This is a genomic window from Glutamicibacter sp. NPDC087831, from assembly GCF_044742845.1.
Classification (GTDB): Bacteria; Actinomycetota; Actinomycetes; order Actinomycetales; family Micrococcaceae; genus Glutamicibacter.
In genome coordinates this window covers 115344-172560 of sequence record NZ_JBIUVH010000003.1, presented here as the reverse complement: position 1 = coordinate 172560, position 57217 = coordinate 115344, and the positions used below count along the sequence as shown (strand labels likewise).

Below are 57217 nucleotides of genomic sequence, written 5' to 3'. Positions count from 1 at the left end.
GGTAGTGGTCCCGGATTCCCAATCCTGGCGCAGGATCGCGTAGGCAACCGAGGCGAGATGGCGCCCGTCGCCGGTGGGCCACGCCATCCGGTAATGCGCCTCCTTGAGGAAACCGGCGCGAAGAAAAGTCTTGCGCATCGCGAAGTTGTCTTCCCTGGTTTGGCCTTCGAAGCGCAAGGTGCCGGGGAAGTCAGTGAACACCTTGGCGGTCAATTCCCTCAGTACGAGGATACCCAGGCCTGATCCCCGGTGCTTTTCCGCCAAGCGCAGGTCAAGCATTGGGGTGTCGTCTTCCAGATCTTCGAGTACTGCCATTCCCAAGCATTCTCCGTCGCCAATAATCCAGAATCCTTGGCTCTCGCTGTTCCAATATCTTCCGCTATCGACTAGTCGTCTCAGCTCCGGCTCTGTCCAGTCCCGACGGACATGGAATGGAAAGCTGTTGCTTGATAGAAACGAGGCGATGGCACGGCTGTCTTCCGGTGCCATTGCTGTGAACAAGATATTCATGGGGCCAGCCTATAGAAGACATGCCGGATCCAGTCAGCGTAAACATGAATCCGGCGGCGACAGCACCCGGCCGAATACCTGCTTCCGTGTCAGGCCGCTTTCAATGAATCCAGAATCTCTCGCGTCGAAACCACCAGCGCAAAGCCGTCTCCGTGAAGATTGGTCGCCGTAACCTGCATCAGAGTGGCTGCCGGTATTACCGTGCCGTCAGGTCCTGCCAGATCAAAAGTTCGTGTGGCATCGAGAGGCACAATGACGTCAAATCCCAGATTTCCGCCCATCCGGGCGGTGGTTTCTACACACAAGTTGGTTTGGATTCCGCAAACCACGATCTTTTTGATCTGATTGGACCTCAGCCACTGGCCCAAATCCGGGGAGCCATAAAATGATGAGTTCACTGACTTGGTTACGAACAGATCAGGGGTGACCGCTTGCACCGATTCGTGAAGATTATTGCCGGGACCTTCCACGAACAAGGGCGAGTCCGAATTTCGGCTATCGTGCCTGACGATCACTATCGGCATGTTCTTTTGGGACCACTCCAAGAGAAGCCGATCAACGTTGTTCTCGCATTGCGGGTAGTTGGTTGTCGGGCCCCATGAGGTGTCGTAGAAACCCTGTTGCATGTCAACCACGATCAATGCGGTCTTTGTACTTGTCATCATGCTTCTACTTCATCAGGGATCGAGGAACCCAACCAGTGGCATAAATGACATGGTTCGATAAGATTGCGCCATGACCATTGTGGGGATTCTAGTTGGGCCGGGCCGTCGAGCATTTGATATCGAAGTTGCACGTGAGGTGTACGACGACCGAACCGACTGTGGTCTCCCCCGGCCCGCAGTTCGAATCCTCGCAGCAACCACGGTCACCGCTCTTGACCCGGTTCGCTCAATACGGCGCACACATCCGCTTGCTTCGGTGGAGGAACTCGACATGATGGTGGTTCCAGGAAGCGAGAATCCGCTCGCAGAACCTCACCCGCAGGAAGTGGCAGCAGTTGCACGAGCTGCTTCCTCCGGGGTCCTTGTCGCCTCGTTGTGTACCGGCGCATTCACACTCGCCGCTGCAGGACTGCTCGATGGGCGAAGCGCGACGACCCACTGGCGTTTTGCCAATGAACTTGCAAGGCGTTATCCAGAGGTCAACGTCAAGTCGAGGGATTTGTATTGTGGCGAGGACAAAGTATGGACTTCGGCTGGAGTCACCGCAGGAGTTGATCTATTACTCCATCTAGTACGTCTGGACTGGGGAACCAGCGCTGCAGAAACTATCGCGAAGGCCATGGTCACCCCTGTTTTCAGACCGGGAACCCAAGCGCAATACGCGGATACCAGCATCCCTGGGAATTCATCGCCGTCAGTTGAACAACTGCATCTGGCAGTCAGCCAAGATCTTCAACGGCATTGGAACGTCCAAGAACTAGCAGCGGTCTGCGCAATGTCACCACGAACTTTTCACCGGTGGTTCTCAGACGCGGTCGGGACAACACCTATTGCATGGCTCAATGATCTTCGAGTCAGCGAGGCCCAACGCCTACTGGAACAAAGCGACCTGTCGGTTGGCGCCGTTGCCCGTCAGGTTGGCTTTGCTTCTGATGATCTGCTGCGCAAGCATTTCTCGTCGCGATTGGGGATCACGCCGACCGGCCATGCAGCGGCTTTCCGTCGACAACGTCCTTGATGAATTGCGCCTTGCCTCGCGCATAAGCGATCCTGTCATCCCCGACCCTCGTGGCCAAGTCCTGTTTCAGCTCGGCATATGCGGTAGCAACATTGGCGTCTTCCCTCAGTCGATCGCGGAACACCAGATGCTCGCGTTCCCAGACCGAACCGAGTTGGCACACGTGAACATGCACTGTTCGGGGCTCTCCCGCGGGCGGACGAAAGAAGAGATGGCCGGTCTCCCGTTGCCGCAGCACAAGCCCCAGCGTTTCGAGGCCGCTGCGGTACGCGGACTCTTCTGAAATATCCGGAACAGCTAGTTGGAGGTCGAGAACTGGTTTGGCGATGAGGCCCGGAACTGCTGTCGACCCGATATGCTCTGCAGATGCCGCGTCAGGACCAATGGCGGCCTTGATGCGCAGCATCCAATCAGCGGCCTGGACGGCCCACGACGGATCATGCTCGACAAGATGGACAGGTTCACCACCGGGCCTATCGAACCATTCGCTATTCATCTATCCAGTATGCCTCGATGCTGGAAGCCGGAAGGTGCAATTCCAGGCAGGTTCCACTTCGCCCTATCCAGCCGGCTGGCCGTTTTCACCCAGCACCGCGTCTCCGTCGGTATGCAGCGGGTTTTTCATCGTCGGCATCCACGCGCAGCGCGTCTGCATGCCCGACACCGCTTGCCCATCCCTGATCAGCACCGTGCCCAGCATCCACTGCCCGTCGTCGGTGACTTCCTCCATGGCTTCCGGTCCGGCCAGGTAGCCCATCATTTCTTGATCGTCCAGAGGCATCTCGCTCTTGGCGTTCGGGGCAGAATAGACGGGGATCGACACGGAAATGGTGTCGCCATTTGCCTCCGGGTGGCAGTATCCACCGTCGCCTCCAAGACCGTCCGTGCGCACGAGGTAGTACTGGTCATCGCCGGAATACTGTTTTACGCCTACCGTTCGAACCTGTTCCAGCGGGCCATTTTCCGCGCAGGCAGTATTCTGGAAATCGCTGCGCAGGTACTCAGTGACCTTGACGCCCTGCGTGGCTGGCACCACGCTCGCAACGGTGGATCCGCAATTATGCGAATAAGCGATCTCGCCGGGAACTTGGACTGGCCCCTCCTCCGTCGCAACCCAGGCAACGAAGTGCTCCCAATAGGCATTGCCGGACGTGCTGATGAACGATGCGACGGCATCGTCTACGCCGTCGCCATCCAGATCCGCGTAGACGATCTTGCCCAGCTCATAGCTGTTGAATTCATCGCTGGCTTTCGAATTCTCAAGACGAATCTTCGAGGGTTTGCCATCGAGCGCCATCGGATCCATCCAGGTTGCGTTTCCAAGATCCGCATCTCGCAGGGATTCGATCCCAGGTTCTTCCTTGCTCGGCGAAGGAACTACCGTTGGCGTTGAGGATTCCAGGTCCGGCTCTGGTTCGCTGCACCCAGTGAGCAGCAGCCCAACCGCGGCCACCGTGCTGAAAATTCTTGCTCCACGAGATGCATTGATCATGTTCAGATGATAACTGAATATAAAAACGACTCATAAAAACTTGTGCCATCAAGACCGCTTGCGCGTAATGCTTGTTAAAAAAACGCCAGCCTCGGACTTCACGCTTGGAAGTCCGAGGCTGGCGCCAGGGCTGGAGTCCGGGGACTAGAGTCCCAGCTTCTCCATCACGATTTCGCGCACGCGGCCGGCGTCGGCCTGTCCGCGGGTGGCCTTCATGACAGGGCCCATCAGCGCACCGATGGCCTGCATCTTGCCGCCCTTGATCTTCTCGACCACATCAGGCATGGCAGCCATGGCATCATCCACGGCCTTGCCCAAGGCATCATCGTCATTCACCACAGCCAAGCTGCGCCTCTCGACGATTTCGCTTGGGGTGCCTTCGCCGGCGATGGCGAATTCCAGCACCTGGCGGGCGATCTTGTCGTTGATCTTCTTCGCCTCGATCAGCGAGTTCAGCTCAACGATGGTCGCAGCGCTCACGCCCAGATCGGCGATGTCCTTGTCCGCGGCCTTGGCCAGGCGGGCGATCTCGCCCATCCACCACTTGCGGGCCACAGCGGCGCTGGCGCCAGCGGCAATGGTCTGCTCGATCTCGTCGAGCACACCGGCGTTGACCACGTCGCGGAATTCCTTGTCCGCGTAGCCCCACTCGGCCTTCAGGCGCTTGCGGCGCTCGGCTGGCGGTTCCGGCAGGCGGCCGCGCAGCTCTTCGACCCATTCGGCGGTGGTGACGATAGGCACCAGATCCGGCTCCGGGAAGTAGCGGTAGTCATCGGCATCCGACTTCGGGCGGCCCGAGGTGGTCGAACGGGTGTCCTCATGCCAGTGGCGGGTTTCCTGGACGATCTTCGCCCCGGAATCCAGCACCGCTGCGTGCCGCTCGATCTCGAAGTGCACGGCGTGCTCCACCGCGCGCAGGGAGTTCACGTTCTTGGTTTCGGTACGGGTGCCGAACTTCTCCGCGCCCTTGGGCATCAGCGAGACGTTGGCATCGCAACGCACGTTGCCGCGTTCCATCTTGGCATCCGAAACGCCCAGGTTCTTCACGATTTCGCGCACGGCGGCCACGTAGGCCTTGGCCAGCTCGGGAGCGCGCTTGCCGGCGCCTACGATTGGCTTGGTCACGATCTCCACCAGCGGAACACCAGCACGGTTGTAGTCAACCAGCGAGTAGTCCGCACCCTGGATGCGCCCGGCAGCGCCACCCATGTGGGTCAGCTTGCCGGCATCTTCTTCCATGTGGGCGCGTTCGATCTCGACGCGGAAGACTTCGCCGTCTTCCAGCTCGATGTCCAGGTAGCCGTCGAAGGCAATCGGATCATCGTACTGGGAGGTCTGGAAGTTCTTCGGGGTATCCGGGTAGAAGTAGTTCTTGCGGGCGAAGCCGCACTTCTGCGCGATCTGGCAGTTCAGTGCCAGGCCGATCAGGATGGAGTACTCCACGGCGGTCTTGTTGACCACCGGCAGCACGCCGGGCAGGCCCAGGTCTACCGGGGTGACGTTGGTGTTCGGGGCATCGCCAAAAGCGTTCGGCGCGTCGGAGAACATCTTGGTCTTGGTGTTTAGCTCGACGTGGACCTCGAAGCCCAGGACCGGGTCGTAGCGATCCAGTGCCTCGTCGAAGTCGACCAGTTCATCGGTGTAGTTGCTCATGGTGCCTAGGCCTCCTGCGCGATCGAAGCGGTGTCAATGGCTGGTGCCTGCGAGATCAGCGAGTGGCCCCACTGCTTCTCGAGCAGGGTTTCCAGTGCCGCGCCGGCACGGTACAAGCGGGCATCCTCGTAGGCCGGGGCCAGGAACTGGATGCCTACCGGCAGGTTCTCGGACAGGCCGCCCGGGACGGTGATGCCCGGAACGCCAGCGAGGTTGGCCGGGATGGTGGCCACGTCGTTGAGGTACATGGCCAGCGGGTCGTTGTCGTTCGCGCCCAGCTCGAAGGCGACGGTCGGCGCGGTGGGGGAAACCAGCACGTCGGCCTGCTCGAAAGCGGCCTCGAAGTCGCGCTGGATCAGCGTGCGGACCTTCTGCGCCGAGCCGTAGTAGGCGTCGTAGTAGCCGGCGGACAGGGCGTAGGTGCCCAGGATGATGCGGCGCTTGACCTCGTCGCCGAAGCCGGCGGCACGGGTGGAGCCCATGACGCGCTCGATGGTCATCGGGCCCTCTTCCGGAAGCACGCGGTGGCCGTAGCGCACACCATCGAACTTGGCCAGGTTGGAGGAAACTTCCGACGGCATGATCAGGTAGTAGGCGCCCAGCGCGTACTTGAAGTTCGGGCAGGAAACCTCGACGATTTCTGCACCGGCGGCCTTGAGCAGTTCCAGCGACTCGTTGAAGCGTGCCTGGACACCTTCCTGGTAGCCTTCGCCGGTCAGTTCCTTGATGACACCAATGCGCAGGCCCTTGACATCGCCGGTGGCGCCGGATTCAGCGGCGGCAACCAGGCCTTCAAGCGGGTTCGGCAGCGAGGTGGAATCCTTGGGATCGTGCCCGCCGATCAGTTCCTGCAGGTAGGCCGAGTCCAGCACGGTACGGGAGACCGGGCCGATCTGGTCCAGCGAGGAAGCCATGGCGATTGCGCCGTAGCGCGACACGGCACCGTAGGTCGGCTTCACGCCGACGGTACCGGTGACAGCACCTGGCTGGCGGATGGAGCCGCCGGTGTCGGTGCCCAGGGCCAGCGGAGCTTCGAAGGAGGCCACGGCTGCGGCCGAGCCGCCACCGGAGCCGCCCGGAATGCGGTCCAGGTCCCACGGGTTGCGGGTCACGCCGTAGGCGGAGTGCTCGGTGGAGGAACCCATGGCGAATTCATCCAGGTTGGTCTTGCCCAGCATTGGCAGCTTGGCAGCGCGGATCTTCTCGATCACGGTCGCATCGTAGGGGCTCATCCAGCCTTCGAGCATCTTCGATGCCGCGGTGGTCGGCTGGCCCTTGGTGACGATCAGGTCCTTGATCGCGATGGGCACGCCGGCCAGCGGGTGCAGGGCTTCGGCCTGCGCGCCGCCGGCGGCACGGATGGCGTCAACTTCGGCTGCGACGGCGAGCGCTTCTTCGGCGTTCACATGCAGGAAGGCATTCAGTGCGCCGTCAACCTCGGCGATGCGGTCCAGGTGGGCCTGGACTGCTTGAACGGAGGTGGCTTTGCCGGCGCGCAGCTTGGCGGCCAGCTCGGTGGCGGAAAGCTTAATCAGTTCATTCACTTGGATTATTCACCATCCAGAATAGCCGGGACCTTGAAGCGGTCCGAGTCCGAATCAGGCGCGTTGAGCAGAACTTCTTCAATGCTCAGCGTCTGCCCCACCGTATCTTCGCGCAACACGTTGGTCAGCGGGATCGGGTGGCTGGTGGCTGGGACGTCGGAGGCGGCGACTTCGCTGACGGACGCGATGGCACCGACGATAGCGTCGAGTTCACCGGTCATTTTGTCCAGCTCTGCGTCGCTCATCTCGATGTGGGCAAGGTGTGCCAGATGCACAACGTCCTCACGGCTGATGGCAGACATGTATCTCCCTAGAATGGCGGTTGGGTTTCATAGACAAGTCTATCCCTTACGCGCCTGCCCCAATGCCTATATGCGGGGCATTAGTTATGCTGTGCGCAATACCAAACCGCTCAGGTCCTGGCCGAGGGCGTTCTCCCAGATCCCGATAACACCGGCTTCGGCGGGATCGCCGGCTACCGGTTTGCGGATGATCACCGCGTCTTTGCCCCGACTCTCGCCGCGGACCAGGATCCGCGGATCCGCGGTAAAGGACTCGGACCGGTGCTGCGGCGTGGCATTTCCGGCCAGCAGTTCACGTGCCTGGGCGATGAAAATGGGGTCGCCGGCGGCGTCATAGACAAAGCGGGTGCCCAGAATCGCGTGCTCGCTCGTTCCCAGTAGGTAGCGTTCCGCACCGTCAACCGGGGCATCCCGATAGGTCAGCGGAACGTGGTAAATCACGTCAGAGGTATCGCTGTGGTCAGCGTAGAAGCTCAACTCGATACCAACTTCACCCTGCGGGTCTTCCAGACGGAATCCGCCAACACTTTCAAGTTTCGGCGCGCCCTGGCCGGTGTAGAACTCCTGCTTGGCCAGCCAGGCTGCCACCAACTCGGTCTTGGTTGGAGACATGGTGGTGTTGTAGACGATTCCCATGAGCTTAGTCTGTCAATTGCTGGTATTAGGCACAAGTGTTAGCGCAACGGTTCTTTGGCCAGCCGATAGCTCCTACGATGGTTTCATGCACACACATGAGCCATGGGATGAAGTTCAGCAGGCGCAGCAGTACGGGCAGAACCTGCTGCGGGATGCCGCCATTGAACTGCGCGAGTCCGAGCACGAGGACTTCTCGGTCATGGCCGGGTGGTGGAACGATCCGGCCTGGGCGGTGCTCCAGCAACGAACCATCAAACCGCGTCCCGGGACTCCGCTCGTGGAAATGTTCGCACAGTGGAGCGAGAACAAGCCCTATTCCGGCGATGCCGGCTTCAGCATCTTCGAGCGCGGCAGCGGAACCTTCATCGGGCACATCACGCTGCATGGCGGCCAGTTGCCCCATCGCGCCGCTGAAATGGCGGTGATGATCGGCCCGGACTTCGTCGGCCAGGGTTTCGGCACCCGTGCCACCGCATTGATGTCCGGCTATGGTTTCCGCGAGTTGGGACTGCACCGGATTAGCCTGTGCGTTGCCGCCTTCAACCAGCGGGCCATCCGGGCTTATGAGAAAGCCGGGTATACCCAGGAGGGGCGCCAACGCGAGGTGTACTTCCACAATGGCGTATTCCACGACCAGGTGCAGCTGAGCCTGCTCGCCGGCGAATACTTCGCCCAGCGGGGCTGAGCAGCACCCCGCGCTACTATTTGGCCGCTTCCTCCAGCATGGACTTCACCAGCGGTCCCGCCGTCTGGGCTCCGCCGTCTCCATCCTCGACGAACGCGGCAACCGCCAGATCGCCTTGGGCGGCGATGGCCCAGGCATGCGCGTTCTTTTCGCCGTCGTATTCGGCGGTGCCGCTCTTGCCGATGATCTTTCCGCTGCCTACTGCCTTCAGGTCCTCCAGGGTTCCGTGGTCCACGACCTCGGCCATCATGGTGGACAGCTGCCCTGCTTCCTCTTCGCTCAGCGTGGAAGCCGGCTTGGCAGGTGCCTGGGGTTCTGGCGCCAGGATCAGCTTGGGCTGCACCGTGGACTTCGCCTGGATCGATGCCATCACGGTGGCCATGCCCAGTGGCGATGCTTCCACCACGCCCTGGCCAATCATGTTCGCGGCCTGGGTGGTGCCTTCAGAATCTTCGGGCACCGAACCGAACACTGCGCCGGCACCGGTTCCGTCCTCTGCCAGCAAGCCGAGAGCAGCCGCGGCTTCAGCCAGGTTCTTGCCGCCAATTTCCGTTCCCTGATTCACAAAGACCGTGTTGCAGGACTGCGCGATTGCTTCGGATAGCGGGATGGTGCCTACGGCGGCAGCAGGATAGCCGTCATAGTTCTTGAAGCTCTTGCCATCCACCACCGTGGTTGCCGGGCACTTGACCTCGGTACCCGGTGTCGCTCCGTCACGCAGCATCGCCAAGGCGCTCACGACCTTGAAGGAAGAACCCGGTGCATAGGAAGCTTGCAAGGAGGTGTTCAGCCCGGAAGAAACCGGGCCCGAGGAGGCCGCGAGGACGCTGCCGTCAGAGGGCCGAATGACCACGATGGCAGAGTTCGATTCGGCTTCGGCCAACAGTTCATCCGCGGTTTCCTGCAGTCCGGTGTCCAAAGTGGTCTTCAGGTCCTTGCCTGCTACCGGGGCTGTGGTGATCAGTTCCGCTACCGCTTCATCTTCAGCGTTGTACTGCGATACCGAGACTCCTGCAGTTCCCGCGAGGGTGTCATTGTAGGCGGCTTGCAATCCTGATTGGCCTACCTGGTCACCGGCCTTGACCTTGCCTTCAGACTTCTCGATATTCTCGGCGGTGGCCTTGCCAACGCTGCCTAGCAGCGGGCGGGCGAAGGAGCGAGTGGGTGCCAAGGGCAGCTCGTCGTTGTGGAAGCCGGCACCCGGAATGCCCCTGATTTCCTCGTCGGTGACTTCCCGCGTTGCGTCGTCGCGCAAGACAATAGCTTCCACCCAGGCTTTGTCGCCAGCGGCCATCACTCGTTGCACATAGGCCTGTTCATCGATGTCCACGAGCTTGGCCAGTTTCTTCGCCGAGCTTTCCCAGTTTTCTTTTCCGGTGTGGGTCTTATCCATGCCAACACGAATCACCGGCCGGTTGGAGACAATGCTTTCGCCTTCTGCATCGGTGATGCTGCCTCGTGCTGCAGGATCGAACGCCGCTTTGAGGTAGTCGCCGGTTTCGAACTCAGGGGCAAGAATTGACGGGTCAAAGCGCAGTTTCCAGTAATCGGATTCCTTGTCGAATTCCCACACAGCCTGGGTGTCGTAGCTCAGATCCTTGTCCGACTTGTCGATATCCCATACCGTGGTGATGCTCGCGGTAGCTGTCTTGACCCCCTCTTGCTCTTCTTCGTCTTCGGCCACCGAACGAACGGTGCTCGTGTGCTTGATTTCGCCCATGGCGCCAAAGGCAGTTTCCTGGGCTTTCGCTGCATCTTCTGGGCTGGTCCCAGCGAATTGCACTGAGCCGAAATCGCCGCTATTCATGGCGGATACCAGCGCATCGGCCGAAGGCGCCGGGTCTGGCGCGCCAGCACTGCAGGCGCTTAGTGCGGCCATGGCCAGGGACGCAACGGACAGGGCGGCAACACTTCGGCGAATAGCACTCATGGGGCCATTCTATTCACGCGCTCGGACAGACCACAACGTGTGTCCGCCGAAGTCATGGGCGGTTCACCTGGATCCAGGCTGAATCCATCTTGGCTGCAGGCTATAGGCGTAGACAACCAATTCGATATCGGTGTTCGGCACAAACCAGTCGCGTTCGGGATAGTGGACGAATCCGAGGGATTCATACAGTCCCCGGGCAGAATCCCAGCTGCTGCCGGTAGTCAGGGAGACGGCATTGATTCCGGGAATGAGCCGGGCGCGCTCGATGGCGGCCTGCACCATGCTCCGGCCAACACCCCTGCGCTGCGCGGCCGGATCAACGCTGAGCATGCGGATTTCCAGCTCGTCCGCTCTGGCAATGTCCGCATAGTCGCTGCCCGCCCGGATCAAGGTCATGGAACCGATGATCTCTTCTTCCCGGCGCACCACGTAGATTTCGGTCTGGGCTGCACGCTCGGCCACCTTGCGCACGAAGTCCAGGTACTCGTTATCCGGGCTGTCGAAATGCCCAGCGGCAAAATAGGACTCTGCGGTCAGCTCCCCCACACGCTGGTAGTGCTCGGGAGCAGCCAGTTCAATCGACAAGTCGCCAATGCTGGTTGAAAAAGTTTGCGCGTCAGTCATGATGCTCCAAGTGTGCCACGAGCTCAGGGGGTTCCTGCACGTCACCGAGCCCAAGGCAAATGATGCTCTGGCTGAAATTTTTGCTGAGCAATTCTTCTCTGATCTGCAGTGATTCGCGGTGGGAAATAGTGCCTTGCGAATAACTGGGAGAAAAACTTGCCCGCAAGTTTGTTAATGGAGTTAACTAACCCTGTGACTTCCCCACGCAAGGACTGGAATGTGCTGTCGCACGGCAGCGCTATTTTGCCGTCCCATGGAAGGGAGCACAACCTCTCTCTGGTTCTGCAAACACTTTCGGACCAAGGCGCTTCGAGCCGTGCCGATCTGGCACGCGCTACCGGCCTGACACGTGTCACCGTCTCGGAACTGGTCGCGGAATTGATCAACCGCTCGCACGTCATTGAGACCGGGCAGCAAGAGCAAAAACGCCCCGGCAAGCCCTCCACCCTCGTCGATTTGAATCGCCCGGGGCTCAGGATCATCGGCGTGGACTTATCCGGCGTTGTCCCGTTCCGGGCGGCCATCATGGATCTGGATGGCGCCATCCTCAAGAGTTTTTCTGCCCAGGCACGTGAAGCAACCGGTGAGGCCGCGACGGTCCAGCTCCTGGAGCTGCTCGACACCGCACTAGCCGAATGCGACGCACCGGTTCTGGGCGTGGGCATTGGCTCGCCCGGCGTAGTGACCGATCGGGGAATTGTCCTCGCAGCCGAAAAGTTCGGTTGGCGCGACTACGACCTGCGATCTGCGGTCGAGCAGGCTACCGGCCTGGCCGCTCATGTCCTCAATGACGCCGACTGCGCCATCCTTTCCGAGCACACTTTCGGCCAAGGCAGCGACCACATGATCTTGCTGCGCCTGGGGCGCGGTGTAGGCTGCGGCGTCATCACCCACAACACCCTGGTGCGCGGCTCGGATTTCGCCGCCGGCGAGCTGGGCCATGTCCGCCAGCGTGCGCAGGACACTGTCTTATGCAGCTGCGGGCAAATCGGCTGCCTGGAAGCCTATGCTTCCGTTCCTGCAATCTGGAAGTCCCTGGCCGAGGGGGAACCAAAGGAACAGCTGGATCAGCGGATCGCCGCGTATCTTGCTGGCGCACTTGCCCCGCTTCTTTCGGTACTCGACATTCGCGATGTCATTTTCACCGGGACCCCGGAAGTCGTGGATCAGCCTCTCGCGCAAGCGCTACGCGAAGCACTGGCCCTGCGCTCGCATACGGCACGCGCCGAGAACTTCCGGCTTTCGCTGAGCGAAGATCCAGAGCATCTGGTGCTCCGAGGTTGCGCGGTCAACGTGCTATTCCATGAACTGGGGATCACCTAGCGGGGCCGCCCGGTTTCTCCATACCTGTATTCCACTAATCATCACTGCCAAGATCGGAGAGTGCCCACCATGCGAGTGCTCATTGGTTCATCCCCTGAAGAAGTTGCACGCATCGCTGCCGACAAAGTGTTGGCCGGCCTGGCCCACCACAGCGCTGGAGCCCCCTCGAATTTGGGGCTTGCCACAGGTTCGTCTCCGTTGGGCCTGTACCGTGAACTTTCCCGTGCGGTCCAGGAAGGCCGTGCCGATTTCACCGATACCCAGGGTTTCGCCTTGGATGAGTACATCGGGATCCCGGACACCCACGAACAGTCCTACCGCCAGACGCTGATCAACGAGGTCTGCAATGTCATCGGCTTGCCTGCCCGCTGCCTGCATGTACCGCAGGGCATGGCCGCATCCGTGGAAGCCATCGAGACGGCGGCCCGGGCGTACGATGCCTCCATCGCCCAGGCCGGTGGCATCCACGTACAGATTCTGGGTATCGGATCCAATGGGCATCTGGGCTTCAACGAACCAGGCAGCGCGCTGCGAAGCCGCACCCGCATCAAGCGCCTCGCGGCCAATACCCGTGAAGACAACGCCCGGTTCTTCGACGGCATCGAGCACGTTCCCACCCACTGCGTCACCCAGGGACTAGGTACTATTCTTGACGCCGGCCGCTTGGTCCTGGTGGCTGTAGGCGCGGGCAAGGCCCGAGCCATTGCCGCTGCCGTAGAAGGGCCGCTGTCAGCTTCCTGCCCGGCATCCGTCCTGCAGCTGCACCAGGATGCAGTGGTAGTAGTTGATGAAGCGGCAGCCAAGGGGCTGAAACTGCGTGAATACTACGATGACGCGGCTGAGGAACTGACCGTCGTAGACCTCGTGGTCAGCTAAACCGCCCAGCCAATGGCATACTGAAGCCATGGCCGTCTACTTTGAATGCGTTACGCTTTGCGGTGCTTCACGTGCCGACCTCTTCGAGAAATCGCTCAGCATCGACGCGCACGCCGGTTCAATGGCCGATTCGCAGGAAAAGGCCGTGGCGGGGGTTACCAGCGGCACTATCGGATTAGGCGAGCAGGTCACCTGGCGTGCCAAGCATTTCGGCATCCCCTTCCGGATGACCTCGAGGATTTCCGACCTGGATGCCCCGCACACGTTCACCGACCAGCAGGAGCGAGGGCCTTTCAAGTCCTTCCACCACGTCCATGAATTCTACGAGTCGGACCAGGGGACGTTGATGGTGGACAAGATCCGCTTCAGCGCTCCATTGGGTCCCTTGGGCTGGTTAGCCGAGCGGCTCGTGCTTGGCTGGTACCTGCCCAAGCTCATCCGGATCCGCAACGACTACCTGGTCAACGCGCAAGGCTAATCCTGCTCGCTAGCGGTCCTGTGGCTCGATGACCACAGCCCACTGGCGCACCGCGCAGGAGTCGTATTCCCCGCATTCTCCGGTCTGCGGCTGCGCCTGGACGATGACGGCCATCGGGCTGGGCAATTCACTGGCATCCACCGGAAGCACGTGGGTGAACGAACCGTCGGCGTTAACCGGGATTTTCAGATCCGGGCCTTGATCCGATATGGCCTCGCCCGCTCCAAGATGACGGAGTACACGGTTGCAGTGCGGATTGGAAGTTGGATCCGAGGGCTCATCGCCGTCGGCCTGCGAGGGGAATTATTGACGGCTCCACGTGTACAGTGGATTAGTCGCCACGACGGCAGTAAACCGCTACCCCTATCAAGGCCAATGACCCCGATGCAGCAGACCTCGACAGCCAGCTCACCTCTTGCGGTGCGAAAAATCGCCTTAGTGGTTTCGCACGTGCTCTCCCCCATTATCCTGGCCACCGTGTTGCTGTTGGCAACGCCATGGCGGGATTCCTCAGTGCGCTGGACCGAGTCGATTGTTGCCGCCTTGTTCACCACGATTATTCCGTGGCTGATCCTGGCCGGGGCGAAACTGCGCGGCAAGGTCACCGATATGCACGTGACCGTACGGCGTCAGCGGCATGGGATCTATGCCTATACCACAGGATTGATCCTGTGCGGCCTGCTCGTGCTGCGGGTCATGGATGCCGGTTCCGGGATCTTCCTCGAAGTGCTCAGCATCCTGCTTGGATTGGCGCTTGTTGCCGTGATCAATTTGTGGTGGAAGGTCTCGGTGCACCTGGCTGTGGGCACCTACGTTGTTTTGCAGGTGGCGGGACAGCAGGCCGAGCTGATGCCGCTAGTGGTGTTCTTCCTTGCGGTGCTTTCCTGGGCCCGGATCCGCAGCTACCAGCACACCGCCACACAGGTGTGCGGCGGTGTAGCTGTGGGCATCGCCATCCATTACGCGCATCAGTGGATAGCAGCTTTGCTTCCCTAGGCGCTAGGCTCCGCGAGCTTGGCTGGATCCACCAATCCGGCGTACTGCCAGCCCGGGTTGCTGCTGGGCCTGCCTACCTGGCATCCGGCTTCCTCTGCAATCAGCGCGCCGGCAGCCCAGTCATACTCCTGGGTGCCATATTCGGCGTAGGCGTCCAAAGACCCCTCGGCCACCAGGCACAGGTCCAGCGCGGCCGAGCCGAGTCGGCGCACATTGACGTAGTCCTGGAGCATCTGCCCGAGCACTTGGGCTTGGAACTGGCGGCGCTGGGAATCATAGCCGAAGCCAGTTGCCAGGATCCTGGTCTCGGATTCGGCCGGCCCGGTGAGCTGTGTGAGCTTCCCGGATCGCAGATCAAGCTTCCATGCACCCAATCCCTTTCCGGCGAAGTATTCCACCTGCAATGCAGGGGCGACGATGGCCGCGGCTACCCAGGTCTCGCTGCCATCCTCGTTGCGTTGGCAGACGCCCACCGAGGAGCAGTAATAGGCGATGTTGCGCACGAAGTTCGTGGTGCCATCCAGCGGATCAATGCTCCAGCGCAAGCCGCTCGGGTTCGCAGGCTTGGCACTTGGATATTCCTCGCCGGTCAGTTCGTCGTTGGGCCGGGAGGTCAGGATGGCCGCGCGAATTGCTTCCTCGGCGGCACGGTCGAAGTCGGTCACCCAGTCCCCGGCCGCCGATTTGTCGGTGAGGTTGAACTGCGATTCATCGCGGCGGTTGAGTACTTCGGCGCCGGCGGCGGCGGCCCGGCGGGCAACCATTACCAGCGGATCATGAGTCACTGCGCGGTCCATTTCTAGCCTTCCGTTAGTGCGGCGAGGGCTACCTCGCGCGCTGCGTCTGGGCCCTGTTCAAGCAGGACGCCGAATCCGGTTTCGTCCAGTACCGGAACACCCAGGGACTGGGCTTTGTCCAGCTTTGACCCTGCGGCTTCGCCGGCCACCAGGAAGTCCGTCTTCTTCGAAACGCTGCCTGTGGCCTTGCCGCCACGGACAATGATCGCTTCCTTGGCGGTATCGCGGGAATAGTGTTCCAAGGTACCGGTCACCACAATGGCCAAGCCTTCGAGGTTCTTGGTGATGTTCGCATCTTGCTCGTCTTCCATCTTCACCCCAGCGGCCTGCCAGGAGGAGACAATTTCACGGTGCCAATCCACCTTGAACCAGTCCACCAGCGCGTCGGCAATGATTGATCCGACGGAATCGATTTCGCTCAGTTCAGCCTCGGCGTTGCCCGAGTCAAGGACCTCGAGCAGGGCATCCATGGAGCCGTAGCGGGTGGCAATGGCCCGCGAAGCGTTCGGGCCAACGTGGCGGATGGACAGTGCCACCAGCACGCGCCACAGCGGGTTGCCCTTGGCCTTTTCCAGCTCATCGAGCAGCTTCATGGTGCTCTTGGTTGGTTCTGACGGCTTCTTGGCGGTGGCCTTGGAGTAGAAGTACGGGACGAGCTCGAAAATGCCGGTGCCTTCCCCCTTGGAACGCTTTTCCCGCCATACCTTCACCTCGCCAAGCTCGTCGAGCATGTCCTTGAGGTTGAACAGTTCGGCTTCGTTTTTCAGCGGGCCGGGGCCAGCAGGCAGAATGATGCCGCCCTGGGTGGCAGGGTCCTCGCCCGGACCGCTGGTCAGGGCCGCAGCTGCTTCGTAGCCCAGTGCCTCGATATCAAGGGCGCTGCGTCCGCCGAGGTAGGCCACGCGTTCGGTGAGCTGGGCCGGGCAGGATTCAGCGTTGAGGCAACGAATGTCCACATCGCCTTCCTTGGCCGGCGCCAGTGGCTGCCCGCAGGATGGGCATTCGACAGGCATGACGAAATCACGCAGGTCTTCGTTGCCGTCACGCAGTGGCAGCACCGGGCCAACAATTTCAGGGATGACGTCTCCCGCCTTGCGCAGGATAATGGTGTCGCCAATCTTGACGTTCTTCGCCTTGACGACTTCCTGGTTGTGCAGGGTCGCGCGGGCAACGGTGGAGCCAGCGACGAGGACCGGTTCCATCACGCCGAAAGGCGTCACGCGGCCGGTGCGCCCCACCTGGACCTGGATGTCCAGCAGCTTGGTGTGCACTTCTTCTGGCGGGTACTTGTAGGCGACAGCCCAGCGTGGAACACGCGAGGTGTAGCCCAGCTGTTCCTGGGTGGCCAGGTCATCGACCTTGATGACGATGCCATCGATGTCATGGATCAAGTCGTGGCGCTTCTCGCCGTGCTCGGCAATGTAGTCCTTGGCTTCCTGGCGGCTGCCGACAACGCGGCCGTAGGGCGAAACCGGAAGACCCCAGTTGCGCATCAGCTCGTAAGCCTGGGACTGTTCAGCAAGGTTGAAATCGCGGCTGCGGCCCAGTCCGTGCACGAACATGCGCAGCGGGCGCTTAGCAGTCTGTTCCGGGTCTTTCTGGCGCAAGGACCCGGCGGCCGCGTTGCGCGGGTTGGCCAGGGGCGCCTTGCCCTGGGCAATCAACGCTTCGTTGAACTTGTTGAAGTCATCGGTGGCAATGAAAACTTCGCCGCGGACTTCGAATTCTTCGGGCCAGCCGGTGCCGGACAACTCCTGCGGGATGTCGCCGATGGTCAGCGCATTGTGGGTAACGTCTTCACCGGTGGTGCCGTCGCCGCGGGTAGCTGCACGCACCAGCTTGCCCTGGCGGTAGGTCAGGTTCAGTGCCAGGCCATCGATTTTGACTTCGCACAGCCACTTGACCGGGGTTTGCGGGTGCAGGCGTTCGGCATTGACCTGGGCACGTTCGAGCCACGCTTCGAGTTCATCAAGTGAGAAAACGTCTTCCAGCGAGTACATGCGGCTTGCGTGGGTGACCGATGCGAAGGCGGCGGAAACTTCGCCGCCGACTTCCTGCGTGGGCGAATCCTGTCCAGCCAGGATGGGATAGGTTGCCTCGAGCAGCTGGAGCTCATGGAACAACGCATCGTATTGCGCGTCGGAGACCAGAGGAGCATCGTTTTGGTAGTACGCCTCGCGGTGGGCACGGATCTGCTCGACCAGCTGTTCATAGCGGGACTTGTCAGCTTCTGGCGGAACGTTGGTGGCCTCAACTGGTGTTACGTCTTTTTCACTCACGTATTCAATTGTGCCCCACCGGCGGACAGTTTAGCTGGCTTGGAGCCCTAGTTCCCAGGTGCGTCAATTTGCGCGGACTCGGCTGCCAGCACATCAAGGACAATCACCGCGATGTTGTCCCGGCCGCCAGCTTCCAGTGCGGCCCCGGTGAGAATCCGGGCCGCTTCGGTGCGGTCCTTGTAGTTCACCAGCAAGGTCTGCAAGATGTCTTCGGTCAGTTCGCCCGAGAGCCCGTCGCTGCACAGCATGTAGCGGTCGCCGATGCGTGGCTGCAAGACGGTGAGATCCGGCTGGCTTTCGGCGCCGGCGCCAAGCGCACGGGTAATCAGATTCCGGTGCGGATGATTGCGGGCTTCCAACTCGGTGATCTGCCCGGCATCCACCATTTCCTGCACGGCCGAGTGGTCACGGGTCAGCTGCTGCAGGGCGCCATCACGCAACCGGTATCCGCGCGAGTCCCCCACGTTGACCAGCAACAAGCTCGGGATTTCATCGGCGACCACCGGGATCGGCTCGGTAGCTGGAGCCAAACTGGCGCGGTGGTTCTCCAGCATTTGCGGAGTGATCTTGGAGATGACATCAGTGTTCTGCGTCATCGCGAAACTTGAGGTCCAGGGCGGCACCGCGGCCAGTGGAGCGGTCACATTGTCCCGGCCTTTGCCGGGGGTCTTGATCTGCACCAATGCGCACAAGGTAGTGCCGCCACGTGATTCAAGCGCTTCGCGAATGCGGTCATCAGCCAGTTGCACCTGGCGCTGGACATCCGGCACGGATGGCAGTTTCCGAACCGACGTCTTATTGGCGAAGGTGCAGATTTCCTGCATCGTTTCCACCGCAAGCTGGCTGGCCACCTCGCCAGCTTCGTGACCGCCCATGCCGTCGGCTACCGCATACACGATGTCATGCATCAGGATGCGGTCCTGGTTTTGCGTTCGTTTCCGGCCCACGTCCGTCAGCCCTGCCGCGGCGAGGATGAACGGTACCGGTGCTGGTTCTTTAGCCATTAGTCGATCACCAGTCCTGCTCCCTCGCCTGCGGAGAGCTCATAGGGTTGAATGTCTCCAAAGCCGCGCACCGCGGTGATTTCCTGGGCGGTGAGCACAAAGCGTGCGTCATTGCGCAACGTGTTTGCGGTAATCGCGTCGGTCAGCACGGTGCCCGGTTCCGCCAGCGAGGTCAGCCGAGCCGCCATGTTCACCGTAGGACCATAGATATCACCCAGGCGTGAGAGCAGCCGGCCCCAGACCACCGCGCCGCGGGTTTGCGGGAAGAGCTCGTCCTTGGCCAGCTCGCGCGACAGGGACAGCGCAATCTCGGCGCCAGCCTGCGGGGTTTCGGCCACGTAGAGCACTTCATCGCCAATGGTCTTGACCAGGCGGCCACCGCCCACGGAAATGACCTCGGCGCATTTGGCTTCGAAGCGCTGCACCAGCTGGGCCAGGGTGCGCTCGTTCATGCGGCGCGACAGCGAAGTGTAGGAGACCAGGTCGGCAAAGCCCACCGCACGGGCCAGCGGCAGCGGGGTGCCGCCATCTTCGTCGCCACGGTCTTGGTTGTAGGCAGCCACTCCGGTTTCCACCCGCAATGCCATGCGGTGCACGGCAGAGTTCAGCTGGCGGCGCCATGAGTAGAGCAGCAGGTCTTCAATCGCTGGAATGATTTCGGGCAGCAGGCCGAAAAGCTGGCGGCGCGCCTGGCGGTCCGACATGTTCTGGTTGGCGATCATGTCCTCAACCAGTGCTTCGATCTGCCACACCACCATGCGGTCAGTCATCTGGCCAACCGAACGCATCAGGGAAATGGCGGTTTCTTCGGTCAGCTTGCCTTCGCGGACCATCCCCACCATGGTGCCCAGGGCTTCCTTGTCGGCCTGGGTGAAGAACACTTCATCATCGCTGAGTTCAGGGAAGCCGATGGCGCGCCAGAGCTTGCGCGCGGAGTGCAGGGAAACACCGGCCTCGGAAGCGACCTCGCGGCGACGGAATTCGCGTTGGCCGCCGATGAGCCGCCTTTCCAGCGAAGCGACGGTGTCGCGGACAGCGTCGGGGGTGTGGGCCGGAATGCGCAAGGGGCCTTCCATGGCCTGCGCAAGTTCGAAAATTGGATCCGACTCGGCCGGTGTGGCCACAGGGGGGTGCTGGCGGGCGCCGCGGACAGCCTCGGCGGCGGACTGCGGAGAGTCTGCTCGGGGTGTGTTGGTGTGCTCGGTGCTCATGCCCCCATGCCCTCACTGTTCGTCGTTTCGGTATGCACCGCATTCTGGTTGCTGCGCAGGTTCGCCATCGCCTCCATTGCCAGGGAACGGAAATACGGTACCGAGGGGACATGTGAGAGTCTCACGTATCCCTGGTTCAGCACGATATCCAAGGTTCCCGCACGCGTCATGGTGTTCTTCGCCTTGCTGTGCGCGACGAGGTCGCGAACTGTAAATAATCCTACAGATTGCAGCTTGCCATCGTTGTATGTGGGCCGGAACATGATCCGCTCGGTGGTCAAGACGATTTGGCTGCGTAGCCACCGGGCCCAGGGAATCACGCTCCAGATCAGCACCAGTGCGGCCCAGAGAACCACCGAAACGACCATCCACACATTCGCGTTGCCAGCTAGCCAGTCCGAGAGATCGTCCCGGGAGAGATAGCCCAACGAGAAGGTGCACACGGCAGTCAATACGAGGAAGGCTCCCACGGGCTGGCGCAGCACTCGCGAATGTTCACGAGTTTTGATAATCACTCGTTCCCTTTCATGCAGCGGCAACTTCATCGTGTTGTTCCTCGCCCCTCCTGTTCTCGACTCCGTGTTTCGGTCATCATCTCCAATAATAGTCCCGGGCCAAGACCCAAGTCTGGTTAGGCATACTTTCCGTCGGCGCGCCGTACGTGGTGCACGTCCCCTGCCATCACGTGCTTCCGCTGCCCGGTTCCATATTCCAGAACCAGTGAGCCGTCTGCGCCCAACTCGACCGCGTTGCCAACTAGCGTGGATCCATCGGGGAATTCCACACGCACTTCATGTCCCAGTGTGGCCAGCTTGTCGCTGACGAGCTGGCGCAAAGATTTTCCATTATTTCCCGGCAACGGCATCTGCGCAAAGCCGCCGACCCGGCGGAAACCCTGATCCAGTGCTGCGAATTGCTTCAGGTACTCAGCCAGCAGTTCGGTGCGGTCCAAGTTCTGGGCGCCAGCCAAACGCAGGGACGTCGCGGTGGGCACCGGAAGCTCGTCCCGGTTCTGGTTCACGTTGATTCCGGTGCCAACCACTACCCCGTAGCCGTTGCCAGTTGGAACCATTTGCGCCAGTATGCCGCAGACTTTCTGCTCTCCGGCCAACAAATCGTTGGGCCATTTGATGCCCAAGGGAACGCCGCCGATATTCTCGGCGGCTCGGCTCCAGGCCAAGGCCGCAAGCATGGTGTACCAAGACAGGGATTCGGCAGGGAAGCTGGGACCCGGCACCGCCAAGACACTGACGGTCAGGGAGGATCCTGCCGGAGTTACCCATTCACGGCCCAAACGCCCTTTGCCTGCCTGCTGGTGCTCCGTGAAGTACACGCTGAGGTGGCCGGCATCCCCATTGCCAGCCAGTTGCGCCAACTCGGTATTGGTTGAACCGGAGGTTGGCTTGATATTAACCAGCCCCAATTCCAGCTGGGCGGTGAGCTCGGTGAAGAGCCGGGAATCGAGAATTGCGCGGTCGGTGCCATGCGGGTTTTCCATACCTCCAACCCTATGGCACCGGCCGATGATTACGCTTAGTCCTGCCTCGTCATCTGCCTAGAGGAAGATGTCTTCAACCAGCGGGACTTCGGGGTTCAAGGTGTACTTCTCCAGGTCCGTCTCCCCAGCCAGCGTCAGCACCTGTCCATCCGTGAAGAAGTTTCCGCTGACTCCGGCCGGCGGGCTGGCAAGAATGGCCATGGCGGCATCTGCCACGACCGAAGCGTCGCGCGCTCCCTGAACCATTTCCTGTCCGCCTGGCAGGTTCCGGATGGCTGCGGTATCGATCAGGGTTTCGGGCCAGAGCGAGTTCACGCCGACGCCATCGTCCTTCAGCTCTTCGGCCAGGCCAAGGGTGGTCAGCGACATGCCGTATTTGGCCATGGTGTAGGCCAAATGCCGTCCAGCCCACTTCGGTTCCAGGTTCAATGGCGGGGAGAGGGTGAGTACATGGGCATGCTCGGAGGCGCGCAGGTACGGGAGCGCGGACTTTGAGAGCAGGAAAGTGCCGCGGACGTTGATGTCCTGCATCAGGTCGTAGCGCTTCATATCAAGCTGATCGGTCTTGGCCAGGTTGATGGCCGAGGCGTTGTTGACCACAATGTCGATGCCGCCGAACTTTGCAACCGCCTCTTCCACCGCGCGCTGCACATCGGCGTCCACGCGGACATCGCCAACTACGGCCAGGCCCTTGCCACCTGCTTCTTCGATTTGCGCAACGGCGGTATGGATGGTCCCTTCCAGTGCCGGATGCGGCGTATCGGTCTTGGACAGCAGGACCACGTTGGCCCCCAGCCTGGCTGCGGCCAGGGCGATAGCCAGGCCGATGCCGCGGCTACCGCCGCTCATCAGGATGGTGCGGTTTTCCAGGTTCCCGGGAACAGGTGCGATAAGAGTGCGCGATTCACTAGTCATGTGATATAGATTACGCGATGATCCCCCACTAAGCTACTGTTCAGTAACTTATTCTGGCGTGCCACGCACCAGATATCGGGCCATTTTGTAAGATTCCTACAAACAAATGAGCTGTTTGCCCAGCTAGACTGGCTTAGTTGGCATTTTTCTTGTGCCATTCCTACACATTGAAGACAACTCGAGGGAGTCGAAGGCATGACGCAGGGCAGAACCGAGGCAGCCGAGTCAATCGACCTGTCCACCACCGCCGGAAAGCTTGCTGAGTTCCGCCGCCGCCAGAAGCTCTCTAAAGCGCCAAGTGGCGAAGCAGCGATTGAAAAGCAGCACTCCCGCGGCAAGCACACTGCCCGCGAACGCATTGAAATGCTCATGGACGAGGATTCCTTCGTTGAGTTCGACGCCCTCGCAGTCCACCGCTCCACCGCCTTCGGCATGGAGAAGAAGAAGCCATTAGGCGATGGGCTGGTCTCCGGCTACGGCACCGTCGATGGCCGCCTGGTGGCTGTCTACTCCCAGGACTTCACCGTCTACGGCGGCTCCCTGTCCCAGGTCAATGGCGAGAAAATCGTCAAGGTCCAGGAATTTGCGCTGCGCAACGGCTGCCCAGTTGTCGGCATCCTGGATGGCGGAGGTGCCCGCATCCAAGAAGGCGTCGCTTCCCTGGCCATGTTCGCCGACATCTTCCGCAACAATGTCCATGCCTCGGGCGTTGTCCCGCAGATCTCGCTGATCATGGGCCCATCGGCCGGTGGTGCAGCGTACTCCCCTGCACTGACCGACTACGTGATCATGGTCGACAAGACCAGCCACATGTTCATCACCGGTCCGGACGTCATCAAGACGGTTACCGGCGAGGAAATCGACATGGAAACCCTGGGCGGCGCCCGCCAGCACAACGCCAATACCGGTACCGCCACCTATCTTGCGTCCGATGAAGAAGACGCCGTGGAGTTCTGCAAGGAACTGCTCGATTTCCTCCCGTCGTCCAACCTCTCGGATCCGCTGATTGCCGAATTCGATGAAGAGCTGGATATCACTGCCGAGGACCTGGAGCTCGATACGCTCATCCCGGACTCCGCCAACCAGCCTTATGACATGCGCACGGTCATCGAGTCGGTTGTCGACGACGAGCATTTCTTTGAAATGCAGTCGCTGTACGCACCGAACGTGATGATTGGCTACGCCCGCATCGAAGGGCGCACCGTGGGCATCGTCGCCAACCAGCCAATGCAGTTCGCTGGCACCTTGGATATCGCCGCCTCGGAAAAAGCTGCCCGCTTCGTGCGCAACTGCGACGCCTTCAACATCCCGATCCTCACCTTCGTGGACGTGCCAGGCTTCCTGCCGGGCAAGGACCAGGAATTCCAGGGCATCATCCGCCGCGGTGCGAAGCTGCTCTACGCCTACGCCGAGGCCACGGTGCCGAAGCTGACCGTGATCACCCGCAAGGCCTACGGCGGAGCGTACATCGTGATGGGTTCGAAGAAGCTGGGCGCGGACCTGAACCTGGCTTGGCCTACCGCGCAAATCGGCGTGATGGGTGCCCAGGGCGCAGTGAACATCCTCTACCGCCGCGATCTGGCCGCAGTGGAAGCCGAAGGCGGAGACGTCGAGGCCCGCCGCAAGCAGATTATCGACGACTACGAGGCCGAACTGCTCAACCCCTATCAGGCGGCGGAGCTGGGCTACGTGGATGCGGTCATCGCCCCGAGCGAGACCCGCTTCCAGCTGGTTCGCGGCCTGCGCGCACTGCGCGAGAAGCACGTTAGCCTGCCGCCGAAGAAGCACGGCAACATCCCGCTGTAAGCAGCAGTGCCTACCCGCCTAGTACCAGCTAAAACCAATAAGGAGCACTCCCATGGAACAGAACGCTGCGTTGCCTGTTGCCCCGCAGATCCGCGTCACCAAGGGAAACCCCAGTGACGAGGAAGTGGCGGTAGTTACCGCGCTGCTCGCTGCCATGGGCAATACTCCGGCTCCTGCACCAGAAGCCGCAGAGCCCAAGAAGCGTGTAGCCCGGATCCGCAGGCGCCGGGCGCTGGCCCCGCGTTTGGGCTGGACTATTGGCCGGCGCTAAGGCCTGCTGAAAGCGATGGCCCGGAACGTTCCCTAGCGGAATTTTCCGGGCCATTGCTCTGTGCGGCGCCGCTGGCAACCTAGTCTTCGTCGGGAACTTCGAAGTCCAAGATGGCTAGGTCTGCACGAGTCACCAGATGCGAACTCACAGCGTGTTCCACCAGTCGCGCCCTGCGGTTGGTGGCCAATTTTCCAGGCCCCCCGCGCAGCCCGGCCACGCCGGCCTTGTCCAATTTGTCGCAGACGTTATCGAGTTTGCGATTGAACTTCGTAATTCCCCACTCCAGCCGGGCGGCGGCAGCGGCACTTGTGGGAATTGAACTCAAGCCAGTGCCTTCACGGCGCAGCATCGGCTCAGCCAGGACAACGACCAAGGCCCGCTGGGCACTGGTCAGCAGCACCGGGCCAATGGTGGTCTCGCCCGAAGCGTCGTAGTCCATGTAGGCCTGCCGGAATGCCGGCTGCGCAACATGAATCGATAGCTCGTAGGTGGTGGGACCGGCGGTGAAAACCACGCCCACCCGGTTCAGCACCAGGGGCAGGCTCGATTCCGGCGAGAGCCAGGCCTGCAGTCCGCCGGTACGGTCAGCAATCGTCGCGGTCAGCCGGCTACCGACGTTATTAAGCCACCACAGCCCGCTTTGCTTGGTAATCGTCAAGAAGTGCCGGTGCAAGTAGGGATTGTCGTCGATGGCCAGATCGCCTTCTCGGCCGATGGTGAAGGGCTTGGCGTCTTGGACAGGATAATACTGTCCGCAGTACTCGATAGTTACTTCACTCATCTCTCTTGCCTACTTTCCTGAACCTGCGGCGGTGCAGAACCGTGCTCCATCCGAGATACGTCCATCATCGCGCACGAGCTTGACCTCGATACAGGTTTGTCCGCCTTTCCCGATCTCGGTAGTGGCGCTTGGGGACATCGTCTGCTTGTATTCTCCCGTTTCCGTGGCGGTAATTGGAGCCCACCGGTAATGGTCTGCCTTATTCGGTTCTGGGTTGGACCAACGGAAAGTTACAGTTTCTCCGACCGTGGAGTACGCAAAATTATCCACCTTCGGCACAGTGCCGCCAACCAATGCATCCTTGGGCCCGTCCGTCGCTGTAATAGGCGGGCCAGAACGCTGTGCAGCATTTTGGTCCGGTAAGTACATGTTGGCAATGACAGCGCCGCCAACCAGGAAAAATAGCACAAGGCCCACTGCGATGAAGACCTTCGGCAGGCCCTGGCGCGGCTTCGGTTCTGCCGGCGCGTCCACCGGCGTTCCTGATTCGCCTGGAGCTGCGCTCTGCTGGCCCGGAGCCGAAATGGATTCCTTCGGCATTTCCAGCCGCGGTATTGGAACTGACGGTCCTGCCTGCCGCAGCCGTTGCCCGGGAACGGAGGAAATCATCGGTGGGGTAGGCAGCGGACGCTGCGCATCGCTAATCGAAGTAACATTGCGAACGCGAGTGCTCTCGCCGTGATCTTCGTCAACCGCTTCTGCAGGTTCTTCAAGTACTTCAAAGGGCGTGACCGAGAAGCCCAGCTCGATCTGGATTCGTTGCATCGAGCGGGCCAGTTCGGCAGCCGAGCCGAATCGCGACGCCGGGTTCTTCGCCATGGCTACCGCCAGCGCCTGGCTCAATGATTCAGGAACATCAAGCCGTTCCAACGGCACCAACGGCGTATTGCAAATCCGCTCAATGAGTACTGTCTGCGAATTATCCTGTCCAGGACGGACGAATGGCGAATGCCCGGCCAAGATCGTATAGATCGTGGCACCGAGCGAGTACACATCCATGCGCACACCCGGAGGCATGCCATCGCCGAAGGCTTCCGGTGCGGACCATGGCACCGAAAGCCCAGCGGTGTGTGAACCGATAGTTCCCGAGATGCCGAAGTCGGTCAGCGCCGGCCTGTTGTAGTCGGTGGTCAGCACGTTTCCCGGCTTGATATCGCGATGCACAATGCCAGCAAGATGCGCAGTATGCACCGCTGAACACAACTGGATCGCCAGGGACAGCGTTTCATCAATGCTCAGGACGCCACGACGGTATCGGACGTCCAAAGAAGGCCGGGAACAATACTCCATGGCCAAATAGGAACGTCCGTCTTCGGTGATCTCCGCTTGGTAGATCGTGACAATATACGGATGGGTGGACAGCTGGGCCATCAAGTTGGCTTCCGCCTCGAATCGCTGGCGGGCTTCCTTATCGCTGACATCCGCCAGCAGCACCTTCACCGCCACCTTGCGGTTGGGCCGGTGCTGCTCGTACAGGTAGACATCGGAAAATCCGCCCGTGCCCAGCGGCTTGACGTAGGTGAATCCCGGGATCTGCGGTGCCGGAGCTGGCGCGCGCCGCAGGCTCACGGCAGATCCTCGAAGCGTATGCTCACGCCATCGCCCAGATCAGCAACATCGCCGTTGATCAGCATGATCTCCTGGTGCCGGGACAGGCGCCGTGGCCGCTGCCCTTCGCGCAGGAGCACGGTGCCATTAGTCGCACCCAGGTCAACCAGCTGCACATGCCATCCTTCCACATGCACATGCAGGTGCGAACGGGAGATATCACCGCTTGGGCTTTCCACCTTCAGCAGCCGGGGTTCGGTGTCGGATTTGATGGCTGCTGCGCTTGGCTGGCGCCCCAGGATCACCGAGCGGTTCAGTTCATGGGCGTATTCGCGAGCGCCACCGTGATCGCTGACAATCATGCGGCCCATGGCCGGTTTGCGAACTTGCTGCGCTTGGCCAGTGAGGCGCTCGCCGCATTCCCGGCAGGTCGAGGCAGTTGGAGGGTTGGGATGCCGCTTGGAGCAAGAGCGGGCCAAGATGAATTCATTCAGCGACACCGAATTTTCGGTGCCGTCCTTGGCGTCCAAACCTGAAGCGGCGCTGGATTTCGGAACACTGGAGCCGCGGATGATCGTGTGCTCGTCGTCGGCTGGTTCAACCGGCCGCGCCGAAGAGGCAGGACTTCCCGGGCGCGGTTTGATAATCGTGTCCAGATCATCGCCCTGGCCGGTATCGTAGACGGTCTCTGCTGCACCTCTGGCGCCCAGCAGCTGTCCGCCCAGCGATAGTTCCTCCGAGTAGGCTTCCTGCTCGTATTGTGCTGGATCCTGAGTTTCTTCCGAGACTTCGGTCGGCGGCAGCGCATAACTCGTTGCCGTGCCATCTGTCTGCTCATCCCCGGCACCCTGTGCAGATACCTTGGCCGCGTCGGCTGCCTTGGCTGCTCGTGCCAACACAGCTGCGGGGCCCTTGGGATCTCCTGCTTCTTTGGACGGCGCGGCGGCGCCCGGGTCGGATGCCGGCTTGGCGGCAGTTGGCGCTGGTTCTTTCGCTGCCGCTGGGGCCTTTGCCGGCGCGGGCGCAGCAGCAGGCTTGGCCGCGGTTGCTGCGGGGGTCTTTGCCTGCGCGGGCGCCGCCGCAGGCTTAGCCGCAGCTGGCACTGGTTCTTTCGCTGCCGCTGGAGCTTTTGCCGGAGCAGCCGCCGGCTTGGCAACAGCGGGGGCCGCCGCAGGCTTAGCCGCAGCTGGCGCTGGCTCTTTCGCTGCCGCTGGAGCTTTTGCCGGAGCATCCGTCGGCTTGGCAACAGCGGGGGCCGCCGCAGGCTTAGCCGCCGTTGCTGCGGGGGCCTTTGCCTGCGCGGGCGCAGCAGCAGGCTTAGCCGCAGTTGGCGCTGGCGCCTTTGCCGGAGCCACAGCAGGCTTGGCCGCAGCGGCGGCAGGCGCCATCAGGCTTGGAGCTGCTTTGGCCGGAGCAGAAGGGGTGGCAGGTGATTTGGATGCGGCACCGGCGGGCGCACCAGCAGCGGCGTCCCCTTCGGTGCCCCACTCAAGGCTTGATACTCGAACAATGCCTTCGCTAATTGGCAGCGCGAACGCAGCTTCAGGATTCGCCGAACCGGTGCTCAAAGTCCATGACTTCGACTCGCCAAGTTTGCGTTCGGTCCAGGTCGCAATGCCGGCACCGCTGACCAGCTCGTCACCGGCAGCTGTCCGTGCGGTAAATTCTGGGGCTCCCCGCAAGACCAGATGCGGTGCCCTGTCCCGGGAAACCAAAGCGAAGTTCGGCAGCTCGGCAATGTTCATCTGGTAAAGCGGCAACAGCTCTGAGAGCAGTGCTTCCACCGTCGTCTTCCCAACGAGGTTGGACCACAACACGTTGACCTGTTCGGCGCTGGCGCTGGCAGGAAGCAGGACGATGTGCTGGTTATTCACCAGGGCGTACCAGTCGCCGGGAATGTAACTCAGGCCGTTCATGATTTCTCCTCTTGGTGGCTCGTGGTCGATATGCGTGGGATTGTAATGCCAACATCATCGGGGTGCCGATACTGCACGTCGGCGACGATCACGCTGATATTATCGCGTCCTCCGGCGTCGATGGCCGCTTGGACCAGTTCCTCGGACGCCTGCTGCGGATCCGGGAAACGCGAGAGGATCTCCTGGATTGCGGCGTCGCCGACTTCGCTGCTCAGCCCATCTGAGCAGACCAGAATGCGTTCGTGCCCTGCTAGTGGCACCAGCCAGTAATCGGGTTGGCTGTTGGCGTTGATCCCCAATGCGCGGGTGATGACGTGCCGGCGCGGATGGGTGGCCGCTTGCGCGGCGTCCAGCTGGCCGATATCCATCAGCTCCTGCACTTCGGAGTGATCGATGCTGACCTGTTGCAGCAATCCTTGGGCCCACAGGTAGGTGCGCGAGTCGCCCACGTTGAAGACCAGCAGTTCGGGTTGTTCTTCCTGCCCGCTGGAGGTCCTTGCATCAATCAGCACGGCCCCGGTGAGTGTGGTTCCGGCTCGGCCGGAGCCTGCCTCCACAATGCTGCGGTCAGCTTCAAGCAGCAGCGTGTCCAGGGTTTCCGGATCGAGATTGGTGCCGGCGTCTTGGAATCCTGCACCCAGGATCTTGAGGCACAGGGCGCTAGCTATTTCACCTGCCTCATGCCCGCCCATGCCATCGGCAATGGCCAACAACCGTTCCGAGGCCAGCAAGCTGTCCTCGTTCAGGGCGCGGCGCAGTCCACGGTCAGTTGCCTGGCCGTGGCTGAATCTGAGGCTGGCTGCCGGGCTAGTATCTGTCATGGACGTTCCACCTGGAAGTAGCGGTCACCGAAGTACACCGTATGGCCAATCATTGCCTGTTCCGGCTTGCCCGGGACAAGTTCGCGCACGTTTCCATCTTCATCGACAATGGATGAGCCGTTGCCCGAATCCCGGTCCGTAACCCAGACACTGCCTACTCCCGGCTCGATCAGCAGATGCGTTTTGGAGACGGTGCGTTCCGGATCATCCACGGCGACCAGGTGAACACCTGCATCGCCCTCTGCGTAGGAAGGGTTGCGTCCGATCAAGATGCTGCCAGCAAGGTCAAGGCACCGGCTATCGTCAAAGAGCAGATGCAAGGCATCAGGCGATTGCGAACGAATCTGCGTGTGACCGAGATCTGCATCCGGGTCACCACCGGACTTGGACGAAGGGACTTCAACGATCTTCGCCTCCGGCTTAGGCTGCGAGGCAGGACGGGGACGAGCTGCTTTCTGCGCCTCAGGCGCATTGGCGCGCACGGCGCCTGGCACCGAATCGATGACTCCCGAGGACTTGCCGGGCTCTTCTTCTGGTTCGCCCACGAAGCGACGGCCCGGAGCATACTGCTGCCCAGGCGCGAAAGACCCCGGTCCCCCGGTACCACCGGTAGTCAGCGGATCCCGCCCAGCCTTGATATCCAGTACCAGCGTCCCGGCCGCCTTATCGTGCCATCCCTGCTTCTTGCCGTTCGCGTCGAATTGGTTGGAGATCACCATCAGCACCGGTCCCAGGATCGGAACGATACCCGCGACGGCTATCAGCAAACGGCGAATAATGGTTTTACCCCAGCCCGGGCGCTCGCCTGACACAGTAGCGGTGCGTAACCCGAGGAGCACATTGCCAAGACTCTTGCCTGCAGCAGCTTCCCACCACCACAAGAACACCGTGTAGGCAAGAGCCAGGACGCCGTACAGGATGTACGTTCCAGCGATCTCGCCCATGATCTGCGGCGCATCCAGCGAGTTCACCATCCTGGATCCGATCATCGGCAGGAAAATAGCCGAGAGGACCATTACTGGCAGGAAGTCGACGAGCCACGAAAGCAGCCGCTGCGCAGTTCGGGCATCTACCAGGTCCATTTTTACCGCCATGGCTTGCTCCTGTTTTTCCGTTGCAATGTTCGTGCCGTGGTGACCGTTTTAGCCGCCAACTCGTGTATCAGAGAGCGTGGAGAGTATTTCACCCGCATCTTGCCGAAGAAGCCCAGCGGCTCTTGCATCTTCTGGGTCTGCGCAATGACATCCTCCCAGTACTTCCGCACTTGCTCTTCGGTCGGTTCTTCATGCGCGAAGTTCGCCGCATCCGCACGCTGCGCCAGCGACTGCACCGGGCTGGACAGCGCCGGGAAACCGTCGGCCAGCACGCCGGCACTTTCCCGCCGGGTCGCACCGCTGGCAGTCGCGATTCGGTGGTCAGTGGCATGGCTGAGCAATTCCTGCCAGCCACCGCTCACGCGGTCACCGGCGCTGCCGGTTTGAGAACGCTTCTGCCTGCGGCGTAGCTTCAGCAAGGCAACCAGCAGCAGCGGCGAGAGCACAAGCAGCACCGAACCCAGCGAAATGCCGACGACAATGATGACCTGGCCCCAGCGTCCCCAGAAGGTTTTCGGTTCCTCTTCGACTTCCTGCGGCTCCGGTGCAGTTTGCGGAGGCAAATCCGCTTCTTCCTGCGCCGGTGGTGGCGGTTGCAGCACCTGCGGCTGCGGCACAGCCTTGGGTTCCTGTTCCGGAGGAGTGGGCTGCTCGTCTTCATTCGGCGTCGGGTTGAAAGCAACCCAGCCTATTTCCTCGAAAGCGATCTCCACCCAGGCATGAACATCGGACCCCTTGATTTCAACGGCCTTCCCCGGCGCGTATTCCTCCGGGTAGAAACCCATGACTACGCGCGCAGGGATCCCTTGCTCGCGGGCCATCAGCGCCATCGCGACAGCATACTGCTCGTCATCGCCGATCATCTGCTCGGCATCGAGCAGGCTGGTGATACGTCCCGCTCCGTGCCCGGAGAGCGAGGGAACCTGGCCCTCGGTGCCGTTGGAGAAGAATCCGGTTCCGGAAAGCATGGCTTCAATGCTCCGCACGCGCTGCAGGTCGCCGCGTGCCGTACCGGTGAATTCGGCGGCCTTGGCTCCCGCCGTGGCTGGCACATTGGCCAGCTCTGGCATGCGGAACTGCGCCAAATCCAGTTCATTGAGCTGGTCATCGCTCGGCTTGGCGGGGAAGAGCACCTTAGCCGTGTAGGCATCGCCCTTCTCCAGGCCAATGGAGCTCAGCGCGCTTTCAGAGGTATCGCTGTAGAACAGGGAACGGGCCAGTTCATCTTCACGACCGCCGGCCAGATCCAAGCCCATGAGCTTGCCTCCGGAAGGAACCCACACCCCTTCATAGTCCTGGATCGAGATTTCAAGTTCAGCCGCTTCGCGGCCTTCCAGCGTCTGGGCAGAACGAATATCGCTGGCATCACCCACGGGGGCAAAACTGCCACCAGCGGAAGGATCCACGTTGATGACCATGCCGTTGTAGGAATCCAATGCGGCCAAGCGGATGCGCTCGTCCTTTGGCAAGCCCTTGACGGTCAGCAGGGTGTCGTCAGCCATTGTCTTCACATACTTGCGGAAACTCGTCAGCGGGCTTGGATAATCGTAGAGATCCACAGGCGGTTCCAACGCATCGCGCCACACCTGGCGCGGGGTTTCGGGGGCCAGCAGCGGAGTGGCCGCGGCGGTCGCTACGCCGGCTCCGGCCAGCACCAGGGCTCCGGCAATGATGCGGCGCAGCAACATCTGCTGGCCGCCATGGGAGTCAAGCTGCTCGTGGTTCAGCGAGCTGAATCCGCCGGAAATGCGCGTGTCCATAAAGCGCCGCCAGGCAAGCCAACCGACCAATACCGCAATCAAGGCGACGCCACGGGCGATCGGCATCGGCACGTCGCGGGTGCCGAAAACAATACCCAGCACGAACATCGCCAGCAGCGGCAGCAAAGTCCAATACGGCGAGCGCAAATGCCAAGCCGCCAATCCGGCCAGCAGTGCAGTGAGCAGCGCGGAAAGGAAGGCCACGATCAGTACGCCGCCGTAGGAGCCTACCGGTGGCGCCACGGTGAGCATGTCTTTCCAGCTGAAGACCAGGCCGGTCAGTAAGGTGCGCAGGGATTGCCCGGTGGGCAAGATTCCGAAGGCAGCCTCGCGTGGAGTGGCCAACGGCGTGCCCAGCACGAGGTACAGCAGTGCGAACAGGGCCATGGTCCGCCAAGTGCCCAGCTTGAAGTGCACATTGGCCCAGGCCAATGCAAGACCGGCAACAATTCCGCCGACGGCAGCCAGGATGAAGTTCAAGCTCGCGCCGTAGGCGTCCAGGAGACCCAGGGCACCAAGGACCAGGGCCAATCCCAGACAGATCGCGTCAACGCCGAAGCGCCAGAGGGGCAAAGACTGTTTCATGCCACGGCCTTTCGCAGCATCAAGCCGAGTTCTTCCAGCTTGCCCAGGCTCAGTACCGTCAGCTCGCCAATGTTCGAGCGCGTCGGCTCCATGCCGGTCTCGCACCTGATAGCGATGGCGCGCACTCCGGCAGGCACATGCATCCAGGCTTCACGCAGCGACTTTGCACTGGTCCTGGTGCCGGTGAGGAAGAAAAGCACCGACGCTCCGGGCACGATATCGGCGGTGTGGCGAACCACCTGCACCAGGTTCTCGCGCTGGCCAGCGGCTGCTTCGATGCGGGTCAGCGAGTCCATCATCATGCGGCCGCTGTCGGTGCGCACCGGACCTTGCTGGGTCACGATGGCCAGCTTGCGCTGTTCCGCCACTGCCTGCTGCCCGATGGAGGCAGCGACCGAAATAGCCAGTTCGAAATCTTCCTCTGCGTGCGCCTCGCAGTACTCGTCCAGATTGGTGCTCAGGCTCAGTGCCAGGTGCGAACGCCGGGTCTCTTCGAACTGGCGGACCATCAATTCACCGGTACGCGCCGTTGACTTCCAGTGGATATGGCGGCGGTCGTCTCCTGCCTGGTATTCGCGCAGGGCGTGGAAGGACACATCGGAGTTCGAGAGATCCGAAGTGGGCATGCCTTCGAGGTCGCGGATGAAACCAGCAGAGGAGCCATCGAGCGCGGTGGTGCGCGGATGGATGAACAGCTCGTAGCGGTCGGTCCATTTCACCTGCCGGCGCAGAATGGCGAAGGGGTCCTGGCGGACCGAGCGGACCGGCCCCACCTCCAGCACCTGGCGGCGCTGGGTCGGGATGGTGAACAGGTCTTCGTGCGTTCCTTGCGGCTCCAGGCGCGGGATCCGGAACTGGGCGGCACCATGGCCTACCGGAAGTTCCATCATCACCGGCGCTGCGCTGCGCGAGGCCTGGTTGGCCACCTGCAGGGCGCCAACGGCGCGGTCCCCCACAGCGACACGGGTGCGGTGCAGGTCCAGGTCCACGCTGAAATCATTGCGGCCCAGGATGAATCCCACGGAAGCCAGCAGCAGCAAGGTGGCCATGAAGGCGCCGAGCAGGGCCTCCTGCCAGCCGAAACTGGCGCCCAGGATCCACAGGAGAATCGCTGTACCCAGCAGCACGAAGCCCAGCGGCGAAATGACCGTGGTGACCGGTGCGAGGAAACGGGTGCTGAATTCCTTGACCCGCGCTGTTGCAGGGCGCAGGTATTCGCGCAGCACCTGCATTGCTTCGCTGGCCATGGTCAGCGACATTTCGGCCCTGCGATTCAGCCTGGTGCTCCGTGCAGAACGCTTAGCTCGTCTGCTCATTAATGCTCGTCCTGGTCCTTGCCGGCGGCCGGAGCGGAGTCTTCATTGCCACGGCGGGTTGGGGCCGGGACCTTGCGCAGCACCGAGGTGATGACCTGGGCGGAGGTGGTGCCGGTGAATTCCGCTTCCGGGTCCAGCACCAGGCGATGGGTGAAGATATAGGGCGCCAATTCCTTGATGTCATCCGGCAGCACGTAGTTCCGTCCCTGGCTGGCAGCCCACACCTTGGCCGCGCGCACCATCGCCAGGGCTCCGCGGACCGAAACTCCCAAACGGGTTTCCGGAACTTCGCGGGTCGCTTCGCACAGCGCCGCGACGTACTCCAGCACGGCGGTGTCCACATGCACGGTGGTTGCCAGCTCGGCCATTTCCACCACTGCTTCGGTAGTGATGATGGCGCTCAGCGCGGTCGAGCGGTCACGCTGGGTGCTGCCCGAAAGCAGCGCCACGGTGGCTTCCCGGTCCGGATACCCGATGGAGGTCTTGATCAGGAAACGGTCCAGCTGGGCTTCGGGCAGCCGGTAGGTACCGGCCTGCTCGATCGGGTTCTGGGTGGCAATCACCATGAACGGGCGAGCCTGCGGGTAGGTGGTGCCATCGACGGTGACCCGCCCTTCTTCCATGACTTCCAGCAACGCCGACTGGGTCTTTGGAGACGCGCGGTTGATCTCATCGGCCAGCACGAGGTTGGCGAAGATCGGTCCATGGTGGAAGTCGAACTGCCCGCTGCGCTGGTCGTAGATGGTGATGCCGGTGACGTCCGAGGGCAACAGGTCCGGGGTGAATTGGATGCGCGAGTTGCTGCCCCGCACCGTGGCGGCCAGCGAGCGGGCCAGCATGGTCTTGCCGGTGCCCGGTGCGTCTTCGAGCAGCACGTGCCCTTCGGTGAGCATGGCAGTTAGCACCAGCTTGATGGCCTGGTCCTTGCCCAGCACGGACAGTCCGACATTGGACACCAATTTGGCGAAGGTATCGCAGAACCAGTTGGCCTGCTCGGTGCTCATGGTCATGGCAGTGTTTGTTCTTTCTGTACGTCTTGATGCTCGGCCGATGCCGCGCTTATCTGAAATTAACCCGGTCGGATTCCGTGCCGTCGATTTTCGCGAAGTACGGCTGGGCATATCCCGATTCGATCACGCATGGCAAGTCCTTGGAGGCCCGGCCATTGCCGTCGACGTTGAAGGTCACGTAATTATCCGAGAACATTCCCTTGGAGTGGTAGCACTGCGCCAGGTAGGTGTGGGTGCCCGGGTCGAAGTCGTAGAGCTCCACGTGGTACTTGTAGCAGTTCGGCGGGCAGGTGGAGTTCGCGTAGCCGTTGTACAACGGTCCTTCGGACAGCTTCACCGAACGGGCCGGCTTAGGATTGGTCTGATCCGTTTTGGACCAGGACTTGCTCTGGCCTTCGGTATCCGTGGCCACGATCTTAAGGGTGCGGCTGGTGGAGTAGCCCAGGTTGCTGACCTTCTCCGTACCGTCGTTAGCCGTGTTAGACCCGTCAATGGCTACCGTCTGGGTGACCTTGCGTCCGTTGGATTCGCCGGCGGCTGTATTCCAGCTGAAGGAAATCCAGTTATCGCCATGCGACGAGGAAATCTTCGCGTTATCGCGCAGCGGACCGTAGGCGCTGGTCTGGTTGCTGGCCGGGCTGGGGTCTCCCGGGCCGGCAGCATTCAAGGCACGCACGCGCCAGGTATGCGCGGTGCCGTTGGAACCGGTGTCGATCACCGAGCCGGGGCCGCCGAAGGACTGCCACCCTCCGCCATCGGCGGAGTACTGGTATCCGGTGATCTTCGAGCCGTTGGCCGCAGGAGCCTGGAAGCCCAGTTGCACCATGCGATTGGCGCCGGTGGCCTTGGCGCTCACGCTGGACACGGCCTTTGGACGCCCGTACGGGGTCACCGCCACCGAATTCGAGCTCTGTTCCGAGCTGCCCTTGCGGTTGGTTGCCGCGATGGTGAAGGTGTAGGAACCCGAGGTGCTCAGGCCGGTGACCGACTGGCTGGTCTGGTTGGCCGCAATGGAGCCAATGGTCTTCTCCAGGGTTCCGGACTTGTAGACGCGCAGGGCATAGCCGGTGATCGGTGCGCCATTGGTGCCCGGTGCGTTCCAGGCGACGTTGACCACGCCGCCATCCACCGCGGATTCCTTGCGGGCCGCGGTGGGGGCGGACGGCTTGAACGGCTTGCCAGCCGGGGTCACGGCTGCCGAGTAGGCGCTGAAGGCCGATGGCTTGGACGCCTTGTTCACCGCACGCACGCGGACCTGGTAATCGGTGCCGTTCTTCAGGCCCTTCCAGGTATAGGAAGTGCCGGTAATGCCGGTGACCTGGGTGACGCCGTTGGACGGTGCCGGGGAGATCTCCAAGGTGTAGCTCTGGATGGCCGAACCCCGGCTGGCGGGGGCAGTCCACTTGAAGGCCGCCTGCTGGTCGCCGTCGGTGCCGGTCGGGGCGGCAGGCTGTTCGGGTTCCACGTCCGGTCGGGCATCGGCTGACGGCGCCGAGGCCGGGGACTGGCCGATCTCGTTGGCGGCGGTCACCGTGAAGTTGTATACGGTGTCGTTGGCCAGCGGGGTGATGGTGCAGGTGGTGGTGGCGCACCGCTGGGTGTGCCCGCCGCCGGTCACGGTGTAGTGGGTGATCTGCGAGCCGTTGTTGGCCGGTGGATCCCACTGCAGCACAGCCTTCTCATCCCCGGTGGACTGGACGCGTGGCAGGCCCGGGGCTTCCGGGGCGCCCTTGACGTTCAGCGTCACGGTACCGATGACGTTGCGTGCCACGTCTTCGGTGACATCGCCAATGGTGTATTCCACCCGCATGGTGCCCACGAAGTTGTCCTTCGGGGTGATAGATACCTTGTCGCCGCTCGTTTCCACTTCCCCGGTGTCTTCCAGGGCGCGGGCGTTGATCAGGCGCAGCGGGCCTTCATCCGCGTACGGGTTGTGGTCGTTGGCCAGCACATCGACCACTTCGGTCTTGCCCTGGGCCGCATCGGCCACGTTATCGGCCACAGCTACCGGCAGCTCGCGGACCGAGCCGGTCACGGTGATGTTCATGGCGGCCGGAACCGGCGGGTTCACACCGTCGCTGACCGTGACGGTGACGGTACCGGTGGTGCCCTTCGGGGTCGAAGCTCCGGCGCTGACCTTCAGGTTATGCTCTTCGACCAGTTCGGCCTGGACACCTTGGATATCCACCGAAGAGATGGCGAACTTCAACTTCGGAACGTCGTCTTCATTGGCATCGTTGGCGGCCATGCGCAGGTCCAGGAAGGCTGGCTCCTCGCCCTGGCCCACGGCCAAGGCATTGGCCTGCAGGGTCGGAGCGAAGTTCTCTTCCTGCGGCTGCTCTTCTTCCTCTTCCTCTGGCTCTTCCTCCTCCGGTTGGCCTTCCTCGTTCTGGTTCTGGCGTTCCTCGGAATCGTTCTGGCGCGGAGCCGGGGTGACATTGATTGGCAGGGTCAGCTTGGACTTCAGGCCCATTTCATCGTCGGGGCCGGTGCCGTCGGTGACTTCGAAGCTGACGGTAGCCGAGCCGTCGAAATCGACCGGTGCACGGAAGGAAAGCTCGGTGGCGGACTTCACCAGCTCGCCGTCGTTTTGCGGCATCGAGGCCACCGACTCTTCGGTGGTCAAGCGCGGGGTGCGTCCCTCACGGACGAGGACCAGGTCATCCAGGTTCAGTGGCAGGACCTGTCCCGCCTCGACCTGCAGATTCAGCCCGCTGCGCAGGATTGGCCGTGCTCCGGCGGTGCCTGGCACATGGACGAAGGCAGTAGAAGCCAGTTCGTCGGGGTCGGTCAGGGTGTAGGCAATGATCTGCGCGTCCTCGGTGGCGGTGACGACCAGGCCATCTTCGGTGACTTGGGCAGTAGACGGGTTATCCGGCAAGCTGATCTCCAATTCGCTGGAGCTGCCATCCGGGTCCTCGTCATTGCGCAAGATATCTACGGTCACTTGTTCATCGCCGATGACTTCTTCCAAGGAAACCCGGTCATCGCGGGCAATGGGCGCCAGCAGCTGGGCCTCTGGATCGGACTTGATGCTCAGCGTGCCCGCCGCGGTGCCGCCGCGGCCGTCGGAAATCATGTAGCGCACCGAAACGTTGCCGTCTTCCGGGGGCGAGGTCAGGGTGACGCGGCCGTCAATGACTTCCACCTCCGTGCTGGCTTCGGTGGAGACTTCGCTCATCAAGGCGATCGGGTCGCCATCCGGGTCGGTGTCGTTGTCCATCACGTCCACCGCCACCGGGCGGTTGGGGCGCACGGTCAAGAAGTCGTTGACGGCAACCGGGGAATTATTCGATTCGGCAAGCGGTGCCACGCCGATCTTGATCGTGCCGGTGGCGCGGGCACCCAAACGGTCTTCCACCACGTAGCTGAATTCATCGGTGCCCGAGGCATCGGGGTTAGCCGTGTAGTCGACGGAGGCCCCGCGGATCTTCGCGGTGCCCATGCGCGGGGAATCGCCGAATTGCACGAGGGAGACCGAGTCGCCATCGGGGTCGATAGCGTCAATCGGGATCAGCACGTTGGTGCTGGAGCCGGCGAAGACCCGCCCGGTGACTGGTTCCGGGTTCGGCGGGGTGTTCTTTTCCAGGTCATTGGCTTCTGCCTCGGGCAGGACGTTGAAGGTGACGCTGGCGCTGGTTTCCTGGCCATCAGGTCCTGCCACGGTGTAGACCGCGGAAACCTGCTTGGCCTTGCCGCCAAAGTCGCCGGCGCGGAATCGAATCGTTTCGTCGGCAACCGAGATCAGGGACCCTTCTCCCAGATCATCAGCTTCTTCCAGCTCGGGACGCAAGAGCAGCTCTCCGCCGTTCGGGTGGATGTCGTTTTCCAGAACCTTGACGGTGGCCACGTCGTTCTCGCGGACGGTGACGGTGTCCGGGTTGGCCTGCGGCGGATCCATGCGTGGTGGTGCCGGAATCGGAATCACGCGGATGGAACCGGTCGCTTCACGAGAGCCATTGGACACGGTGTAGCTAATGGTGGTCGGGTCGGTGAGGCCGCGCACGTCGGTGATGCGGACAAAGGTATTGCGTTCTACGGAGGTGGAGAACGGCTTGTCGCTGGCGGTCTGCACGCCGGTTACCACCAGTACGCCACCGGCCGGGTCGGTGTCGTTGCCCAGCACGTTGACCAGTACATCCTGGCCGGCAGGCAGCAAGGCGACATCGCGTACCGCGATCGGATCCTCGGCATTTTCTTCCGGCTTCTTGATATCGATGCGGGCCAGGCCCGGAGCGCTGGCCGGGCCGTTGGTGGCCATGTATTCAACGTAGTAGGTTCCGGCACGTTCGGCACGTGCGGTCACGGTTCCGGTCTGTGCGTTGGTTTTGATTTCCAACCCGGGAACATCATCCACGCCGGCCAGCCGCAGACCGTCCCCGCTGGGATCAGTGTCATTTTCCAGCGGGGAGAAACTGGCGGATTCATTGATATTGGCCACCACATGATCGGTTGCGGTCACCGGTTTGACGGTGGCGTCGGCCAAGACCTCGATCAGGACCCGGCCCTTGGTGCCCTCCTGCCCGTCGGAAACCTGGATGGCCAATTCCTTTTGCCCCAGCTTCTTTCCGTCATCCTGGAACGTCAAGGTGCCATCGGGCTGGACGCGGATCACATCATCGCCATCGGAAGTTCCACCGAGCAAGCGGAGGTCATCGCCTTCCGCGTCGGTCCAGTCAGCGAGCACGTTGTGGCTGACTGACTCGCCCTGCTGCACGCGCAGCACGGTGGTGCGCTTTTGTTCCGGAGCCTTATTGGTTTCATCGTCCACCACGTTCAGCTTGACGGTCGCGGTGTCCTGTCCCCCGCGGCCATCTTTGGTGGTGTAGGAAAAACTTGCGCCGCCCCTGGCATCTTCGGGAACCACAATCTGGAATCCGGTGCCGTCATGGACCGGCTGCACGGCACCTACCGAGGGCGCAGCGCCTTCCAGGTTCGCGGTCAGCAAATCGCCGTCCGGATCCACGTCGTTATAGAGCACCGGCAGCAAGGTGGTGCGGCCGGGGCGTACCGAATAGCTGTCGTCCTCGGCGATCGGTTTCTTGTTTTCCTCGGTGCGGTTAGGCAGCTCGATGGCGTCGGTGATTTCCTTGGTTTCTTCTTCCTTGGCTTCGCCCTTGCCAGCAGGCGGTTCCAGATCACTCCAGTTGCTGACGATTTCCATGCCTTCATTGGCCAACCAGACTTGCCCCGAATGCACGTCGTTGAGCACGACCACGTCCCGGTTGACGCGGAACGCCAGTTCAGCGCCTTCTGGCATTTCCGGAATTGTGGTGCTCTGGTTATGTGCCGGGTCATCGCAGAAGCGCAGATACTCGCCACTGGTCTGCCAGGCCGCGTAGGTGCACGTTCCCACGCGCACCGGCTGGATAGGGGTGCCAGCGGTTTCCAGCTGCTCATAGTTGGTGGCTTTGCCGGACAGGCTCACCGTTGCCAGCGACTGGTCCAGGGCCACAGCAATGTTCTCGGCTTCCGGGCCCGGAGACTGGATCCGGGCGTTGGCAGGATTCTCGAGAATTGCGGAGTTGCCCTCCGAGGTGACCAGTTCGCCGGTGGCTTCATCGAAGACCACGCCGATCTTGCCGACGGCCGAAAGCTGCGGCTCCTTCATCTCGGCCAGTTCCGGAATTTCGAATTCCTGGGCGAGTTCGGCTTTCCCGTCGTCGTCCAGGGTGAAGCTGGAAAGGGTTCCTGCGCCGAGGTCTGCGGCCCAGATGGTGTCGTCGGCGCCAACCACGGCGGCGACTTCGCCCTTGGACTCGATCAGCGGTTCGGCGCCTTCGCCCTTGAAATCGGCAATCTGTTCGAGGTTGCTGGCCTGGACAGTTCCGTGTTCCGCGTCGGTGACGGCGACAACGGACGCACCGAAGGAGAAGGATGAGTTGGCTGGCAGGTTGTTATCGCCAGCAAATTGCACCATCGCGGGGTCAATAGTGGTCAGCGAGGCCTGTTCCAGGTTGCGTACCAGCACGCTTTCTTCATGCTGCACCAGGTCATAGTTGGCCAGCGGGGTGGCAACGCCACCGTCGATGGTGCGCGACTGGTAGTTGACATGCCCGATCTTGCCTTCGGACTGATTGACTACCCAGACACCACCGTCGTTGAGTTCCACGTCAGCAGTTTCGAAGCCCGGATAGATAATGGCGCCGGTGACGGCAAGGGCCGCCACGACTGGGATCGCAGTCACCTTGAACCCGGTGCTTTTAAGCAGTCCAGTCCATCCGGTCGAAGCGGCTTTGGCCATCTAGAGGTCAGTCCTTGGTTTGCTGGTACGAATGTGCGCCAGAATCCGGCCTATTCCCCATAGCCAGACTCAACGCCCTCCAATTCTAACGAACTGACAAAACCTCCGCCATGGAGAGTTCTCCCCATGGGCACTGACTGGGCGATTCATCAACGCAATACAATTCGCGTGCTTCATCTCCATCAGCGGGAACCGCCTATGCGACCGCAGATGCCCTTTGATTCCTTTTCGGCAGGTCCAGCGGCATAACCCGCGCCTGGAAGCACCTGCTAGACGACCGCGGAAGCAGTTCAGAACGAACCTGCGCAAAAGTCTTCAACAAATCTTTCATATCAACTACTGTTAGTTACATGACATCCTCTGCACCGCACCGCGAGCCTTCGGCAATCGACCAGATCGCCGAAGCCTTCTTCGCCAAGTCCCTTGAACTGACCCCGGAATGGGGAGTTTCCCTTGGCTTGCCAGGCTACGAGACCACCTATGGCGACTACTCCCCTGCTGGCACCACCCAGCAGATCAGTTTGCTGCGGGAGACTTTGGGCGCATTGGCCAACGCCACTGCGGTCGACGCAATTGACGAAGTCTCGCTTGACGCGATGACCGAGCGATTGAGCCTCGAACTGGAAATCCTGTTCACCGGGCGCACCGAGCTGAACAATATCGCCAGCGCGGCACAGGAAATCCGCTCAATCATCGATTTGATGCCGCAGGAGTCCTCCGAGGACTACGCTTTCATCGCCCAGCGAATGTCCAACATTCCGGCTGCGATTGACGGCTACATCGCATCTTTGCGTGATTCCGCTTCAAATGATCTGGTTGCGGCGCAGCGCCAAGTGTCCATAGTGATCACGCAAACCACCGATTACGCCAAGGATGGCGGATTCTTCGACCAGTTGGCCACCTCCGGCACCGCAGTGGATACCGCTTTGCAAGCACAGCTGGAAGCCGGAGCCGAAGCCGCGAAGAAGGCCTACCGCAAACTCACCGCGTACTTGCAAGATGAACTCCTGGCACAGGCACCGGCCGAAGACGCGGTGGGCCGAGAGTACTACTCGCTGATGTCCCGCCGCTTCCTGGGCGCCGCAGTGGATTTGGAAGAGACCTATGCCTGGGGCGTCGGCGAACTCGATGCCATCATCGCCGAGCAGCGGCGCGTCGCCCAGCAGATCAAGCCGGGCTCCACGATCGAGGAAGCCAAGAAGATCCTCAACGAGGATCCGGCGCGCAAGCTCTCAGGCACCGACGCCTTGCGGGAGTGGATGCAGGGCAAGGCTGACCAGGCCATGGCGGACTTGTCGGGCAAGCACTTTGACATCCCGGCGCCAATGGACCGCATCGAATGCATGATCGCTCCGACCCAGGATGGCGGCGTGTACTACACCGGCCCGTCAGAAGACTTCAGCCGCCCGGGACGGATGTGGTGGTCGGTTCCGCCTGGAGAAGATGAATTCACCACGTGGGCCGAGCTCACCACCGTCTATCACGAGGGCGTTCCCGGCCATCACCTGCAGATCGGTACAGCCCAAATGCAGGCCTCCACGCTCAACAGCTGGCGCCGATTGATGTGCTGGGTTTCCGGACAGGGCGAAGGCTGGGCGCTGTACTCCGAACGCCTCATGCACCAGCTGGGCTACCTCGATGACCCGGGCGATTACATGGGCATGCTCGATGCGCAACGCATTCGAGCCGCGCGAGTGGTCTTTGATATAGGAGTTCACCTGGGCTTGGAAGTTCCTGCACAGTGGGGCACCGGCACCTGGAACGCCGAAAACGGCTATGAGTTCCTGGAGAAGAATCTGGACATGTCCACGGGTCAGCTGGACTTCGAGTACAACCGCTATTTGGGATGGCCAGGCCAGGCTCCGTCCTACAAGATCGGCCAACGGCTCTGGGAGCAGATCCGCGACGATCTCGCGGCCGCCGAGGGCGAGGACTTCTCGCTCAAGGAATTCCATACCGCGGCATTGAAGCTCGGTTCAGTTGGCCTGGATACCTTGAAGCGCGCCCTGGTGAAGTAGCCTCCAGGAAATCGGCTTGGCGGTTCTGCTTATTGGCAGGACCGCCATTCGTTTTATCCCTTGTAGCTGGAAATCTGGATAAGATTGCCACACGTGTCATCAAAGGTCGCAACCACGACGGGTCCGGCATCCGTCGGTTCTTGCGTGAACTTCACGCCCAGTGAGCTAAGACGCTCGAATTCCACCTGGACATCATCAACGGCAAAGGAAGTTGCCGGGATGCCGTCTGCTTTCAGTGCTGAACGGTACGGCCCAACGGCAGGGTGTGCTGAAGGCTCCAGAAGCACTTCAGGACCTTGCTCCTGGTCCGCTGCAACAAGGGTCAGCCAGCTGTATTCGCCCACAGGTATATCGTGCTTGACCTTGAAGCCCAGCACCTCGGTATAGAACGCTTTAGCTTTCGCCTGATCATCCACGCACACACTAGTGATATAAACCCGCACTATTTCCTTCTTTCAGTTCCGGCCCATGCAGCAACCACGGATTCCCCACGCCTTGCTGGCTTCTACCTTTCCATATGGTTCCGACAGGTCAAGATCACGGAAGCAGCACTGAAGAGCCCAGCTTTATATTCCAGGGAAAAACGATAACAAGCTATTGATTAACGATAGATAATAGTCGACAATCATTAGATGACCGGTTTCGCTATTTTACCCGCCCGAATCGCACTCATCGCAATCTTCCTCGGGGCGCTCCTTGGCCAAGTGCTGATTTTGCCGATGTTCATCGAAGAGACCACCTACATTCATCCCGAAGTGGCCCATCTGGCGACCCCGTACCGGTGCGCAGTGACGGCCGGGCTTGTTTTCCTGCAGATTGCCCTGATTTGTTTTTGGATCCTCATATTGAAGCTTCGGCGCCGAACCTTCTGCCAGGCCAGCTCACTGCATTGGTTCAGCATTGCCATTTGCGCCGCCGCTACAGCAACCCTGCTGGTCCTGGGGCTGGGAATTCACCTCTTGGGGTTTATCGGCGCCGGCGGTCCCGGTGTCGTCCTTGCCGTTGCCGGCGGGGCGGCACTGGGAGGAACTGCCACTTGCTTGCTGGTCGCATTTCGCGGCATGCTCGCGTCCAGGATACGAAAGCAAACTGCGTGAAGTGAGCGATGCTTCTTGAAGCACAGTCGCGGCGATTAGTCCAGCAACAATGGCACAGAGCCAAAAATTCCCATGTGAAGATCTGTGTCCTCGCACCGAAGTCTTCGCACAAATCGTGCGTCATTTCGCCGGTCCAGTGACCCTAGACACCGCTTTTCAGTGCAATAAAGCACAAACGGCGAAATACCGTCATGTTGCGTAACATAAACTGCCGCCGACGAAGAAAAGCGCCCTAATCTTGAACGCATGTCTACTACCGCACCTTCATCTAAGCTTCCACGCTGGATGACCAATTTCGGCCCGCAGATCATTGCGGCGCTGATTGCTGGTCTTCTACTGGGTCTCCTAGCCAAGTACACCGGCAGCACCGCCGAGGAACCCAACGGGCTGGGTGAAGCCCTGTCGATCATTGGTTCCAGCTACGTTGCGTTGCTGCGCACTGCAGTGATCCCACTGATCTTCTTTGCGGTTGTCGCCTCAATTGCCAATTTGGCCAAGGTCACCAATGCGGCACGCCTTGCGTGGCAGACCCTGCTCTGGTTTGCCATCACTGCCTTGATCTCGGTAATCATCGGCATGGTTCTTGGCACCGTTTTCCGCCCCGGAGCGAATACCGGCCAGGGCATGCCAGATGAATACGATGGCAAGACCGGCGACTGGCTCGGCTTCCTCACTGGCCTGGTCCCAGCCAACTTCCTGGGTCTGGGCGCGAGCACCAAGCTGGTTGATGAAGCAACCGCTTCCACCTCGATCAGCTTCAACGTCCTGCAGATACTGGTCATTGCCATCGCCGTGGGCGTCGCTGCCCTCAAGGTTGGCAAGGCGGCCGAACCATTCCTCGCGTTCTCGGCCTCTATCCTGGCGATCATCCAGAAGGTCCTCTGGTGGATCATCCGCATCGCGCCGATCGGCACGGTTGGCCTGATCGGCAACGCTGTTGCCACCTATGGCTGGGACACTATTGGCGCACTGGGCAAGTTCACCGTTGCGATCTACGTCGGCTTGGCACTGGTGCTATTCGCGCTCTACCCGGTACTGGTCCGCGCACATGGCCTGTCAATCAAGCAGTACTTCTCGGGTGTATGGCCTGCAGTGCAGCTGGCCTTCGTTTCACGCTCTTCGATTGGCACCCTGCCATTGACCCAGCGCGTGACCGAACGCAACCTCGGGGTGCCTTCGGGCTACGCTTCCTTCGCAGTGCCACTGGGCGCGACTACCAAGATGGACGGCTGCGCTGCCATCTATCCGGCGATCGCAGCAATCTTCGTTGCCCAGTTCTTCGGTATTGAGCTGTCCCTCACCGATTACTTCTTGATTGCGCTGGTTTCCGTATTGGGCTCGGCAGCAACCGCAGGCACTACCGGCGCCATCGTCATGCTGACGCTGACCCTTTCCACCCTGGGCCTGCCGCTGGCAGGCGTTGGCCTGCTGATGGCCGTTGACCCGATCATTGATATGGGCCGCACCGCGGTAAATGTCGCCGGCCAAGCACTGATTCCAACCATCGTCGCCAAGCGCGAGGGCATCTTGGACATTGACATGTACAACGCACCACGCAATGGCAACCCCTTCGCTGATGAAAGCATCTCAGCGGCAGATGCTGAGGCAACTGCAACCAAGTAGGCATTGCTGAAGGAAATCGGCGCACGAGCACTATTGCTCGTGCGCCGATTTCCGGTTAAAGGTCACACGGATTCACTTTGCACAGGGTGCAACTTTGCACGTAGTGTAAGTTATGTGACTTCCCCGAGTACCGGCACCCGCCGCGAACTAAACAAACGAGCAACGAAACAAGCCATCGTTGAAGCCGTCGCGGACCTGCTTCGCAAAGGCTCTGCCACGGCGCTTACCGCTACGCAGATCGCTGAAGCGGCCGGTGTTTCGCGCCGTACACTCTTCAACTATTTTCCATCAGTAGATGCGGTCTTCTCCTATCCCCTGCACCAGGTTCTGGGAACCATGGTGGATTCCATTAGCGACCTAACCGACTCCATGCCTCTGGTCGAAGCGATCATCGAATCGCTCAAGTCTGATGACGTGTCGCAGATGCTCGGGCAAGTGGCCCAGTTTGGTGCATTCTTGCGAACGGAAGAAGCCAACTGCGGCTTCCCCGCCACGATGAACGAATGGCGGACAGCCACCACGGAAGTCATCGAAAAAGTCGCCCGCCGTTATCCGCAGGCCGACAGTTTTTCCATCAGAGTCTTTACCCATGCTCTGCTCGGCGCAGGCCAAGCAGCATTTGATGAGTGGATCGAGCGTCTGCCAGCTACCGAAACTCACGGTCTGGATATTTCCCCCGAGCTCATCTCCGTCTTCCATTCCTTGATTACCCAGGCCATGAAAACCCTTGACCAGGGTTTTACCGCCTTGCCGCTGACCAGCACTAGCACCTTGAAGGACATCTAAGCTCATGGCTTCCCTCCTCTACCGCCTCGCTCGATGGGCACACCTGCACCGCTACCGCGTCATTTCAATGTGGCTGGCGGCCTTCATCTTCATCGGCCTGTGCGCCAGCTTGTTCATGGGCCAGCTATCGAATACCTTCACCCTGCCCGGAACTGAAACCCAGCGCACCCTCGACCGAATGAAGGAAGAGCTCCCGGATCTCGCCGGCGGCTCTGGCTCGATTGTGTTCCGTGAAAGCTCGAACCGGCCGCTGAACGAAACCCAGAAGCAGGCCGTCGCCGAGTCCCTGGAACAGCTGGCCATGCAGTCCCAGGTAGTCGAAGCCATGAGCCCCTTCCAACTGCAGGAACAGCTCGATAAGGCGCAGCCAGAGCTGGAGAAAGCGCAGCAGGAACTCGTTGACGGCCAGGAAAAGCTTGACGATGCCAAGGTGCAGATTGCCGATGGCAAGGTGCAGCTCAAGGAAGGCCGCGAGGAACTCACCGATGGCTGGGCACAGTACTTTGACGGCCAGAAGGAAATCCAGGCTGCCGAGCCGCAAATTGCCGCCGCTGAAAAGCAGCTCGCCGATAGCCGCGCGCAGCTGGAAGCCGGCCAGCGCGAGCTGACTTCGGGTCGTGCCCAGCTGGAAGCTGGCGAAGCGAAGTACAACGCCGGATTAGCCCAGTACAAGGACGGAACGGCCGAATACAACGCTGGCCGCGCAAAGTTCGACGCTGGCGAGCAGAAGCTCGATGCCGCTGATGCCAAGCTCGCCGCGGGCGAGAAGGAGTACCAGGCTGGCATGGACCAGCTGCTGGGCGACTCTTCCCGCGAAGAATTCGACGCAACTCTGTCGGCCGGCAAGGAAGAAGCCACCACGGGTCTGAAGTCAGCTGAAGATGGCCTGGCCGCCGCACAGGCAGGACTGGCCGAGGCTGAAAAGGGCATCGAGGAACTACCGGCCCAGATCGAGAGTACCAAGCAGCTCTTGGCGGAGGCAGAGGCGGCCGGAAACCAAGACGACATTGATGCGTACACTAAGCAACTAGCGGACAGCGAAGGCGCCTTGGCTGCGGCGAAAGCCGCGAAACCCGAAGCCGAGAAAGCTATCGCCCAAGCGACCGCCGGCAAGCAGCAGGCCACCGAGGCACTGGAGCAGATCGCCAAGGCCGAAGCCGGCTTGCAGCAGCTTGACGCTGCCCGCAAGGAACTCGACGCTGGACAGGCCCAGGCCAAGGCCGGCCATCAGGAACTGGACGCGAACCGCAGCCAGCTTAGCGCCGCCAAAACCCAGCTGGACGACGCCAAGGCGCAGCTGGATGCAGCGAAAACTGAGATCGCCAGCAACAAGGTGAAGCTGAGCGAAGGCCAGGCCGAGCTCGATGCCGGCAGGGCCAAGCTGGAGGCCGGGCAACGTGAATTCGATGCCAAGAAGGCCCAGTTCCTTGCAGGCAAGGCCGAGCTGACAGAAGCCAAGAACCAGCTTGAAGACGGCGAAAAAACTATCAAGGAAAAGACCGCCGAGCTTGAGCAGGGCGAGAAGGACATAGAGCAAGGCCTGAAGGATCTGGAATCCGGCCGCGCTGAACTGGAATTCGCTTCGCGCCAGGTGGGCGCAAGCTCCGATATGCGTTTCGTTTCCGAAGACGGCAGTACTGCAGTTTCGCAGGTGACCTTCAAGGTCCAGACCGACGCTTTGACTCCCGATGACCGCGAGCAGATCAAGGCTATCGCCGCAGGTCCACAGGCTAACGGCGTGGAGGTGCTGTTCTCCAAGGAGATCATGCAGGACATGTCCCAGGTCTTCGGAGCCTCGGAAATCATTGGTGTGGTCATCGCTGCCATTGTCCTGATTGCCATGCTCGGCACCTTGGTCGCCGCCGGCCTGCCGCTGTTGCTGGCGATCCTCGGTGTGGGCGCTGGCGTGGGCACTACGATGGCGTTCTCCTCGCTGATTGACATGGCCTCGATTACCCCTGCCCTGGCTCTCATGCTGGGCCTTGCGGTGGGCATCGACTATGCGCTGTTCATCATCCACCGCCACCGTTCGCAGCTGCTGTCCGGCATGGAGGTCGGAGAGTCGATTGCACGCGCCGTCGGAACCAGCGGCAACGCGGTGGTCTTCGCCGGTCTGACCGTGATCATCGCACTGGCCGCACTGGCTGTTCCAGGGCTTCCGTTCCTGACCGTCTTGGGCCTGTCGGCCGCGTTCACCGTGTTCTGCTCGGTGCTGCTGAACATCACTTTGCTGCCAGCACTGCTGTCCCTGGCCGGCACCAAACTGGTTTCCAAGCGGGCCCGCAAGAAGGCAGCTGCGGATGCCGAGAATCCCCAGATCAAGGAATCATTCTCCATTCGCTGGGTGCGCATGGTCACCAAGATCGCTGTTCCGGTGACCCTGCTGGTGATAGTCGTCCTGGGTGCCATCGCCCTGCCGGCCACGCAGATGCGAACCGCTTTGCCTGATGGCAGTGCAGAACCTGCCGATTCGCAGGCCTTCCAGGCCTACGAGCAAACCAGCGACAAGTTCGGTTCCGGCTACAACGGCCCGCTGCTGGTCTTAGCTGATCTGCCTGCAGGGCTCAGCGAGCGCGAAGCTGAGGAAACTAGCCTCGATGTGGCCGAGAAACTGCGCGAATACAACGGCGTGGTGGCCGCAATTCCAGTCACCATGACCGAAGACCGTACCTTGGCAGCCATTCAGGTGATCCCTACCGATGGCCCTTCCTCGGAAGCCACCGAAGCGCTGGTGCACCAGCTGCGTGCGGACTACTCGGAGTTCTCCGAGGCCACGGGTGCTGACATTGCCGTGACCGGCCAGGTTGCCGCGCAGATTGACGTCTCCGAAAAGGTCACCGCCGCCCTGGTACCGTACCTGAGCATCGTGGTTGGCCTGTCGCTGATCCTGCTGCTGCTGGTCTTCCGTTCGGTCGTGGTTCCATTGCTGGCCACCGGTGGCTTCCTGCTCTCGCTGGCCGCGGCCTTCGGCGCCAGCGTCATGGTTTACCAGTTCGGCTGGTTCTCCGGCCTCTTCGATGTGAACGTTCCCGGTCCGCTGCTCAGCTTCCTGCCGATCCTGCTCACCGGCATCCTGTTCGGGCTGGCCATGGACTACCAGGTCTTCCTGGTCTCGGCGATGCGTGAACGCTACGCTCACGGCGAGCCGGCCAAGGACGCGGTCCGTTCCGGCTTCTCGATGGCAGCACCGGTCGTCACCGCCGCTGCGCTGATCATGATCTCGGTCTTCGCCGGCTTCGTGTTCTCGCACCTGGCAATGATCCGCCCGCTCGGTTTCGCGCTGGCTTTCGGTGTGCTCTTCGATGCGTTCATCATCCGCATGACCTTCATTCCGGCAGTGATGCACCTGCTGGGCGACAAGGCCTGGTACCTGCCTAAATGGCTGGACAAGATCCTGCCGGATGTTGATGTCGAAGGATCGAAACTCAACGATATGCTGGATTCCGGGGAAAGCACTTCCGCTGATAATTCCAGCCAGGACCAGGCCAAGGAGAACGCCGCCGTATGAGCGAACAGATGAAGACAGGACCCCGGTTGCTGCTGGCTTCGGCTTCGTGGGGACGCAAGAAGGTCCTGGCCGATGCGGGCATCAAATTCACCACCCAGGTTTCCGAGGTGGATGAAGATGCGGTGCTGGCAGCTGCCGTGGCCCGCAACGGCGAGCAGAGTCCAGCGCAGACCGCATTGCTGCTGGCTCGTGCCAAGGCCGAGAACGTGACCCAGGCAGATCATCCGGCAGGCACCGTGGTGCTGGGCTGCGATTCGGTCTTCGAACTTGATGGCGTGGCCTACGGCAAGCCGCACACCAAAGAGGTAGCCCGCGAACGATGGCTGCAGCTGAGCGGTTCTACCGGAATCCTGCACTCGGGCCATTGGCTGATTGATCCCGCCAATCCGGAACAGGCTCGCGGCCAGGTATCTTCCACCGTGGTGCATTTCTCCACCGTGGATGATGCCGAGATCGAGGCCTACGTCGCCAGCGGGGAACCGCTGCCCTGCGCCGGGGCATTCACCATTGACGGGCTGGCTGCAGCCTTCATCGAGTCCATCGAAGGCAACTTCCAGAACGTCGTCGGATTGGATGTCTTCGTGCTGCGCGGCCTGCTGGCCCAAGCCGGGATCAGCATCGTGGATCTCTGGAAATAATCCGGTTCCGGCCGGCAAATGGTGTCTTCCGCCCCACAGCGGAAGGCACCTTTTTCATGCCTGCAGTTCCCTGCTCAGCAGCATCTGTTCGTGCCCGAACCCGCGCTGGAGCATGATGTGGCGCCGGCAGCGGCGGCAATGGAAGTATTCAACAATCCCGGCGGAAGTCCGATGCCTGGATCCGATCTCCCAGCAGTGCTCATGGACATCGGTTTCCTGCCGGGAATCAACGGCTTGGCTGTGCTGTGCAATAGTCATGGCTCCAGCATGATGTAATGCTCTTATGCAACTCAACCCTTACGGAGAATATGCGGTGCTCCTCGCTGCGTCGCTGGCCAATGACTGGCCATCGGACCGCGACGGCATCGAACAACGCACCCGGCAGAGCGGCATGACCATGCCTTTTCCGCGGCTCGCCTCGGACTATGCCCAAACGCGCGCGGTAGTGGATGACTGGCTGGACATCGTTGACGCGCCGTCCGATCCCGAGCGGGCGCTGCTGCTGAATTTGCAGGCGGCTCGAGCTTCGGCCTATCCGCGCCTGGTGGACCACGATGGGGAGGGTTGGCACCTGCACTATCGCGATGACGGCCAAAGCATGCCCCAGGTGCTGCGCTCGGTCTTCTGCGTGGGCACGGCATTGCACCTGACCACCAGGGGCATGCACCGGCTGCGGCGCTGCGAGGCCGCACCCTGCGGCCACGTGGTTGTGGACGTGACACGCAACGGGCGCCAGCGTTTCTGCTCGGTGCGTTGCGCCAATCGCGCGGCCGTCAGGCGGCACCGCGAACGGCAGGCGTAGCTGCCGGGGCTGATTCATGCCAGGCCGGAACCATGGCGTGGCGGCGCACGGCGGGAGGCCGGGTTGGCTTGGCTAGGATATGGATGTGACTTCAGCTATCCGTTCCGCGCGCCGCGCGGATATTCCCAGTGCGTCCTCTACTTTGGCCGAGGCGTTTGCGTTCTACCCCTGGACACGGTGGAGCATTCCAGCCGATCGCTACCTGGAGCGCTTGGAACGCCTTCAAGCCGTCTACCTTTCCCACGCTCTGGAGCATGGAGTCGTCCTGGTCAGCGAGGACCTCGACGGTGTCGCTGCGCTCCTGCCACCAAGTTGTCCAGAGCCTGGCTTGGGCATGCAGGAAGAGATTTCGCAGCTGATGGGCGATCGCTTGGAGATCACCTACGGAGCCGACCTGCCACAGCGGCCTGAGAACGCGTGGGACTTTGCCACGCTTGGGGTTGCTGGATCCAGCGTTGGACGGGGTCTTGGTTCGGCACTCATCAGCCGGTGCCTGAACCATATTGCCGCGTCGGACTATCCCGAGGTGTCGCTGGAAACATCCAACGAGAGAAACGTCCGCCTATACGAGCGGCACGGTTTCGAGGTATTGCATCGCACCGCGATAGCAGAGGGACCTGTGGTGTACACCATGGGCGCCAACCTTGGATAGCCCAATCCTGCAGGCGTCAAGCGGCCCTTCAGGAATCCCTTGGCTCCCGGCCAGCTAGAACACTAGAATGTTCTCGTGGATCCTGGTCCAGCCCGCCTCTTCCAAGTCCGAGAAGTCGGCTCCGGCCCGGACCAGCATCATCCTCGTTCCAGGGGCGCTCACTTCGACGATGGCATCCGCGTCCCCGGCCCCGCCGCATCCGCCAGCTGCCGAGGCCTCTCCTTGGGCGAATTTGAACAGGCAAGCCGTTTGCGCATCTGCCGATGCGGTGGCGAAGTAGTCGGCGTTGCCGTGCGTGACCAGAAAACGCACGGATTGCATGCCAAGGTTCTCCAACTGGCTCCTATCCCCCGGCCACTGGTCGGTTCCAGCCGGATCGCGGTCAAGCGCCGGGATGCCGCTCCCACTGGAGCAACCGGCCAAGGCGAGCGTTCCAGCAGCCAGCAGCGCACAGAGCGCCTTGCCTTGATTTCCCACGACTGCCTCCTTGTTTTCCATCTTGGCGATAGCCTAGTTCGCCGGGTGCGCGAAGACTAGGGCAGATGCCAGCGCTGCCAGCGCACCAGCGGAGAGCCGCGCCCCTTTCCAGGCCTCGCGGGCGACAGGGTCTGCAAGCCTCGCGGGGCAGGTTCCGCGAAGAGCCAGCACGAAGCTCCTTTGTAGGATTCCTCCAAAAAATTCGCCCTAACACCCTCGTTCTAGGCGATAACTACATATAGTTCCCACAAAAACGATAGGCTCGTAGCTGAGAAACCCTATTTTTAAAAGACAAGGTTCATGATGAATCCATTGACGAAGGTGCTTATCGCCAACCGCGGCGAGATTGCAGTGCGTATTATCCGTGCCGCACGCGATGAAGGAATCGAGTCCGTTGCGGTCTATGCCGACTCGGATCGCGATGCTCTGCATGTGCGTCTGGCTGATGAAGCCTACGCGCTGGGCGGTACCACCGCCGCTGAATCGTACCTTCGCATTGAGAAGATCCTGGACGCAGCTGAACGCTCCGGCGCCGACGCGATCCACCCGGGCTATGGCTTCCTCTCGGAGAACGCCGAGTTCGCCCAGGCTGTTATTGACGCGGGCTTGACCTGGATTGGCCCTTCGCCAGAGTCCATCGACCAGCTCGGCGACAAGGTCAAGGCCCGCCACATTGCTGAAAAGGTGGGCGCTCCGCTGGTTCCCGGCACCAAGGATCCGGTGGCCTCGGCCGACGAGGTATACGCCTTCGCCGACGAGCACGGACTTCCACTGGCCATCAAGGCTGCCTACGGTGGCGGCGGACGCGGCATCAAGGTGGTCCGCAACCGCGAAGAAATCGGCGAGATGTACGACTCGGCAGTGCGTGAAGCTGTCGCGGCTTTCGGCCGCGGCGAATGCTTCATCGAACGCTTCCTGGACGCACCGCGCCACGTGGAGACCCAGTGCTTGGCCGATATCCACGGCAACGTGGTTGTCGTCTCCACCCGCGACTGCTCGCTGCAGCGCCGCAACCAGAAGCTGGTTGAAGAAGCGCCGGCCCCGTTCCTGAGCGAAGAGCAGACCACCCGGCTGTACGAAGCTTCCAAGGCCATCTTGCGCGAAGCAAAGTACAACGGCGCGGGCACCTGCGAATTCCTGGTAGGCCAGGATGGCGTCATTTCCTTCCTCGAGGTTAATACCCGTCTGCAGGTTGAGCACCCGGTCTCCGAGGAAGTCACCGGCCTGGACTTGGTTCGCGAGCAGTTCCGCATCGCCCGCGGCGAAGAACTGGGCTACACCGACCCGGAGATCCGCGGCCACTCCTTCGAGTTCCGCATCAACGGCGAAGATGCCGGCCGCAACTTCATGCCGACCCCAGGCACCATCTCCAAGATGAACCTGCCATCGGGGCCCGGCGTTCGCGTTGACTCGGGCATCGAGCAGGGCGAAAGCGTTTCAGGGAACTTCGACTCGATGATCTCCAAGCTGATCGTCACCGGCAGCACCCGTGAAGTGGCTGCGGCTCGTGCCCGCCGTGCGCTGGAAGAATTCCAGATCGAGGGCATGGCTACCGTACTGCCATTCCACCGCGCAGTGATGAGCGATCCATCGTTCGTTCCGACCCAGGGGCCATTCAAGGTCCACACCCGCTGGATCGAAACCGAATTCGATACCGCCATCGAGCCCCACCCGATGCCAATGGACGGCGAGGACGCAGCCGAGGACGAGCGCACCAGCGTGACCGTTGAGGTGGGCGGCAAACGCCTGGAAGTCACCCTTCCTTCGTCGCTGGGCTCGGTATCCTCCAACGGTGCCGAGAAGGCCGCAGGCAAGAAGAAGCGCAAGCCGGGCCGCAAGGCAGCCAGCTCCGCTGGCGCGAACAGCGCAGAACTGCGTTCGCCGATGCAGGGCACCATCGTGAAGGTTGCCGTTGAGAATGGCGAGGCCGTGGCCCAGGGCGATCTGATTGTCGTGCTTGAAGCGATGAAGATGGAGCAGCCGATTACTGCGCACCGTGATGGCGTGGTCAGCGGCTTGGAAGTTGCCCCGGGCGAGACCCTGTCCTCGGGCGCGGTCATCGCTTCGATCGAAGAAGCCAAGTAGCACTCGTTTGCAACGACGCAGGGCCTGGACAGATATGTCCAGGCCCTGCGTCGTTCTGCAACTGGAATCTTCTACTCTGGCACCTGTCCATGTTCTGCCCAGTGCGCCATGGATGCCTTCAGGTGATCGGGCATGAGCAGGAACTTCGGTTCAAGTTCTTCCCAGCCAGGCATTTTCGCCTGGCGGCTAGCTGCTTCGTGCGCCGCATCGATATCCTGCTGCGTATCGAGCCCGCCGCCGTTCTCGCCTACCAGGCTCAGGTGGTAGATCCATATTGAACCATCGGCTTCCACATGCCTGAATGTTGCTTCCAGCGCTGCCCGTTGTGCCGATAAGGATGCTTCGCATTCCTCGTAGCGCGCATTGAGCATGTCGATCCAGGCGCCAAAGTTCTCATCCTGCCCATCCTTGATCCTTGAACGGCTCAGCTCCAGACGCATGCCTTGCGGCACTGAAGCTGGCATCGCAAAGCCGGGAAAGTCCCGAGGCGTGGGATTGTAGGGAACATGCGGTTCTTTTTCGTCCATGACGTGATGCTTCCAGAATCCACTTGTTTTGTCACGGCTATTCGGATGCTGGAAGTTCCCGCACGCCAGCCAATGGATACTGAATAAGGAGGCTGGTTCGGGCTACTGCCGCGCTAGCCAGGCATCGAAGGTTTCGTGGCCCAACCGGGCGGAACCGCCTGGCAGCAGTCCCCCATCACGCATGGCCTTGCCCATGGGGCCAGGAACAGGCACTTCAACCATCTTTGGAGACCTGCCTTGGGCCTGCAGGTACTTGGCAAACAGGTCGGGAGCGTATTCTTCTTGCGGCCCAGCAAGGTCTTGCACCACGCCCTGCGCCGACCCCTCGGCAAGATCCACTAGTGCTGCAGCCACTTCGATGCCCGCGATGGGCTGCATCCGCATTTTCGGCGCCATCTGCACCGGACCCGCGCCCAGACGCTTGATATTCTGGCCAATGAATTCGTGGAACTGGGTCGAGCGCAGCAGCGTATAGCCACCGGGAAGCATGTGCAGCATCCGCTCTTGCACGGCTTTGCCCGCGTAATAGCTGGAATCCACTTCGGCCGCTCCGATGATCGAGAGCGCCACGTGGTTCTGCACCCCGGACTCGCGCCCCACACTGACGAGGTTGGCCGTCGAGTGGGTGAAATACCGCATGGATGCAGCAGAGCTGGTGGTGGAAACTCCGGAAACATCGATGACCGATTGGCAGTCAACCAGCCACTGCTTTACCGCGTTGCGGTTCACCAGGTCGCATCCCACGGACCGTGCGAGCACCACTGGTTCGTGGCCAGCACTCTTGAGTTTTTCGACCACCAGCGTGCCGATAGCGCCGGTGCCTCCCGCAACTGCAATACGCATGAGCATTCCCCTTCGGTATTGGATATTCCGCGTCCCATGCTTCCATGCCGCGCATCAAGTTGTCAGGGGTTGATGGCCCTTTTCAGCTCGTATTCATCCAGGCTGCACGGAAACGGGAAACGGCCCGGCGAATCATCATGGCTTGATGATTCGCCGAGCCGTTCCCTCGGCAAGACTGTCGAACTACTCGACCCACTCTTCCATGTCCATGTCAGAGGTATCGCGCGTCATGAACAGCGCGACCAAGGTCAGTACCGCGCCAAGTGCCAAGTACAGGCCAACGCCGGTGGTGTTGCCCGCACCGGCCTTCCACAGGGCTACAGCCACGAAGGAAGCAGGAGCCGCACCGATCACCGAGGACATGTTGTAGGCAACAGCCGAGCCGGTGTAGCGGACATTGGACGGGAACAACTCAGGCAGATACGCAGCCATTGGGCCGAAAGTCAGACCCATCAGGGTGAACCCGATGATCAGCCCGGCCATGGCAGCGCCCTGGCCTGGACCGAAGAACAGGGTCCACGACAGTCCGAAGACGAAGATGCCCGCGGTAACCCAGATCAGGAACTTGCGGCG

General features: G+C 61.4%; 50 protein-coding genes (2 of these 50 only partly in view). 17 read left to right on the top strand and 33 right to left on the bottom strand.

Going from position 1 to position 57217, the window contains the following annotated elements:
* Both ACIOJF_RS11560 and ACIOJF_RS11555 read right to left on the bottom strand, forming a co-directional pair.
* Positions 1 to 510, bottom strand: partial view of a GNAT family N-acetyltransferase gene (locus ACIOJF_RS11560; protein WP_402735522.1) — the 5' portion only. It extends 30 nt beyond the left edge of the window; the window shows 510 of its 540 coding nt (coding positions 1-510); its start codon is at positions 508 to 510; its stop codon lies off the left edge, out of view.
* An 89-nt stretch (positions 511 to 599) separates the two neighbouring features.
* Positions 600 to 1175, bottom strand: coding sequence for a cysteine hydrolase family protein (locus ACIOJF_RS11555; RefSeq protein ID WP_402735521.1), 576 nt, complete (start codon positions 1173 to 1175; stop codon positions 600 to 602).
* Between the two features lie 70 nt (positions 1176 to 1245).
* Here ACIOJF_RS11555 and ACIOJF_RS11550 point away from each other — a divergent pair, with 70 nt between their 5' ends.
* Entirely contained in the window at positions 1246 to 2193 is a 948-nt protein-coding gene (locus ACIOJF_RS11550) for a GlxA family transcriptional regulator (RefSeq protein ID WP_402735520.1), read from the top strand.
* On the opposite strand, the gene ACIOJF_RS11545 is transcribed toward ACIOJF_RS11550, so the two are convergent.
* From ACIOJF_RS11545 to ACIOJF_RS11520, 6 genes are all read right to left on the bottom strand, one after another.
* Entirely contained in the window at positions 2147 to 2689 is a 543-nt protein-coding gene (locus ACIOJF_RS11545) for a GrpB family protein (protein ID WP_402735519.1), read from the bottom strand. The two genes, ACIOJF_RS11550 and ACIOJF_RS11545, sit on opposite strands and share 47 nt — an antisense overlap.
* 63 nt (positions 2690 to 2752) lie before the next feature.
* Entirely contained in the window at positions 2753 to 3685 is a 933-nt protein-coding gene (locus ACIOJF_RS11540) for a hypothetical protein (protein ID WP_402735518.1), read from the bottom strand.
* Positions 3686 to 3829: 144 nt separating this feature from the next.
* Positions 3830 to 5338, bottom strand: coding sequence for an Asp-tRNA(Asn)/Glu-tRNA(Gln) amidotransferase subunit GatB (gatB, locus tag ACIOJF_RS11535; RefSeq protein ID WP_402735517.1), 1509 nt, complete (start codon positions 5336 to 5338; stop codon positions 3830 to 3832).
* A gap of 5 nt (positions 5339 to 5343) precedes the next feature.
* Complete coding sequence (gene gatA, locus ACIOJF_RS11530; RefSeq protein ID WP_402741671.1) at positions 5344 to 6882, bottom strand: Asp-tRNA(Asn)/Glu-tRNA(Gln) amidotransferase subunit GatA; 1539 nt, start codon at positions 6880 to 6882, stop codon at positions 5344 to 5346.
* Between the two features lie 5 nt (positions 6883 to 6887).
* Positions 6888 to 7184, bottom strand: coding sequence for an Asp-tRNA(Asn)/Glu-tRNA(Gln) amidotransferase subunit GatC (gene gatC, locus ACIOJF_RS11525; protein WP_038989805.1), 297 nt, complete (start codon positions 7182 to 7184; stop codon positions 6888 to 6890).
* An 84-nt stretch (positions 7185 to 7268) separates the two neighbouring features.
* The gene (locus ACIOJF_RS11520; protein WP_133833017.1) at positions 7269 to 7820 is read right to left on the bottom strand and encodes a maltokinase N-terminal cap-like domain-containing protein; all 552 of its coding nucleotides are present in this window, start codon (positions 7818 to 7820) and stop codon (positions 7269 to 7271) included.
* Positions 7821 to 7905: 85 nt separating this feature from the next.
* On the opposite strand from ACIOJF_RS11520, the gene ACIOJF_RS11515 reads away from it, so the two are divergent.
* Positions 7906 to 8505, top strand: coding sequence for a GNAT family N-acetyltransferase (locus ACIOJF_RS11515; RefSeq protein WP_402735515.1), 600 nt, complete (start codon positions 7906 to 7908; stop codon positions 8503 to 8505).
* Positions 8506 to 8521: 16 nt separating this feature from the next.
* On the opposite strand, the gene ACIOJF_RS11510 is transcribed toward ACIOJF_RS11515, so the two are convergent.
* A complete protein-coding gene (locus tag ACIOJF_RS11510) occupies positions 8522 to 10435 on the bottom strand; it encodes a penicillin-binding transpeptidase domain-containing protein (protein ID WP_402741670.1) in 1914 nt (637 codons plus the stop codon).
* A gap of 63 nt (positions 10436 to 10498) precedes the next feature.
* Positions 10499 to 11059: a GNAT family N-acetyltransferase gene (locus ACIOJF_RS11505; RefSeq protein ID WP_332594779.1), complete on the bottom strand. Its 561-nt coding sequence runs from the start codon at positions 11057 to 11059 to the stop codon at positions 10499 to 10501.
* A 192-nt stretch (positions 11060 to 11251) separates the two neighbouring features.
* Here ACIOJF_RS11505 and ACIOJF_RS11500 point away from each other — a divergent pair, with 192 nt between their 5' ends.
* The 3 genes from ACIOJF_RS11500 to ACIOJF_RS11490 all read left to right on the top strand — a co-directional run bounded on the left by ACIOJF_RS11500 (position 11252) and on the right by ACIOJF_RS11490 (position 13736).
* Entirely contained in the window at positions 11252 to 12382 is a 1131-nt protein-coding gene (locus ACIOJF_RS11500; protein WP_166650656.1) for an ROK family transcriptional regulator, read from the top strand.
* Positions 12383 to 12451: 69 nt separating this feature from the next.
* Positions 12452 to 13258: a glucosamine-6-phosphate deaminase gene (locus tag ACIOJF_RS11495; RefSeq protein ID WP_402735614.1), complete on the top strand. Its 807-nt coding sequence runs from the start codon at positions 12452 to 12454 to the stop codon at positions 13256 to 13258.
* A gap of 28 nt (positions 13259 to 13286) precedes the next feature.
* Complete coding sequence (locus ACIOJF_RS11490) at positions 13287 to 13736, top strand: SRPBCC family protein (RefSeq protein ID WP_133833022.1); 450 nt, start codon at positions 13287 to 13289, stop codon at positions 13734 to 13736.
* Between the two features lie 9 nt (positions 13737 to 13745).
* On the opposite strand, the gene ACIOJF_RS11485 is transcribed toward ACIOJF_RS11490, so the two are convergent.
* Positions 13746 to 13877 (bottom strand): hypothetical protein, encoded by a 132-nt coding sequence (locus ACIOJF_RS11485; RefSeq protein WP_402735512.1) that lies wholly within the window; start codon positions 13875 to 13877, stop codon positions 13746 to 13748.
* A 234-nt stretch (positions 13878 to 14111) separates the two neighbouring features.
* On the opposite strand from ACIOJF_RS11485, the gene ACIOJF_RS11480 reads away from it, so the two are divergent.
* Positions 14112 to 14732 carry a hypothetical protein gene (locus ACIOJF_RS11480; RefSeq protein ID WP_402741669.1) on the top strand — a complete coding sequence of 207 codons (621 nt, stop codon included), beginning with the start codon at positions 14112 to 14114 and terminating at the stop codon, positions 14730 to 14732.
* Here ACIOJF_RS11480 and ACIOJF_RS11475 read toward each other — a convergent pair.
* From ACIOJF_RS11475 to ACIOJF_RS11445, 7 genes are all read right to left on the bottom strand, one after another.
* Positions 14729 to 15529 (bottom strand): inositol monophosphatase family protein, encoded by an 801-nt coding sequence (locus ACIOJF_RS11475; protein ID WP_105657144.1) that lies wholly within the window; start codon positions 15527 to 15529, stop codon positions 14729 to 14731. The genes ACIOJF_RS11480 and ACIOJF_RS11475 overlap by 4 nt on opposite strands.
* A gap of 2 nt (positions 15530 to 15531) precedes the next feature.
* Positions 15532 to 17808 carry an NAD-dependent DNA ligase LigA gene (gene ligA / locus ACIOJF_RS11470; RefSeq protein ID WP_286134146.1) on the bottom strand — a complete coding sequence of 759 codons (2277 nt, stop codon included), beginning with the start codon at positions 17806 to 17808 and terminating at the stop codon, positions 15532 to 15534.
* A 47-nt stretch (positions 17809 to 17855) separates the two neighbouring features.
* The gene (locus tag ACIOJF_RS11465) at positions 17856 to 18812 is read right to left on the bottom strand and encodes a PP2C family serine/threonine-protein phosphatase (RefSeq protein WP_105657142.1); all 957 of its coding nucleotides are present in this window, start codon (positions 18810 to 18812) and stop codon (positions 17856 to 17858) included.
* Positions 18812 to 20023, bottom strand: a complete 1212-nt coding sequence (locus ACIOJF_RS11460; RefSeq protein WP_105657141.1) for an adenylate/guanylate cyclase domain-containing protein — start codon at positions 20021 to 20023, stop codon at positions 18812 to 18814. The genes ACIOJF_RS11465 and ACIOJF_RS11460 overlap by 1 nt, the downstream gene beginning before the upstream one ends.
* On the bottom strand, positions 20020 to 20568 hold the full coding sequence (locus tag ACIOJF_RS11455; protein ID WP_105657140.1) for a hypothetical protein: 549 nt from the start codon (positions 20566 to 20568) through the stop codon (positions 20020 to 20022). The genes ACIOJF_RS11460 and ACIOJF_RS11455 overlap by 4 nt, the downstream gene beginning before the upstream one ends.
* Positions 20569 to 20654: 86 nt before the next feature.
* A complete protein-coding gene (locus ACIOJF_RS11450; RefSeq protein ID WP_105657139.1) occupies positions 20655 to 21521 on the bottom strand; it encodes a biotin--[acetyl-CoA-carboxylase] ligase in 867 nt (288 codons plus the stop codon).
* 57 nt (positions 21522 to 21578) lie between these two features.
* A complete protein-coding gene (locus ACIOJF_RS11445; protein WP_105657138.1) occupies positions 21579 to 22436 on the bottom strand; it encodes an NAD(P)-dependent oxidoreductase in 858 nt (285 codons plus the stop codon).
* Positions 22437 to 22631: 195 nt separating this feature from the next.
* Here ACIOJF_RS11445 and ACIOJF_RS11440 point away from each other — a divergent pair, with 195 nt between their 5' ends.
* Positions 22632 to 24242: an acyl-CoA carboxylase subunit beta gene (locus tag ACIOJF_RS11440; protein ID WP_105657137.1), complete on the top strand. Its 1611-nt coding sequence runs from the start codon at positions 22632 to 22634 to the stop codon at positions 24240 to 24242.
* 52 nt (positions 24243 to 24294) lie between these two features.
* Complete coding sequence (locus ACIOJF_RS11435) at positions 24295 to 24513, top strand: acyl-CoA carboxylase subunit epsilon (protein ID WP_105657136.1); 219 nt, start codon at positions 24295 to 24297, stop codon at positions 24511 to 24513.
* 79 nt (positions 24514 to 24592) lie between these two features.
* On the opposite strand, the gene ACIOJF_RS11430 is transcribed toward ACIOJF_RS11435, so the two are convergent.
* Genes ACIOJF_RS11430 through ACIOJF_RS11390 form a run of 9 tightly spaced genes read right to left on the bottom strand, consistent with a single transcriptional unit; the run spans position 24593 to position 41588 of the window.
* Positions 24593 to 25294 carry a hypothetical protein gene (locus tag ACIOJF_RS11430; RefSeq protein ID WP_402741668.1) on the bottom strand — a complete coding sequence of 234 codons (702 nt, stop codon included), beginning with the start codon at positions 25292 to 25294 and terminating at the stop codon, positions 24593 to 24595.
* Between the two features lie 9 nt (positions 25295 to 25303).
* On the bottom strand, positions 25304 to 26863 hold the full coding sequence (locus ACIOJF_RS11425) for a serine/threonine-protein kinase (protein WP_402741667.1): 1560 nt from the start codon (positions 26861 to 26863) through the stop codon (positions 25304 to 25306).
* Positions 26860 to 28758 (bottom strand): FHA domain-containing protein, encoded by a 1899-nt coding sequence (locus ACIOJF_RS11420; RefSeq protein ID WP_402741666.1) that lies wholly within the window; start codon positions 28756 to 28758, stop codon positions 26860 to 26862. The genes ACIOJF_RS11425 and ACIOJF_RS11420 overlap by 4 nt, the downstream gene beginning before the upstream one ends.
* Positions 28755 to 29579, bottom strand: a complete 825-nt coding sequence (locus ACIOJF_RS11415; RefSeq protein ID WP_402741665.1) for a PP2C family protein-serine/threonine phosphatase — start codon at positions 29577 to 29579, stop codon at positions 28755 to 28757. Before ACIOJF_RS11415 ends, ACIOJF_RS11420 begins: the two co-directional genes overlap by 4 nt.
* Positions 29576 to 30673, bottom strand: coding sequence for an RDD family protein (locus ACIOJF_RS11410; protein WP_402741664.1), 1098 nt, complete (start codon positions 30671 to 30673; stop codon positions 29576 to 29578). The genes ACIOJF_RS11415 and ACIOJF_RS11410 overlap by 4 nt, the downstream gene beginning before the upstream one ends.
* Positions 30664 to 33018, bottom strand: a complete 2355-nt coding sequence (locus tag ACIOJF_RS11405; protein WP_402741663.1) for a DUF4129 domain-containing transglutaminase family protein — start codon at positions 33016 to 33018, stop codon at positions 30664 to 30666. Before ACIOJF_RS11405 ends, ACIOJF_RS11410 begins: the two co-directional genes overlap by 10 nt.
* Positions 33015 to 34334, bottom strand: coding sequence for a DUF58 domain-containing protein (locus tag ACIOJF_RS11400; RefSeq protein WP_105661753.1), 1320 nt, complete (start codon positions 34332 to 34334; stop codon positions 33015 to 33017). The genes ACIOJF_RS11405 and ACIOJF_RS11400 overlap by 4 nt, the downstream gene beginning before the upstream one ends.
* A complete protein-coding gene (locus ACIOJF_RS11395) occupies positions 34334 to 35344 on the bottom strand; it encodes a MoxR family ATPase (RefSeq protein WP_105661752.1) in 1011 nt (336 codons plus the stop codon). The genes ACIOJF_RS11400 and ACIOJF_RS11395 overlap by 1 nt, the downstream gene beginning before the upstream one ends.
* Before the next feature lie 49 nt (positions 35345 to 35393).
* Positions 35394 to 41588 carry an Ig-like domain-containing protein gene (locus tag ACIOJF_RS11390; RefSeq protein WP_402741662.1) on the bottom strand — a complete coding sequence of 2065 codons (6195 nt, stop codon included), beginning with the start codon at positions 41586 to 41588 and terminating at the stop codon, positions 35394 to 35396.
* 350 nt (positions 41589 to 41938) lie between these two features.
* On the opposite strand from ACIOJF_RS11390, the gene ACIOJF_RS11385 reads away from it, so the two are divergent.
* Entirely contained in the window at positions 41939 to 43606 is a 1668-nt protein-coding gene (locus ACIOJF_RS11385) for a DUF885 domain-containing protein (protein WP_332498383.1), read from the top strand.
* Positions 43607 to 43659: 53 nt separating this feature from the next.
* Here ACIOJF_RS11385 and ACIOJF_RS11380 read toward each other — a convergent pair whose 3' ends face one another.
* Positions 43660 to 44049 carry a VOC family protein gene (locus ACIOJF_RS11380; RefSeq protein WP_105657125.1) on the bottom strand — a complete coding sequence of 130 codons (390 nt, stop codon included), beginning with the start codon at positions 44047 to 44049 and terminating at the stop codon, positions 43660 to 43662.
* 189 nt (positions 44050 to 44238) lie between these two features.
* Here ACIOJF_RS11380 and ACIOJF_RS11375 point away from each other — a divergent pair, with 189 nt between their 5' ends.
* The 5 genes from ACIOJF_RS11375 to ACIOJF_RS11355 all read left to right on the top strand — a co-directional run bounded on the left by ACIOJF_RS11375 (position 44239) and on the right by ACIOJF_RS11355 (position 51258).
* Entirely contained in the window at positions 44239 to 44703 is a 465-nt protein-coding gene (locus ACIOJF_RS11375) for a DUF2975 domain-containing protein (protein WP_332727266.1), read from the top strand.
* Between the two features lie 246 nt (positions 44704 to 44949).
* On the top strand, positions 44950 to 46326 hold the full coding sequence (locus ACIOJF_RS11370; RefSeq protein WP_402735505.1) for a dicarboxylate/amino acid:cation symporter: 1377 nt from the start codon (positions 44950 to 44952) through the stop codon (positions 46324 to 46326).
* Between the two features lie 3 nt (positions 46327 to 46329).
* Complete coding sequence (locus ACIOJF_RS11365) at positions 46330 to 47112, top strand: TetR family transcriptional regulator (protein WP_105661747.1); 783 nt, start codon at positions 46330 to 46332, stop codon at positions 47110 to 47112.
* A 4-nt stretch (positions 47113 to 47116) separates the two neighbouring features.
* The gene (locus ACIOJF_RS11360) at positions 47117 to 50620 is read left to right on the top strand and encodes an MMPL family transporter (RefSeq protein ID WP_402735504.1); all 3504 of its coding nucleotides are present in this window, start codon (positions 47117 to 47119) and stop codon (positions 50618 to 50620) included.
* Positions 50617 to 51258 (top strand): nucleoside triphosphate pyrophosphatase, encoded by a 642-nt coding sequence (locus tag ACIOJF_RS11355; protein WP_105661745.1) that lies wholly within the window; start codon positions 50617 to 50619, stop codon positions 51256 to 51258. Before ACIOJF_RS11360 ends, ACIOJF_RS11355 begins: the two co-directional genes overlap by 4 nt.
* A 54-nt stretch (positions 51259 to 51312) precedes the next feature.
* Here the strand turns inward: ACIOJF_RS11355 and ACIOJF_RS11350 are convergent, their stop codons facing one another.
* Complete coding sequence (locus tag ACIOJF_RS11350; RefSeq protein ID WP_146112924.1) at positions 51313 to 51516, bottom strand: hypothetical protein; 204 nt, start codon at positions 51514 to 51516, stop codon at positions 51313 to 51315.
* Between the two features lie 25 nt (positions 51517 to 51541).
* On the opposite strand from ACIOJF_RS11350, the gene ACIOJF_RS11345 reads away from it, so the two are divergent.
* Both ACIOJF_RS11345 and ACIOJF_RS11340 read left to right on the top strand, forming a co-directional pair.
* Positions 51542 to 52060, top strand: a complete 519-nt coding sequence (locus tag ACIOJF_RS11345) for a CGNR zinc finger domain-containing protein (protein ID WP_105661743.1) — start codon at positions 51542 to 51544, stop codon at positions 52058 to 52060.
* An 85-nt stretch (positions 52061 to 52145) separates the two neighbouring features.
* Positions 52146 to 52712 (top strand): GNAT family N-acetyltransferase, encoded by a 567-nt coding sequence (locus tag ACIOJF_RS11340; RefSeq protein WP_388024124.1) that lies wholly within the window; start codon positions 52146 to 52148, stop codon positions 52710 to 52712.
* A gap of 54 nt (positions 52713 to 52766) precedes the next feature.
* Here the strand turns inward: ACIOJF_RS11340 and ACIOJF_RS11335 are convergent, their stop codons facing one another.
* Positions 52767 to 53189 carry a hypothetical protein gene (locus ACIOJF_RS11335; protein WP_146112923.1) on the bottom strand — a complete coding sequence of 141 codons (423 nt, stop codon included), beginning with the start codon at positions 53187 to 53189 and terminating at the stop codon, positions 52767 to 52769.
* A gap of 303 nt (positions 53190 to 53492) precedes the next feature.
* On the opposite strand from ACIOJF_RS11335, the gene ACIOJF_RS11330 reads away from it, so the two are divergent.
* Positions 53493 to 55274, top strand: coding sequence for an acetyl/propionyl/methylcrotonyl-CoA carboxylase subunit alpha (locus ACIOJF_RS11330; RefSeq protein ID WP_402735613.1), 1782 nt, complete (start codon positions 53493 to 53495; stop codon positions 55272 to 55274).
* 71 nt (positions 55275 to 55345) lie between these two features.
* Here ACIOJF_RS11330 and ACIOJF_RS11325 read toward each other — a convergent pair whose 3' ends face one another.
* The 3 genes from ACIOJF_RS11325 to ACIOJF_RS11315 form a co-directional block, all read right to left on the bottom strand.
* Positions 55346 to 55801, bottom strand: a complete 456-nt coding sequence (locus ACIOJF_RS11325; RefSeq protein ID WP_286134141.1) for a DUF6176 family protein — start codon at positions 55799 to 55801, stop codon at positions 55346 to 55348.
* Positions 55802 to 55903: 102 nt separating this feature from the next.
* Positions 55904 to 56644: an SDR family oxidoreductase gene (locus ACIOJF_RS11320; protein WP_181149032.1), complete on the bottom strand. Its 741-nt coding sequence runs from the start codon at positions 56642 to 56644 to the stop codon at positions 55904 to 55906.
* 183 nt (positions 56645 to 56827) lie between these two features.
* Positions 56828 to 57217, bottom strand: the 3' end of a protein-coding gene (locus ACIOJF_RS11315) for an MFS transporter (RefSeq protein WP_105657113.1). Its footprint extends 999 nt past the window's final position; the window shows 390 of its 1389 coding nt (coding positions 1000-1389); its start codon lies off the right edge, out of view; its stop codon occupies positions 56828 to 56830.

Coding starts and splice junctions, on each gene's coding strand:
- ACIOJF_RS11555 (WP_402735521.1), bottom strand. CDS start 1,175: ATGATGACAAGTACAAAGACCGCATTGATCGTGGTTGACATGCAACAG.
- ACIOJF_RS11550 (WP_402735520.1), top strand. CDS start 1,246: ATGACCATTGTGGGGATTCTAGTTGGGCCGGGCCGTCGAGCATTTGAT.
- ACIOJF_RS11545 (WP_402735519.1), bottom strand. CDS start 2,689: ATGAATAGCGAATGGTTCGATAGGCCCGGTGGTGAACCTGTCCATCTT.
- ACIOJF_RS11540 (WP_402735518.1), bottom strand. CDS start 3,685: ATGATCAATGCATCTCGTGGAGCAAGAATTTTCAGCACGGTGGCCGCG.
- gatB (WP_402735517.1), bottom strand. CDS start 5,338: ATGAGCAACTACACCGATGAACTGGTCGACTTCGACGAGGCACTGGAT.
- gatC (WP_038989805.1), bottom strand. CDS start 7,184: ATGTCTGCCATCAGCCGTGAGGACGTTGTGCATCTGGCACACCTTGCC.
- ACIOJF_RS11520 (WP_133833017.1), bottom strand. CDS start 7,820: ATGGGAATCGTCTACAACACCACCATGTCTCCAACCAAGACCGAGTTG.
- ACIOJF_RS11515 (WP_402735515.1), top strand. CDS start 7,906: ATGCACACACATGAGCCATGGGATGAAGTTCAGCAGGCGCAGCAGTAC.
- ACIOJF_RS11510 (WP_402741670.1), bottom strand. CDS start 10,435: ATGAGTGCTATTCGCCGAAGTGTTGCCGCCCTGTCCGTTGCGTCCCTG.
- ACIOJF_RS11505 (WP_332594779.1), bottom strand. CDS start 11,059: ATGACTGACGCGCAAACTTTTTCAACCAGCATTGGCGACTTGTCGATT.
- ACIOJF_RS11495 (WP_402735614.1), top strand. CDS start 12,452: ATGCGAGTGCTCATTGGTTCATCCCCTGAAGAAGTTGCACGCATCGCT.
- ACIOJF_RS11490 (WP_133833022.1), top strand. CDS start 13,287: ATGGCCGTCTACTTTGAATGCGTTACGCTTTGCGGTGCTTCACGTGCC.
- ACIOJF_RS11480 (WP_402741669.1), top strand. CDS start 14,112: ATGACCCCGATGCAGCAGACCTCGACAGCCAGCTCACCTCTTGCGGTG.
- ACIOJF_RS11475 (WP_105657144.1), bottom strand. CDS start 15,529: ATGGACCGCGCAGTGACTCATGATCCGCTGGTAATGGTTGCCCGCCGG.
- ACIOJF_RS11465 (WP_105657142.1), bottom strand. CDS start 18,812: ATGGCTAAAGAACCAGCACCGGTACCGTTCATCCTCGCCGCGGCAGGG.
- ACIOJF_RS11460 (WP_105657141.1), bottom strand. CDS start 20,023: ATGAGCACCGAGCACACCAACACACCCCGAGCAGACTCTCCGCAGTCC.
- ACIOJF_RS11455 (WP_105657140.1), bottom strand. CDS start 20,568: ATGAAGTTGCCGCTGCATGAAAGGGAACGAGTGATTATCAAAACTCGT.
- ACIOJF_RS11450 (WP_105657139.1), bottom strand. CDS start 21,521: ATGGAAAACCCGCATGGCACCGACCGCGCAATTCTCGATTCCCGGCTC.
- ACIOJF_RS11445 (WP_105657138.1), bottom strand. CDS start 22,436: ATGACTAGTGAATCGCGCACTCTTATCGCACCTGTTCCCGGGAACCTG.
- ACIOJF_RS11440 (WP_105657137.1), top strand. CDS start 22,632: ATGACGCAGGGCAGAACCGAGGCAGCCGAGTCAATCGACCTGTCCACC.
- ACIOJF_RS11435 (WP_105657136.1), top strand. CDS start 24,295: ATGGAACAGAACGCTGCGTTGCCTGTTGCCCCGCAGATCCGCGTCACC.
- ACIOJF_RS11430 (WP_402741668.1), bottom strand. CDS start 25,294: ATGAGTGAAGTAACTATCGAGTACTGCGGACAGTATTATCCTGTCCAA.
- ACIOJF_RS11420 (WP_402741666.1), bottom strand. CDS start 28,758: ATGAACGGCCTGAGTTACATTCCCGGCGACTGGTACGCCCTGGTGAAT.
- ACIOJF_RS11415 (WP_402741665.1), bottom strand. CDS start 29,579: ATGACAGATACTAGCCCGGCAGCCAGCCTCAGATTCAGCCACGGCCAG.
- ACIOJF_RS11410 (WP_402741664.1), bottom strand. CDS start 30,673: ATGGCGGTAAAAATGGACCTGGTAGATGCCCGAACTGCGCAGCGGCTG.
- ACIOJF_RS11405 (WP_402741663.1), bottom strand. CDS start 33,018: ATGAAACAGTCTTTGCCCCTCTGGCGCTTCGGCGTTGACGCGATCTGT.
- ACIOJF_RS11400 (WP_105661753.1), bottom strand. CDS start 34,334: ATGAGCAGACGAGCTAAGCGTTCTGCACGGAGCACCAGGCTGAATCGC.
- ACIOJF_RS11395 (WP_105661752.1), bottom strand. CDS start 35,344: ATGACCATGAGCACCGAGCAGGCCAACTGGTTCTGCGATACCTTCGCC.
- ACIOJF_RS11390 (WP_402741662.1), bottom strand. CDS start 41,588: ATGGCCAAAGCCGCTTCGACCGGATGGACTGGACTGCTTAAAAGCACC.
- ACIOJF_RS11385 (WP_332498383.1), top strand. CDS start 41,939: ATGACATCCTCTGCACCGCACCGCGAGCCTTCGGCAATCGACCAGATC.
- ACIOJF_RS11375 (WP_332727266.1), top strand. CDS start 44,239: ATGACCGGTTTCGCTATTTTACCCGCCCGAATCGCACTCATCGCAATC.
- ACIOJF_RS11370 (WP_402735505.1), top strand. CDS start 44,950: ATGTCTACTACCGCACCTTCATCTAAGCTTCCACGCTGGATGACCAAT.
- ACIOJF_RS11360 (WP_402735504.1), top strand. CDS start 47,117: ATGGCTTCCCTCCTCTACCGCCTCGCTCGATGGGCACACCTGCACCGC.
- ACIOJF_RS11355 (WP_105661745.1), top strand. CDS start 50,617: ATGAGCGAACAGATGAAGACAGGACCCCGGTTGCTGCTGGCTTCGGCT.
- ACIOJF_RS11350 (WP_146112924.1), bottom strand. CDS start 51,516: ATGACTATTGCACAGCACAGCCAAGCCGTTGATTCCCGGCAGGAAACC.
- ACIOJF_RS11345 (WP_105661743.1), top strand. CDS start 51,542: ATGCAACTCAACCCTTACGGAGAATATGCGGTGCTCCTCGCTGCGTCG.
- ACIOJF_RS11330 (WP_402735613.1), top strand. CDS start 53,493: ATGAATCCATTGACGAAGGTGCTTATCGCCAACCGCGGCGAGATTGCA.
- ACIOJF_RS11325 (WP_286134141.1), bottom strand. CDS start 55,801: ATGGACGAAAAAGAACCGCATGTTCCCTACAATCCCACGCCTCGGGAC.
- ACIOJF_RS11320 (WP_181149032.1), bottom strand. CDS start 56,644: ATGCGTATTGCAGTTGCGGGAGGCACCGGCGCTATCGGCACGCTGGTG.